The sequence below is a fragment of the Bacillus sp. A01H genome, assembly GCF_045277205.1.
Classification (GTDB): Bacteria; Bacillota; Bacilli; order Bacillales; family Bacillaceae_G; genus Bacillus_A; species Bacillus_A paranthracis.
Genome location: NZ_CP117702.1, coordinates 732,843 through 790,513 on the forward strand (window position 1 = coordinate 732,843; position 57,671 = coordinate 790,513).

The following is a 57,671-nucleotide window of genomic DNA, read 5'->3' on the forward strand; positions in this document are numbered from 1 at the left end:
CAAAAATGGTAGATAGTGTACCGCAAATTGGTGTGGACAAGCTGCATGATGAAAAAATAACAGGTAAAGGAATTAAGGTAGGTGTACTGGACACAGGTATTGATTACAACCACCCGGATTTGAAAGATGCATATAAAGGATATCGTGCAAAACAAGGTGAAGATCCAAGTAAAGTAGATCCGAACTCAATAAAAGGATGGGACTTTGTGAATAATGATGCTGATCCAATGGAGACAACGTATAAGGATTGGCAAAATTCTGGAGGATATCCTGAAATTTATGAGGGAAGTGCATATTATACATCCCATGGTACGCATGTAGCCGGGACAATTGCTGCAGACAAACAGAATAGTGTGGATTATGCAGTGAAGGGCGTTGCTCCAGATGTAGATTTATATTCATATCGCGTACTAGGTCCGTATGGAAGTGGACAAACAAGCGGTATTCTTGCTGCGATTGATAAAGCAGTGAAAGACGATATGGATGTTATCAATTTATCACTAGGAGCGTCTATTAATGATCCTTTATATCCTACTTCTGTTGCAGTGAACAATGCGATGTTAGCAGGTGTTGTTACAGTAGTAGCAGCTGGTAATAGTGGTCCGGAAGAAGGTACGATAGGATCACCTAGTGCAGCAGCACTTCCAATTACAGTTGGAGCCAGTGACGCTGCAATGAATATTCCAACGTTTTCCGCCGATGCAGGTGATGTACATGTAGATAAGATGATGCTACTTGGAAAAAGCTTTACTGATAAGATTGAAGATTTGAAAGGACAATCCTTATCGGTTGTATATGCAGGACTTGGGAAATTAGATGATTTTACAGGGAAAGATGTAAAAGGGAAGTTAGCTCTTATCCAACGTGGTGAGATTACATTTGATGAAAAAATTAAAAATGCTAAGGAAGCAGGCGCAAAGGCGGTAATTGTATACAACAATGTAGATGGGGAAATTACAAGTTATCTTGGGGAAAGTACTTCATCTATTCCATCGTTCCGCTTAACAAAAGTAGATGGTGAGAAATTGCAAGCAAAAGCTGTACAAGGAGATGTGTCGTTAGCATTTGGAGAACTTAGTAATATAAAAACAGAGGGAGATCATTTGGCTGATTTCAGCTCCCGTGGTCCTGCAACTAAAACAGATGATATTAAGCCAGATATTGTAGCACCAGGTGTGTCTATTTTCTCAACTGTTCCTGAATATATTAATGATCCAAAAGATGGAGAAAATTATCCGGTAGCGTATGGACGTATGTCAGGTACATCTATGGCAACTCCTCATACTGCAGGGGTAGCGGCACTTATTTTACAAGAACATCCAAACTATAGTCCATTTGAAGTAAAAGAAGCACTTATGAATACCGCAGTTGACCTAAAAGAAGAGCGTTCTGTATTTGAGGTGGGTTCTGGACGAATTGATGCATATCGTGCAGTTCATGCAGATACATCTATCGAGGTTATCGATAAAACATCAAACGTTGTAGATGATGAAGAAGTAGAAATTGAAGAAAAAACAGGTTCTATTGCGTTTGGGTATAAAAATCAAATTGAAAATGGGCCTATTAAAGATAGTCGAAAAGTCTTAATTAAGAACAGCAGTAAAACTGATGGAAAAGAGTTTAAATTAGAAGTAGAGTTTTCATCTACAAGTGTAGGTGTGCAAGATGCAGCGAAGAATGGTGTGAAGCTAAATGTACCAGATTCTATTAAAGTAGCTCCTAGTACATCAGAGGAAATTAGCCCTGAAATTATCATTCCAGAAAACGCTGAATTTGGTAGATATGAGGGCTATATTCATATTTCAAATAAAAACAATGAAAAAGAAGTGTATCAAGTACCATTTGCAGTTAAATTCACAGAAAAAGGGATTGCGTCTGTAGATTTACTGAGAGATGCAATGGCAACAGATGCATCTAAATTCCATCCGTTTATGGAGAGACCAAGTTCGCCTTTGACATTTAAACTAAATAGTCCTCTTGAAACTATTGATGCAGTTGTGAAGGACCGAAAGACAGGAAAGGCATTAGGAGTCGTTGGTACACTTAATGCAAGTAGTCTAACACCGAATATTGAATATATGATGTTTTCTGGTATGGGAGGGTATGTACTTCCATTCACAGGAGACCCAGCTCATCCAATTGGGGATAAACCTGTTATGTTGCCTGATGGAGATTACGAATTGAACTTCGTTGGATATGATAAAGAAGGAAAATCGTATACAAAAGGCGATAGCATTATCATTGATAATGTTATACCGGAAATGAAATTTAAGGATGTACAACCTGGTATACATGAAGTAAATGATTCTATGTTTAAAGAAGAAGACGGCCAACGTGCATTATGGGTGCATGGTAATATTTATGATTCTACAGTAGATGCATTAAAAGCAAAAGGCTTGCAGTATAGTCAAAAAGCGAACCAAATTGTATATTATCAAAACTCAGCCTTTCCATCAGGTTGGCTGAATACAATTCAAGCAAATGGTGATTTTAAATTTGGAGTACTTCCAGAGGAAATAAATGAGCCGTTAAATTTAAAATTATTTGGATATGATCTTGCAACTGCAGGGAATATGGCAACTGGATATAAAGATTACGTCTTTGTAAAGGAAGGGACAGAATACGCTGTTCCAAGTTATGACAAAGATAAAATCAAATTAGGAGAGAAAATTACGTTAACTTTGAATCTTAATAATGTAAAACAGCTTATGTCAGGTACATTTGAAATTCCTTATTACAAGCAGCTCTTTAAATTTACAGATGTGAAACCAAATCCAGCACTTACGGAATATGTAAAACAACATGGACTGAACCTTAAATTAGAAGATCCGAAGATAAGTGAAGAAGGAGCTTGGGAAAACAAGGTGAAAGTTGGGGCATCATTAGAAGGAAAAGAATTTAAAGGATTAGATGGAGATACACCATTTTTAGATGTTACATTCGAGATGACGAACGATGAATACTTTAATGATTTAACTGCATTTGGAGTAGAGAAGTTCTCTTATACAAAAGCTGGTGCATCAGAAGGCATTGAGATTCCTGCGTTTAAAGATAAATCTTTTGCTATTGTTTCGAAACATTCAACGATTACAGGATATATTGGCCCGGAAGCTTTCTTGAATGAAGAGGGGTATTTAGGTAAGAAAGACTATACAAAACTAGGAGCAAAAGTGTACGCAGTTGGCAAGGATGGAAAGAAATATACAGGAACGATTGGTGATAACGGGCAATTTGAAATTCATAGTGTCCCAGTAAGTGATAAAGAATATGATATTTTCGTAGAAATGCCAGGTCATTTAAATAGTAAATTAACAGCAAAAATAGGGAAGGTGCAAGATGGTGAATTAGTGGGACAAAACTTTAGAGCTGACATGGATGATAACCTTGCAGGTGATGTAAATGGAGATAAAATGGTAGACATTCAAGATGCTAGAATAGCAGCTTTATCGTATGGAAAAGGAAAAGTATCTGTAAAAGATGGAGATATAAATCAAGATGGTGTTGTAGATGAAACAGATATTCGTTTTATTGAGAAAAACTTCTTGAAAAAGAGTTCAGATGCTAAAGAAAATCAGAAACCGAAAGAAAATGTAGGTCCGGTGACATTAGATAAAATCTTACGCTCTATTGGCTTAGAACCAAAAAAATAAGTGGGCAAAACTCTAGAGTAAATAATGCAATCAGACAATGAATAGTAAATGAAATGAGATTGGCTAACAAATAACCGGTAATAATTTACGGTAACATTACCGGTTATTTTAAAAGTAATAGTCGTTTTGATACATGAAGTAACTAGTTTAAAGTTGGTTCACTTTCGCTGTGGGACAAGGTAGTTGCTTAAATTATTTTGTGGGATGGAAATAAGGTTTGTAGTTTGAACTTTAAAAATAGGGGGACTTGTGAAATGAGCATTAAGAAAAAACTTGGTATGGGTGTTGTAACTGCAGCACTTGGCTTATCTTTAATTGGCGGGGGAACATATGCGTATTTTAGTGATAAGGAAGTGTCACAAAACACTTTTGCAGCGGGGACTTTAGATTTGAGTGTGAATCCTGAAGTTGTTATTAATGTCGATAATATTAAACCAGGTGATGAAATGGAGCGTGGTTTTCAATTAGTAAACAAAGGAACTTTAGCAATAGGAGATGTGAAACTCCTGACAGATTACAGTGTAATCGATGCTAAAGGAGATAATGGAAATGCTGATTTTGGTGATCATATCCGTGTTGATTTCTTGTGGAATTTGGATAAAAATGAGGTTCCAATTTGGTCTACTACATTATCTGATTTAAAGGTATCTACGCAAAATGGAAGTATTCCTGATCTTGTACAAAAAGGTGTTGTAGACCGAGAAGGAAATGGACTTGCTTCTGGTGATGATGATACTTTCTATGTAATGTTCACATTTGTAGATAATAATGCAGAGCAAAATGTATTTCAAGGAGATTCATTAAAATTAAATTGGACTTTCAATTCAATGCAGACAAAAGGTGAAGAGAAATAAAAATAAATGTTATATACGAGAATCAATTGATAAATAAAACTTTTAATAATGTAAAGGTTGATTTAGTGAATCAACCTTTTTTTGTTTTTAGATTTTTTATAGTATTCATAGCAGTACTTCTAATATGTATGGTGAATTGAATAGAGGATATATGGAAGTGATGGAAACATATGCTTTTGGTTTTTACTCTTTTGTTGTTCTTTTTGCGAGAAATTTATGCTTGGACTATTTTTAAAAAAGTAGCTTGAAAGTTACGTTACGTCATCTTTTATACTATAGAAAATAGGATATAGGGGATGATATAGGTGACTTTGAGGTATATGTGGGGATGGAAAGAAATTTTATATTTATTAGTTTTCGTATTTCTTATTGTCCCAGTAACAGTTGAATCTCTTTTATATGAATATGCTTTAAAGATAATAGGGAACTCATTATATGCTGGAGTATTAATGGGATTTATAATGGCGGTGATATTTACTACTGTAGTTTATCTTTTTTGTATAAAAAGATATCAACTGTCTTGGAAAGATATTGGAATTCGAAAACTTTCATGGAAAGATTTTTTATGGACAGTTATAGCATTGATTACCTTAATTGTAGTTAGTATTGCTGTATTAATGATAATGGAGAAAATGGGTATTTCTTTTGAAAATAGTAAAACGGAGACGGTCCAAAATGATAAATCAATATATTCGTTCTGTATCGCGGTAATTGGAGCAGCAGTTATATCACCAATTTATGAAGAGATTTTATATCGAGGTGTTTTTTATACATTTTTTCGTGATAAATATGGTATATGGGGTGGAGTGCTTGTAAGTTCTATAATATTTACTGTTGTTCATATTCCCTCATATAACACATTACCAGTGAATTTTTTAAGTGGAGTAGTATTTGCTTGGTTATATGAGAAAACAAATTCTATTTTATCAGCTATGATTGCCCACGCATTATTCAATTTCATAGCAGTACTTTTAACATTTATGTCGAATTAAGAAGATATATAGGAGGGATACATATGGAAATAGCTGTAGAACGTGTTTTTACGAAAGAGATTTTAAAAAGAGCAGCGAGTTTGTTTCATGTAACAGTGGAAGACAAGCCGCTTGGAGATTTTGAGAATTATATTTTTAAGGCGAAGGGTGATAATGATGAAGACTATGTATTACGTTTAACGCATTCGTCGCATCGCTCTAAAAAAGAAGTCGAGGCTGAACTAGATTTTTTACGATATGTTGCGGAGAATGGGGCAAAGGTAGCAGGCCCCCTTTATTCAGCATCTCAAAATCTTGTAGAAGACATCAGAGCAGAGGATGAAACTTTCTTTTTCGCTTCTTTATTTACATATGCAAAAGGTGAGCAAGTAAAAGGAGCGGAATCGCCTTATTGGGGAGACGCTTACTTTGAAGCATGGGGAAAAGCGATTGGACAACTGCATCGTCTAACAATGAACTATCCTAAAACGGATCATCGTGATACGTGGGAAGAAGATGAGAGTGGGATTGTTAATGAATTAGAAGATGATCAAGTGAAAAAGATTGCTACTGTATTAATGGATGAGATAAAGGCTCTTCCAATTGAAAGAGAAACATTCGGCCTTATGCATGGTGATATTCATCCAGGTAATTTTCATTATGATGGAAAAGAGCTAACAATCTTTGATTTTGATGATGCGGCTTATAATTACTTTATACACGATTTAGCAATGGTTCTTTATTACTCTGTTCTATTTACAACGTGGACAGCGGAAGAGAAGACAGACTTTGCTCGTAAACAGTTACAAGTGTTACGGAAAGGCTATGAGTATGAGCACAGACTGGCGGATAGCTGGTATGAATCATTACCACTATTTTTACGTTTGCGTGACATAGGTCTATACGGCACGCTCCAAAAGAAATTTAAAGGGAAAGATATGCCAGATAATTTCCGAAAGTTATCAGAAGAGCTATACGAAAGAATTATAAAAAAAGAAGCAATTGTGAATATATAATACATTCTGTTCAAAACAAAGTATATAAAACAAATATATACTTTGTTTTTTTATACAAAAATATGTTTGTTTTATTAAAATAATATTGTCATAGATTCGGTATACACTTATAATTTTTATATATTCTGAATATTCTTAATAAAAAGGAGGGGGAATATTGGAAGCTTTCGTAAATTGGTTAAATAATATTGTTTGGAGTCCAGCACTTGTTTATTTATGTTTAGGAGCAGGTTTATATTTTTCTATTCGAACGAGGTTTTTACAAGTAAGGCACGTAGGAGAAATGGTGAAGCTGACATTTAAAGGAGAAAAATCAGAGGCTGGTGTTTCTTCATTCCAAGCGTTAGCACTTTCGTTATCAGGGCGCGTTGGGACAGGGAATATCGCTGGGGTAGCTACAGCGGTTGCCTTCGGTGGACCAGGGGCTGTATTTTGGATGTGGGCAGTAGCCTTTTTAGGAGCAGGATCAGCTTATGTAGAATCAACACTCGCGCAAATCTATAAGACAAAGCATCAAGGACAGTTTCGCGGTGGACCTGCTTATTACATTGAAAAAGGTTTAGGGGTTAAATGGTATGCATTAGTATTCGTTGCAGCGACAATCCTTGCAACTGGGCTTTTATTACCAGGCGTGCAAGCAAATAGTATTGCTGTAAGTTTAGAGACAGCTTTTGGAATTAATACTACTCTATCAGGGGCTTTATTAGTTGTTGTATTGGCTCTTATCATCTTCGGTGGAGTAAAACGAATTGTTAACGTAGCGCAAGTTGTCGTACCGTTTATGGCTGTTGGATATATTTTAGTAGCTTGTGTTATTGTCGCTATGAATATTGAAAAACTGCCAGAAGCATTTATGTTAATTATAAGAAGTGCGTTTGCATTAGAAGCAGCATTTGGTGGTATTATCGGTTTAGCAATTTCTTGGGGAGTAAAACGTGGTATTTATTCTAATGAAGCAGGGCAAGGAACTGGGCCACATGCAGCGGCAGCAGCTGAAGTATCACATCCAGCTAAGCAAGGCTTAGTGCAAGCGTTTTCCGTTTACATTGATACATTATTTGTTTGTTCAGCAACAGCATTTATGATGATTATTACAGGCATGTATAACGTATTTGATGCAAGCGGAAAAAACTTTATCGTAAATAAATTAAATGGTGCACAGCCAGGACCGGGATATACACAGGCAGCAGTAGAATCTGTTTTCCCTGGATTTGGAAACGGTTTCGTTGCAATCTCGTTACTATTCTTTGCATTTACAACAATTATGGCGTATTACTACATTGCAGAAACGAATATCGCGTACTTAAATCGTGATAAAGACCGTCCTTGGATGTCTATGGTACTAAAGTTTGTCTTTTTAGGAGCTGTATTCTACGGTTGTATCAAAACAGCAGCAACGGCTTGGGCTTTAGGTGATATCGGTGTAGGGATTATGGCATGGGTAAATATCATTGCGATTTTATTGTTACAAAAACCTGCATTAGTTGCATTAAAGGATTATGAAAAGCAGAAGAAAGAAGGAAAAGATCCAGTATTCGATCCAGGGACATTGGGAATTAAAAATGCTGATTTCTGGGAACATGAATACGGAAAAGATAAGAAAGAAGAAGTATCGTAATGGAATAGAGATGAAAAAGCAAAGGGGAAACCCCTTTGCTTTTTTTATGGGTGAAATGAGGATCAAAGTTATTTTTTTGCTTATTTTTGAATATAAAAAGAATGTACATGCTTTGTTAGGGGAAGGGGGGAGTATGTTGATAGAGTTTCGTAATGTAAATAAATATTATGGTAACTTTCAAGTTTTAAAAGATATTAATGTACAAGTGAAAAAAGGTGAAGTGGTAGTAGTTGTTGGGCCTTCAGGATCAGGAAAAAGCACGTTGCTTCGGTGTATAAACCAGTTAGAGTCAATTACAGAGGGAGAGTTAATTGTACAAAATACGGAGGTACACAATGCGAAAACAGATATGAATGAATTACGCCGAAATATCGGAATGGTCTTTCAACATTTTTATTTATATCCACATAAAACGGTTCTTCAAAATATTACACTAGCACCTATTAAAGTAAATAAAATTTCAAAAGAGGAAGCAGAGAAAACGGCGATGTTTTATTTAGAGAAAGTAGGAATTCCGGAGAAGGCCAGTGTATATCCACATCAATTATCTGGTGGACAACAGCAAAGGGTGGCAATTGCTAGAGGACTTGCGATGCAGCCGGAAATTATGCTATTCGATGAGCCTACGTCTGCTCTTGATCCAGAGATGATCGGGGAAGTACTTGATGTTATGAAAAAGCTAGCTAAAGAAGGGATGACGATGGTCGTTGTCACGCATGAAATGGGATTTGCACGGGAGGTAGCCGATCGGATTTTATTTATGGATGATGGCAAGATTATTGAGGATACAACACCGGCGCAATTTTTTGCGAGTCCTGAACAAGAAAGAGCGCGTCTATTTTTAAGCCGAGTGTTAAACCATTAAAGGAGGAGTTTTATGCTTAAAATGAAAAAGTTGTTTACGTTAATCGTATTTTCATGTCTATTCGTACTTGTCGTTGCTGGGTGCGGAAGTAAAAAAGATGAGGCAAAAGAAACGAATACGAAGCAAGGCGGGGCTGTTGAGCAAATTAAGAAGCGCGGGAAATTAGTAGTTGGGGTGAAGAATGATACGAACTTATTTGGATTGAAAAACCCTTCAACAGGGCAGGTAGAAGGATTTGATGTTGATGTTGCAAAGGCGCTTGCGAAAAAAATTCTTGGAGATGAAAAGAAATTAGAATTAAAAGAGGTAACGTCTAAAACGCGTATTCCACTCCTGAAAAATGGTGACATTGATGCAATTATCGCAACGATGACAATTACAGAAGAACGTAAAAAAGAGGTCGATTTTTCAGATGTATACTTTAAAGCAGGGCAATCGTTACTCGTAAAAAAAGGAAGCGATATTAAAAGTATTGATGATGTGAAAAAGGGCGTAAAAGTGTTAGCAGTAAAAGGTTCAACATCGACAAATAACATTCGCCAAAAATCACCGGAAGCGACTGTATTAGAATTTGAAAATTACAGTGAGGCATTTACAGCGTTAAAAGCAGGAAAAGGTGATGTGTTAACGACAGATAATGCAATTCTTTACGGTATGGCAAAACAAGATTCGAATTATGAAGTTGTCGGGAAAATTTTCACGGATGAGCCGTACGGAATTGCAGTGCAAAAAGGTGCAGATGATTTAACGAAAGAGATTAATAATTTAATTAAAGACATGAAAGCAAGCGGAGAGTATGACAAATTATATGAGAAATGGATTGGGCAGAAACCAGAGAAGTAAAGTGATAAATAGTAAAAGTGAGAGGATGAGAGTACTCATCCTCTTCTTGTAAAGAAAGAGGGGAGAATATGTGCCTGATTTTTCTATATTAACGAATAACATTGATATGTATTTAGAGGGTTTTAAATATACAGTGTTGTCTAGTGTAATCGCATTAATAGGCAGTTTTATTTTAGGGGTAGTATTGGCGGTAATGCGTATTGCACCGATTCGTATTTTAAATTGGTTGGGAGCTGCTATTGTAGAATTTGTAAGAAATATTCCGCTCGTATTAATTGCATTTATATTTTATTTCGCTTTACCTGTAGTAGGAATTACTTTAAATGGTTTTGTAGCAGGAACAGTTACGCTTACCGTATATACTGCAGCGTTTATTGCGGAAGTCATTCGAGCTGGTATTTTATCAGTCGCGAAAGGCCAAATGGAGGCAGCACGTTCCTCAGGATTGACGTATACGCAAGCAATGTACCATGTCGTTTTACCCCAGGCGATGAAAATCGTAATCCCTCCTTTAGGAAATCAATTTCTCAATTTAGTAAAAAACTCTTCTATACTCGGAATTATTGCTGGTGCTGATTTAATGTATCAAGGAGATTTAATTTCAACGAAGACGTTTGTTACGTTCGATGTGTATATATTTGTCGGGATGTTTTATTTAATATTAACAATTCCGCTCAGTATGCTAGTGCGTTATTTAGAAAAACGCTTAGCAAAGGAGGCGGTGTAAATGGATTTTAAGGGAGCAATAACAGGAGATCATATTCTCTTTTTATTAAAAGGATTACTCATCACATTAGAGGTAGCACTCGTAGCGATTGTACTTAGCTTTATTATCGGTAGTGTAATAGGGATTGTACGGTACACAAAAATACCCGTCTTCTCACAAATATTAGGAGTTATCGTTGAAGTAATTCGAAACTTACCACTACTTTTAATTATATTTTTCACATATTTTGCACTTCCAGAAGCAGGCTTGAAATTAGAAATTATAACAGCCGTAATTGTCGCTTTAACAATATTTGAAGCTGCAATGATATCTGAAATTGTTCGAAGTGGCCTATTATCTATTGAAAAAGGACAGATTGAGGCTGCAAGATCTTCAGGATTAACGTATGTGCAAGCACTTTGGCACATTATTTTACCACAAGCATTAAGAAGAATGGTCCCGCCACTTGTCAGTCAGTTTATTTCATTGCTGAAAGATACAGCGCTAGCAGTCGTTATATCACTCCCAGAGCTTATGCATAATGCTCAAATTATTAGCGGACAAAATGTAAATTATATGATTCCAACGTTTATAGTAGTAGCTTGTATGTACTTTATTGTAAACTATAGTTTATCAATTTTATCGAGAAGGTTAGAACTTCGTTAACCCTTACAATATATGTAAGGGTTTTTCCTTGTTTCTCCTTATTTTCCTCTAAATAGAATCTAAATCTTGCAATAATTCAATTTTTTATATTATTTTATCAGAAAAGTTTTAATTTTATATAGAAAATGTAATCGCTTTCGTGTATATTTTTATTATCAGAAAATTTTAACAAGATATAGGGGTATTGGTAGGGGGAGGATTTAGATGCAGCAACCAACGAATGAGAAATTACATCGTACGATGAAGAGTAGACATTTATTTATGATCGCACTAGGTGGTGTAATCGGAACTGGTTTTTTCTTAGGTTCAGGTTACACCATTAATCAGGCTGGACCAGGGGGAGCCATCCTTTCATATTTAGTAGGCGGATTTATTATGTATTTAACAATGCTTTGTCTTGGAGAATTAACGGTAGCGATGCCAGTTTCAGGTTCTTTCCAAAAGTATGCGACGAAGTTTATTGGACCAGGAACGGGCTTTATGATCGGCTGGCTATATTGGCTTGGCTGGGCAGTAACAGTAGGATTAGAATTAACGTCAATCGGTTTAATGATGAAAAGATGGTTTCCGAATGTTGATGTTTGGGTATGGTGTCTTGTATTCGGTGTTATTTTATATGCTTCAAACGCAATTTCGGCGAAAAGTTATGCTGAATTAGAATTTTGGTTCTCTAGTATTAAAGTAGTTACCATTCTTGCCTTTGTTGTTCTTGGTGGTAGTGCATTATTAGGATTTATATCATATGACGGAAAAGAAGCAGCACCTCTTTTCTCTAACTTTGTAAGCGAAGGCGGGTTATTCCCGAATGGACTAGCTGCCGTATTACTTACGATGATTACAGTTAACTTCTCGTTCCAAGGAACAGAGTTAATCGGGATTGCAGCGGGAGAAAGTGAAAATCCAGAAAAAACAATTCCACGTGCAATCCGTAATACAGTATGGCGCATTATGTTATTCTTCATTTTAACAATGACGATTTTAGTAGGATTAATTTCTTGGAAAGAAGCTGGCGTAATTGAAAGTCCGTTCGTAGTTGTGTTTGATAAAATTGGTATTCCATATGCAGCTGATATTATGAACTTTGTTATTATTACAGCGTTACTATCTGTAGCGAATTCAGGATTATATGCGGCAACTCGTATACTATGGTCACTTGCAAATGAAGGAATGGCACCAAAGTCTTTCCAGAAAGTAAATAAGCGTGGTATTCCAATTACAGCGCTAGTCGTAACAATTGCTGTAGCTGCTTTATCTTTATTAACAAGTTTCCTTGCAGAAGATACAGTATACATGTACTTATTATCTATAGCTGGTTTATCAGCTGTTTCAAGTTGGATCATTATTGCCCTGTCGCAACTGCGCTTTAGAAGTCAGTATATAAAAGGCGGAGGAAAGTTAGAGGACTTAAAATATAAAACACCGTTATATCCAATTGTTCCTATTTTAGCTTTAATTACAAATAGTATCGTTGTTATTAGTTTAGCGTTTATTCCAGAACAAAGAATGGCGTTATATTGTGGTATTCCATTTATCATTTTCTGCTACATATATTATTATATAAATAAGAAACGGCAGAAACCGATGAAGGTGGAGACAACAAATGAAACTAACCATCAAACAAGATGATATTGAGGCAGATTTATCGTATGGTCAATTAGCGATTGGAAAAGAAAACGGGTATTCACCGTTACAATTACTTATTTCTTCAATCGCAGGATGTAGTGCAATTGTCTTTCGAACAATTTTAGAAAAGAAACGTATTCCATACGATACGTTTACAATTGAAACGGAAATTGGTAGAAGTGAAGCATTATCAAAACCAGTTGAAAGTGTTCATTTGCATTATAAAATTAAAGCACAAAACATTACAGAAGAGAAGTTGGACAAGGCACTGCAACTTGCAGTGAAAAATTGCACGATTGTTCAATCGGTAAAAGATAGTATAAAAGTTACGGAAACGATTGAGCTAATAAAGTGAAACAGAAAAACGTGAGAATACGGCTCTCACGTTTTTCTGTTTTAGAGAGAGGAGAAAGTGTAATGGATTGTTTAGGATGTAAATTAGCAAACGAGGAGGAAAAAATATATAGAGTATACGAAGATGAGTATGTAACATGTTTTTTAGATCATGAACCTTTCTATCCAGGCCATACTTTAATTGTGCCAAAACAGCATGTTGTAGAAGTAGATGAATTAGATGATGTTGTAGCAAAATCCATTATGGATGCTTCTAAGCTTATTGCAAAAGCGATTAAGGCATTATATAAACCAGATGGAGTTACAGTTTGTCAAAATGGTGGAGTATTTAACGAGTTAACACATTACCATATGCATGTCGTACCAAGATATAAAGAGCGCTCGTTTGCTGAATTTTATACGGTACAATCGGGAGAAAAGCAGAATCATAATTTTGAAGAGACTAAGCGCTTATTAAAAGGGGCGATAGAGCAAATACTGCTTAATGAAAAAGTGTAAGAGGGATGTTTTAAAGAAGTTTTCAGGAAAATTCTAATAAACAAAAGCCCAATTTCTCAGTTAAAATAGAGAAATTGGGCTTTTGTTTATTCTATTATTAAATTTTATCTATAAAAAGATTTTGCAGTGTCACAAAGTATGGTGCTCATTCGTTATATAGAGTGAGAGGAGGAATTATATGAAAGTTACAAACAACGATTATGAAAAGATGGAAGAGCTATATGAGTTGTATGAACAAAAGATTTATTATGTAGCTTATTCTATTTTAAATAATATTCAGCAGGCAGAAGATGCAGTTCAAGAGACGTTTATTACTCTTTATAAGAACTTGGAAAAGCTCCATAGCTTGAGTACTGAAGAGCTTAAACGATACATTTTGAGGGTTGCGAAAAACAAGGCGATTGATAGCTACCGGAAAAATAGACGACATGAAACATTTTTAGAAGAATATGAAAGAGAATCAGCAGAAGCAGTAGATGAAAATATTGAAGAGTGGGAAAAACGTGTAATGTCCGAGGTTCAAATTGATGCATTGTTAAAAGAGTTAAATGAATCTAACAAACAGGTGTTTAAGTATAAAGTCTTCTATAACTTAACGTATCAAGAAATTTCAAGCGTCATGGGGATAACGGAGGCTAATGTCCGAAAGCAGTTTGAGCGTGCTCGAAAAAGAGTCCAAAATATGATAGGAGGTATACAACATGACGAATTCAAAGAACTCCAAAGAAATATATGAACTTGCTGAAAAAATTGCTTTAGATGATTTTGATAAACTCGAAGAACAACATGAATTTTCACATACATATACGCGCAAAAAGAAATTGTTTATGGAAGAAATGAAGCTGAAAGACGAGAAGCCACAGAAAAAGCGTAAAAAACATCGTATGTTAATCGCTGCTGCTTGCTTATTGATTGGTATGCCGACAACCGTTTTTGGTGCAGTGAAAGTCTATAATATGATTGTCCAAAAACAAAATTACGAAGTAAATGTTTCGGTATCAAACAAGGACTCAAAAAAGAGTGATAAGTGGTATAAGTTGAAAATAGGTAAATTGCCAGAAAATATGGAAGCAATTGATGATAGTGCTATGAAATATTCATTTAAAGATAACTACGCAATGGGGGGATTTTCATTCGTTCTTTGGAGAGTAGGAGGGAATTCAGATTTTCCAACTCTGTACTCGAAAAGTTATGAAGAAAAAGAGATAAATGGTAAGAAGGCAGTAATTGTTCATAGAGAAAATGGTAATAAAGATTTAATGTTTAATAGAGTAATTTTTCTCTATTTTGAGGAAGAAGGAATTATGTTACAAAGTTATATTGGAAATGATATAAACGAAGAACAAATGATAGATGTGCTAGGGAGCATTTCACTTGAGCCCACGTCAAAAGAAAAGTCATCATATATAAGCGATTATGATAAAAAGTATTTTAGCCAAGAAAGTAAAACAACTAAGGTAATTCCTTTGAAGAAGGATAGCAAACGACTATTTCATATAGGGCAAAAGGTTCCAGTAACGATATCTATGGATAACAGCCAAATTGAATATGTGATAGAAAAAGTTGAAGTCTTTGATTCAATCAAAGATTTTAAACAAGAGAACTTTAATGAACTTGGCCTAGAGATATTAAGCAAGAATCAAGCTTTGGATCAAGAGGGACAATTGATACCATATAGACGCGATGTATATAAACTTGGAAATGGTAAAGATTCAATTCATAAATTAGTAGAAACAAAATTAATTAATCCTAAGTTTGTTTACTTAAAAACAACAGTAAAAAATATTGGTAAAAAGTCGACAGAAGAAATCTATATGCATCCATCTATAAAACAGCTTAAATTTGAAGGTAATGCATGGAACTACGCTAAAGAAGATGGAATCGCAGAAAAAAATATTATGACAGGCGAAGTTGATTATTTAGAGCCTCATGGAGATGGAAAAAGCTTCTACAATATTGGTAGTATCCGACCAGGAGAAACGGTGAAGGTTAACTTAGGTTATTTTGTAGATGAGGATAAACTAGATTCAATCTTTTTGGATGCTTTCAATTACAGAGGAACTGGCGACACTGAAAATATGAATGCGAAACATCGTTGGTGGATTGATATTCGTCAATAGTAACAAAGAGACTAAAAAGCTGCTTACATCTAGCAGCTTTTTTCGTCTTCATACATATGTAAAATTTCTTTCGCACGTATACGTAAACCATCTATTAATTCTTTCGGTTCTAACACTTTTGCATCTTTTCCAAGTCTATAAAATAAAGGGATAATAAAGTTTATTTCACCTTTATCAATTGTTGAATGTATATATCCTGTCCCGTCCTCGTTTACTACAACGAATTCTTCAAGGTAAGGCACGCTTTTACATTGGCGCACACCTTCTTTTGTCAGTAAAACATGTAACTGCGTAGGAATGTGTACGACGTTAGAGCTAGAGTCAAACCATTCTGCTAAATTCATGAATGTACTTTCATTTTTTTCCGTTGATAATATAGAAAGAATACGATCAACGCGATACAGTAATACTTTTTTTCTACTGAAGTCATAGGATGGTAAGTACCATAGTCCGTCATGAGCATATACACCGATAGGATGAACATGTTTTGTTTTTATCCCCGATTTAGATTCATATTGAAATTGTAAATTTTTATTTTCAATAGCCGCAGTTAGTACTTCGTTTAAAAGAGGTGTATCAATTGTACGCTTCGGATTCCAAAAGGCGATGTAAGAACGTATTTTATCAACTTTCACTTTCGCATCATGTTGTAGGGAGCTATACAGTTTATGTGTAACGGAATTGATTTCTGTGTTAAAAGGCAAGTCTCGATAGTAACTTAAAGATTGAAAAGCAAAAAAGATGGAGACTGCTTCTTCTTCCGTAAATAAGATAGGTGGAATGACTCTATTCGTTAATACTTTATAGCCGCCGTTACGACCTTGTTCTGCGTAAATGGGCAACCCCATATCACTTAAATCTAAAATGTATCTATGGACAGTACGAACGGAGATATTAAATTCATCAGCTATTTCTTGCGCTGTAAATGTCTTTTTGGCAGAAGCAAATATAAGAATATCTAATAAGCGTTTAGCTTTTGACAAATGTATCACCTTTTTTCTTTTTAACATGACATAAATTGTCATGTTTTATTGTTAGTATATTGTTTACATCATATGTTATCAAGATGATTATCAAGATGAGATGCAAGGAGGAAAAGATATGTCACGTGAAATAGTTTTATTTATTGCGGCGAGCTTAGATGGATATATTGCGAAAGAAAATGATGATTTAGAGTGGTTAATGGAAACAGAAGGAGAGGGAGATAACGGTTATACAGAAATGTATGAAACAATTGATACGATAATCATGGGAAAAAGAACGTACGATTATGTAGTAGAGCATATGGAAACATTCCCGTATGTAGATAAAAAATGTTATGTTTTCTCTAACTCAGAAAAAGGTTCGAACGAACACGTGGAGTTTGTAAATGAAGATGTAGTGGAGTTTACAAAAAGGTTGAAAGAGCAAGAAGGATCTAAAATATGGATGGTCGGTGGAGGGAGTCTACTGAGAGAGTTCTTTAAGAATAATCTAATTGATGAATATGTTGTTACGATTACACCGCATATATTAGGTTCTGGAGTTCCGTTATTTCAAGACAAGAACCCAGAAATTCATTTAACTTTAACGGATACGAAACGTTTTGGGCAATTTGTAAACTTATATTATAAAGTAAAATGATAAAGAAACACGACTACTGATGGTAGTCGTGTTTTTGTATAGATGGCAATGAAATAATAAAGCAAGATCCGTGATCAACTTCGCTCGTTACAGTAATATTCCCACCGTGCAGCTCTACAATTTCTTTCACGATAGATAATCCTAAACCAGTTCCGCCTGTAGCTCGTGATCTCGCTTTATCAACTCGATAAAAGCGGTCGAAAATGTGAGGGAGGTCTTCAAGCGGAATACCTTCGCCTTCATCTTCAATTGCAATGGAAATACTTTTATGTTCTTCTGTAACAGAAATGTTTATATGAGAATGCTCTTTTGAATGTCTATAAGCGTTATTTAAAATATTCACCACAACTTGTTCGAATCGTTGTTCATCTAAGTTTACTAGCAGTGTAGGAGGACAAGAGAAAGAAACTGTAATGTACCTTTCTTTATACATGGCGTTTACTTTTTCACATATACGCGTAAGGAAGGTGTGTAAATGCACTTCCTTTACTTGAATAGAAAAGTTATGTTGTTCCATTTGTGCAAGGGAGAACAAATCTTGAACTAAGTTTGTGATGTAATCAGACTCATCTTTTATAATAGATAAATACCGCAAACGTTGCTCAGGAGATGTTGCTTCTTTTGAAGCAATGTCAGCATAACCTCTTACGTATGTTAATGGTGTTCGTAATTCATGAGCAACACTTGCCAGAAATTCACTTCGCTCTGTTTTCATATAATGTAAATCATTTGCGAGTGTTTGAATAGATGATGCTAGTTCACCAATTTCATCATTTCGAGTAGTCGTTAATGAAACTGATAAATCTCCTTTACTCATTTTTTCAGTGGCATGTTTCATGTGTAACAATGGTTTTGTTAACAAACGTGATAATAGAAAGATGGTGATGGCTGTTAATAGAAAAGTAATGCCTCCAGCAATAATAAATTGTCTTGTTAGTCCATTCACCATTTCTTCTATTGATGCCGTTCCAAGAAACATATATACGTAGCCTTCCGTTTTTCCTGCGACTATAATTGGACTAACTGTACATATATAATTAGATGTTTTCCAATGATTCTCTATAATTGCTCCGTCATGATCTGTCCGCGTTTGCATCTTTTCAATATGCCTTTTTATAGTAGTATTTATTTCATTGGATTTAGCTAGTACATCTTTATTTGCATTTGTAATAACAACAGTGGTTTCGGCTTCGGATTCCATTAGTGCAACATGAGAGATTGTTTGCTTATCAAAATACTTTTCAAGGACATCTCTGTGACTATTTCCGCGCTTTAATAAAGCTGTCATTTCTTCATTTACTCTATTGTTGACAAGACTATAATAAAGCGAGACAAATAGAACACTTTCGATTAAAAGTGTAACAATCAAAAAATAAAATCCGAGCTGAATAGAAATTCGCTTCATTGCTTTGCTCCTTAATCTAAAGTATCAACCCATCGATAGCCAACTCCGTACACAGTTTTTAAATGATCATCAATAGGGAAATTTACTTTTCGTAATTTATCACGCAAATTACGAATATGTGAATCGACAGTTCTATCTTCTGTATTTGTATTTAATCCCCAAATTCGTTCAATGAGCTGATCACGGTTCAATACATAGTTCACATGACGTAAAAATAATCCGAGTAAAGAGAATTCAATTGGTGTAAGAAGAAGTTCTTCGTTATAGACAGAAACGAAATGCTTTGCCTCATCCCATAAAATGCCGTGATATTGGATTTGCGTCCGTTGATTCGTTCGCCTTAAAACAGCTTCAATTCTCGCGAAAAGCTCTTCTTCATGGAAAGGTTTCGTTACGTAATCATCTGCTCCGATTTTTAATCCTTGGACGACATCTACCGTTTGATCACGAGCTGTTACCATAATGATAGGAACGTTACTAAATGAGCGGATTTTTTTACACGTTTCCCATCCGTCCATCTTTGGCATCATAATATCCAGTAAAATAAATTTAAAGTTTTGATTTTCTATATGTGAAATCGCTTCTTCTCCTGATCGTGCACATATGCAGTTATATCCAATTGGAGTAAGATAAAGCGTTAATAATTCAAGCATTCTCGGTTCATCGTCTACGAGCAGTATATCAATCATAGAGAGCCCTCCATATGTAATCTTTACTTAAATTGTAATGCAAAATCATGAAGAAATGGTGCAGATTGTAATGCGTCTGCATAATTTCTTCAGAATTGCTTGTTATTGTAAAGTTGAAATTCCATTTTAGGTAATCATATTGGCTCGAAAATGATTTATACGGAGGCGGTATAGTGAAAAAGATGACCCGAGTTTTTGGGATAACAATAATTACAGCAGTTGGTCTTGCGGCATGTGGACAAACAAATACAGATCATAAAAATCATGAATCTAAAGAAGAGAAGAAAACAGAGCAGAAGGAAATGAAAATGAATCAGGAGGTAACTGCGCCGAAAGAAATGAATCAGGGTGCATCAAATGATTTATTAACGACAAGTTTAAAAAATGTAACGAGATTAAACACAAATGATCCTCTTCAAATGGCAGTATTAACTTCGCAGACGATATGGCCAGCAACACATAAAGAGAATCAGCCAGGCGCTGTTATTTTAGTACCAGTAAAAGACTGGCAATTAGGTATTGCAAGTGCAGACCTTATTCATCATCCGAATAACGGACCGATTCTATTTATAGAAAAAGAAAAGGTACCCGAAATGACATTAAAAGAAATAAAACGATTAAATCCGCTCGGAACGAAAGATGGAACACAAATTATGGTGATGGGGGATGTCGATGCATCTATCCTTGAGCAATTAAAAGAGTATAAAGTAAAGCAAATAAAAGAAACGGATCCAGCTACATTTGCAAAAGATGTTGATAAAGAGTATGCGGATATAACAGGTAGTTATCCGAATAGTGTTATTATCGGCTCATCCGAAGAGGAAGGGCGTTTATATACAACACCAGCTGTAAACTGGATTTCTCATATGCCAGAACCACTACTTTATACAGAAAAGAATAAAGTGCCAGAAGCGACGATAGAGGCATTAAAGATGCGAAAAGATAAAGCAAATATATATGTACTAGGACCAGAAAAAATCATTTCAAAAGAAGTAGAAAAAGAGTTAAGCAAATACGGGAAAGTAACGCGTATTAGTGGAGAGACTCCAGTAGAGAATTCTATTGCATTTGCAAAGTTTAAAGATGAAAAAGCAAAATTTGGATGGGGGTTCACAAAACCAGGTCACGGTGTATCATTTGTTTCAAGCAAAACACCAGACTTAGCAGTTGCAGGAGCACCATTTTCACATATGGGTAAACATGCCCCCGTTATCTTATTAGAGGAAGGAAAAGCTTCACAACCAGTGTATGATTTCCTTGCTACTATTCAACCGAAGTTTAAAGATGACCCAACACTTGGCCCGTACAATCATGGATTCTTATTAGGGAATACTGAAAATATTTCATTTGAAACGCAAGGAATACTAGATGAGAGGTTAGAATTTGTTCAGGAAAGTGGTCAAGGGCACGGTGGACATTAATGAAATGAGAGAAGACGCTATGAAGGTAGCGTCTTTTTTAGGAAACTTTTACATAGCGCAAAATCCTCTACTCGTTATATAATAGCCTTCGTGCAGTCGGCTAGATTTTCTTATGGAGAAAATCGAATGATAAAGTGAAACTTTAATCAGTGGTTGTTCATCTCCCAATGATTATTAGCCTTCACCAATCGAGCTTTTATGGGCAGTTGATCCCCACCTCACTTCTTTGTTGTCGCTGAATTTTGAGGTAGGGTCTTACTGCCCGGCAAATAGCGGGGTAAAAGAGTAGAGGAGTGGTATTTTGTTTCAGACGATAAAAAATGATTGGTTCTCCAACGTGAAAGGGGATGTGCTATCAGGAATAGTTGTTGCTTTAGCGTTAATCCCTGAAGCAATTGCTTTCTCTGTTATTGCAGGCGTGGATCCGACCGTTGGGTTGTACGCAGCCTTTTGTATTGCCGTTACCATTTCATTTGTTGGTGGACGAACTGGAATGATTTCAGCTGCAACAGGTGCAATGGCATTGTTAATGGTAACGCTTGTTAAAGATCATGGTTTGCAATATTTATTTGCTACAACAATATTAACAGGTATTGTCCAAATTATTTTTGGCGTGTTCAAACTGAGCTCATTTATGAAGTTTGTTCCGAAATCTGTTATGAGTGGTTTTTTAAATTCACTTGGAATTTTAGTTTTTACAGCACAATTGCCACATTTTAAAAATGCAACTTGGCAAATGTACGCGCTTGTCGCATTAGGACTTGTAATTATATATGTATTTCCACGTATTACGACGGCTGTCCCATCGACACTTATTTCCATTATTATTGTGACAAGTATTGCAATTATGAGCGGATTACAGTTAAAAACAGTAGGGGATATGGGAAGTTTGCCGAAAGAATTACCGTTCTTTAGTATTCCAGACGTGCCTTTTACACTTGAGACATTAGGGATTATTTTACCGTACGCAGTTATGCTTGCAATTATCGGTTTACTAGAGTCTTTATTAACAGCTTCAGTTTTAGATGATATGACGCATACGGAAAGTAATAAACATAAAGAAGCACGTGGGCAAGGTATTGCAAACATTGTTGCTGGTTTCTTCGGAGGAATGGCAGGATGTGCAATGATTGGACAATCTGTTATTAATATTAAATCAGGTGGACGCGGTCGTTTATCGACGTTTGTAGCGGGCGGATTTTTAATCGTATTACTATTCGTTTTAGGGGACTATGTTGTTCATATTCCGATGGCAGCTTTAGTTGCAGTTATGATTATGGTTTCAATCGGAACATTTGATTGGAACTCTGTAACAACGATTCATAAAGTACCAAAAGGGAATGCATTTGTTATGATCGTAACAGTTGTGGTTGTCTTAATTACACATAATTTAGCATTAGGTGTAATTATCGGAACAGTAATTAGTGCGGTTTTATTTGCATTCAATATGGCAAAGATTCACGTGAAACATTTATATATTGAAAATAAGAAAATATACGAAATTCACGGTCAACTTTTCTTTGCGTCTACGGCAGACTTTATAAATGCTTTTTCATTTGATGAAGATGTAAAAGAAATTGAGATGAATTTTACTCATGCACATGTATGGGATGATTCAGCAGTGGCATCAATTGATAAAGTTATCATGAAGTATGAACAAAGTGGCGTGAAAGTAAGTATAACGGGATTAAATGAACGTAGTGCAAAACTTGTTAAAAATTTAGCTACTTATAATAAAAGAATTGCTAGTTAGAAGCCTCCTTTTTAGGAGGCTTTACTATATAATATGAGTAGGATAACGAAAAGGGGATTCAGCATATGTACAAACAAATTATATTAGCATGTGACGGTTCTGAACATGCACTTCGAGCAGCGGAACATGCAACATATATTGCGAAATGTAGTGAAGAAGCAAATGTTGAAGTTGTGTACGTAGTAGATAATAGAACAGCAAAATCAGATATTATACAAGGTCAAACGGATTTAGAAACAATATCGGCTAGTCGAAAAGATAAATTGAAAGAGATTGAAGGGTTATTAAAGAAAGAGAACATTTCTTATAAAATTACGATATTACATGGCGATCCAGGAGATACGATTGTTCAATATGTGAATACAGGAGATATAGATCTTGTTATTGCTGGGAGTAGAGGGCTAAATACACTGCAAGAAATGGTGCTTGGTAGTGTCAGTCATAAAATAGCAAAGCGTGTGAAATGTCCGGTGATGATTATTAAATAAATTGAGTGAAATATTTTGTAGTGTAAGCAAGACCTTGATATAATTCGAGGTCTTTTTTGACGTATAAAAGGGGCGAGTGTGGACATAATAGATACATAAGTTTTAGAAAATATTAACTTACAAATTTGTAAGTTTTTTGTCAGAAAAATCGATGTTATGAAAATTATTCCATTGGTAAAATAAAAATAACGAAGGGGAGATAGGGAGGATGAAAAAGATGAAAGCACTTCAAAATTTATCATATAGCCAAGGTGTCGGTCTTATTTGTTTAGGGGGATTTGCTGCATCTGTTACATTAGCTGTTGTAATAAAGATGATTCATCAAATCTTTTAATTTTAGAGTGGGGAAGGAATTGGTTGTTATTAATAGCACTAAAAAGGTTGTAAATAAAAAATAGCTCCTGGCATGTATATAGATGCTAGGAGCTATTTTTATGATTATTTTTCTACTTCTGGCTTCTCACTTGTTACAGTAACGTCTTTCCAATGTGAAGTTATTTGATTCACTTCAGCATTGACATCAAAATCTTTTACGCGCTTATTAACACCTGTTAAATCAAATGTGTAATGAATTGGAATCATCGGTGCTTCGTCATGAATTAATTTTTGCCATTTATCGTATACTTCTTTACGATATTTTTCATCAGTAGCTTTTTCTGATAATCCAGCATCTAATAACTTCGTATTTTCATCATTTACCCAGCGCTGATAGTTAAAACCAGCATTTTTACCCCATAGACCAGAAAGGTCAGGATCAGAACCAGTGTTCCAAGCACCAGAGAAAATATCAACTTTCGGATCATCTTTTTTAATCATTTCACGCATAGCATTAAATTCATGTAAGCGTCCATCAACAAGTTCTACTTTTAAGCCGATATCCTTCCAAGATTGAATATAGAATTTAGCCAGTGGTTCACTTGTTTCACTACCGTTACTAGCTAGGAAGTTAATTTTAAATTCATTACCTTTTGGATCTTCACGGAATCCATCACCATTTTTATCTTTATAGCCAGCTTCATCTAATAGTTTTTTCGCTTTATCTACATCTAAGTTATATGAACCAACATCATTATTATGGTACTTTGGCATAGATGGTGGAATTGGAGAGTTAGCTGGAACGCGAAGGCCGTGATATACTTTCTCTGCCAATTTTTCTCTATCAATTGCATGTGCCATCGCTTGACGTAAACGAACGTCTTTGAATTTATCTTTATCCATTACAGCTTCGTTCTTTGCTTTGTCCATATGTCCAAATTTAAATCCGATATAAGTGTAAGCAAGGTCAGTTTTACCAATTAGTTGTGTATTTTTTAATTTACTTACGTTCGGATATTGATCAGCAGTAATTGCTGCAATATCAATATCACCTTTTTTCAGAGATGCACTAACAATAGATGGATTTACAACTTTTAACGTTACATTTTTTAACTTTGGTTTACCAGCCCAATAATCATCGAAGCGCTCATACTCAACTGATTCACCAGGAACGATTTTCTTCACTTTAAATGGTCCGAATCCAATTGGATTTTGACGGATCTTATCAGATTCAGCTAGTTTTTCAATTGGTACATCGCCTAAATATTTTTTAGGTGTAGGATATGTCCAAATACCAGTTTTCAGTGAAGGGTTTACTTCTTTATAAGTAATAGAAATTGTTTTTGGATCGACTACTTTAATACCAGAAATTTTGTCAGCTTTTCCAGCGTGATATTCTTCCATACCTTCAATCATTTGCATTTGTGTATCGTAACGAATACCTGTATATTTGCTATTCCCAATAATTAAGTAAGAATATTCTAAATCCTCAGCTGTTAAAGGGTTACCATCGTGCCATTTTACATTATCTTTAATCTTAATTGTAATTGTTTTTTTATCTTCAGAAATTGTATAAGTTGCAGCACCATCATTTGTAATTTCCCAGTTTTTATCTGTAGCTAATAATTGTTCATCAAAGAAATCCATAATTTCTGAATCTGGAGCAACTTCATACAATACCCTACTTAAAACACCAGCGAAAGGTGAATTTGAAACGAGTCCATAAGTTAATGATCCGTCTTTAATTTCTTTACCATCATTTTTTACAGCAGCACTAAATTTATTTGTTTCTACTTTTTTCGTATTTGCTTTTTTGCTACCGCTATCAGCACCCCCACATGCAGATAGTAATAATGTTGAAGCAGCAAGTGTACTTAATACTTTGTACAATTTTGGTTTGTTCATAACTTCTCCACCCCTTAACCTTTTCTTTGTCTCGCATCAGCCGCACGCTTTAACGCTTGACCAATAAAATTTATACACAGCATCAACACTAAAATCATGATTGATGCGGGTAACCAAATCCACCATTTTTCTTGCAATACATCTGGGTTTGTTGCATAACTTACAAGTGTACCAAGACTTGGTGTACTTTCTGGTAGACCAAATCCTAAGTAAGTCAAACTAGATTCAATCCCGATGTTACCAGCAAGATTTAATGTAATATTTACGATAATAATAGAACTTAAATTAGGTAATATTTGCTGGAAGATAATCTTCCAATTTGGTGTTCCTAACGTTTTAGATGCAGATACGTAATCAAGTTCTTTCTCAGTTAATACTTTAGAGCGTATAAGTCTTGCTTTTCCGACCCATAAGAAAGCGGTCATTATGAGAATAAATGTAGTAATATTGAAAGTTGGAACGAGTGAGATAAATACGATAACAATCATTAAGAATGGTAAAATCATCATAAAGTCGATAAAACGCATGATGATGTTATCGACAACTCCTCCAAAATAGCCAGCAATTAGTCCCATTGTAAGACCGATAAGAGTTGATAAAAGAGTGATGGCTAAACCAACTGTAAAGGAATTACGTGTACCAATAATTAATTGTCCGAAAATATCACGGCCTCCATAATCAGTTCCTAGCCAATGTTCAGCAGAAGGAGGATCATAAATGGCGAACAGATCGACTCGAACGATATCTTCTTGTTTCATAATAAATGAAGTTGCGTAAACGGCTATTAATATTAAAGCTAAAAAGAATAGGGAAAACATTGCTAGTTTATCTTTACGAAATTCGCGCCACATAATGGAGAAACCAGAAGGGCTCTTTTCGTAATGAATGACTTCAGTTTGTTTTTCAGGATTTGCTAACATAACGTTTCTTCACCTCCATTAATCAATACGAATACGTGGATCAACGATGCTTAGAATAATATCGGAAAGAAGAGTCCCGAGTAGCGTTGCGAATCCAGTAAATAATACAAGAGCAGTTACGACACTGAAATCACGTTGAGTAATAGATTGGAAAAATAGTTGTCCAATTCCTGGGTAGCCGAAAATATTTTCTAGAATAATAGAGCCACCAACTAAACCTGTAATTTCATATCCTAAAAATGCTGCAATTGGTAAAAATGAATTTCGTAAAATATGTCTGGAATATACTTTAGATTCTGGTACACCTTTTGCTCTTACTGTGCGTACAAAATCTTTATGTTTCGTATCAATAATTTCACTTCGTAAATATTGTACAGTTCCTACAGTGCCAATTAATGCCCCAGATAAAGCTGGTAAAATCATATGATTTAATTTACTTAAATAGTAATCAAATGATCCGGCTGCCACTTGTGGATCAACGCTACCACTTGTAGGGAAGATCGGGTATAAAAAGCCGAATAAGAATAACATTACTAATCCGAAAATAAATAGGGGTGTACCAAATCCTAAAAAGTTATAGAGTGTAATGAGTCGATCAGCCCACGTATCATTCCAACGCCCACTTATAACGCCAAGTGGAATGGCGATTAAATAAGTAAGAATAAGAATTAGAAGAGCTAACAGCACTGTATTACCAAGGCGTTCCCCAATAATATCTGTTACTTGTATTTTATGTGCGTAAGAAATACCGAAATCTCCTTGTACGGCGTTTGAAATCCACCTTACATATTGTGTGGGAATAGGATCATTTAACCCAAGTTTCTCACGTTGTTCTTCAATTACTTTTGGATCGGCTTTTGGGTTTGCTAGTTCAGCGCCACTTAATGCATCACCTGGCATTGCTTTAGCAAGTGTAAAGACGAGTACGCTTAATACGAATAATTGCGGTATCATAACTAAAATCCGGCGTAATATAAATTTCCACATGTTTTATCACTCCCTTATGGTAATGCCACCCGGTGAGTTGGCGAGATTGGTTTTAAATCGTAAGCACGTCCATTTTCATTGAAATAATTTTCGTATGATTTTTCGTACTCAGTGCTTACTTCACGACGCAATTTACGCTGTTGTTCGCGGTTTTCCGGACGAATATCAGGAATAGCTGATATTAGGCGCTTCGTATAGATGTGCTGTGGGTTATTATAAATTTCAGCACTAGTTGCTTCTTCCACAATGCGTCCGCGATACATAACACCGATACGGTCACACATATGGCGAATTACACCTAAATCATGACTAATAAATAAGTATGTTAGTCCGAGTTCAGATTGTAAATCTTGTAAGAAGTTTAAAACTTGCGCTTGTACTGACACATCAAGTGCAGATACAGGTTCATCTGCGATAATAAGCTTCGGCTTTAGTGTAAGTGCGCGTGCAATACCAATCCGCTGTCTTTGTCCACCGGAAAATTCATGTGGGTATTTATAAATAGACTCTGGATTTAAGCCAACTTTATCAAGATAATCTTGAACAGCTCTACGCTCTTCATCAGGTGAGAGTTTCTCAAAATTCCGAAGTGGTTCAGCGATAATATCCATAACACGTTTCTTCGGGTTTAAGGATGAATAAGGATCTTGAAAAATCATCTGAATATCTTTTCGCTGTTCTCTTAGTTCTGAGCGACTTAATTTTGTTAAATCTCTATTATTAAAATGAATGCTACCGCCTGTTGCTTTTGTTAAGTGCATAATTGCTTTGCCAGTTGTTGATTTGCCGCTCCCAGATTCCCCAACGATTCCGTACGTTTCGCCAGGTTGTAGTTCGAAGCTTACGCCATCAACAGCACGAACGTAATCTAATGTACGACCGAAAACACCACCTTTAATTGGAAAGTGTACTTTTAAATCTTCTACTTTAAGCAGTGCCATGAGTTACGTCATCTCCTTTCTTATCTTGGAAGTTAAAATGTTTGTAGCAAGTACAACGCACCCAGTGGTCTGGTTTTACTTCATGTAAAATTGGATTTTCCTCGTGCTGATCAGGTCTAATCCATGGAATTCGAGCTTGGAAGCGGCAACCTGTGCGAGGCATCTTCGCTAACGAAGGAACCACCCCTTGAATTACATGCAATTTTTCTTTTTCAGCATACGCAGATGGAATGGAGTTTAATAGAGAACGAGTATATGGGTGAAGAGGGTTGTTAAAAATCTCTTCAACTTTTCCTGTTTCTACAACTTGTCCAGCGTACATAACGACGATACGATCGGCTGTTTCTGCGACAACACTTAAATCGTGAGTAATTAAAATAATGCCCATTTTCGTTTGTTCTTGAATAGATTTTAGTAAGTCTAAAATTTGTGCTTGGATGGTTACGTCAAGAGCCGTTGTTGGCTCATCTGCAATAATAAGTGCTGGGTTACAAGCAATTGCAATTGCGATAACAATTCTTTGTCTCATTCCGCCAGATAATTCGTGTGGGTATTGTTTATATGTAAGTTCTGGTTTTGGAATACCAACTTGATGAAGTAGTTCTAAGGTGCGTTCTTTCTTTCCAACTTTTGAAAGGCTTGTGTGGTAGTCTAAATTTTCTTCGATTTGTTTTCCAACTGTCATAAGAGGATCGAGTGCTGTAAGAGGTTCTTGGAAAATCATACCGATGTTTGATCCGCGTACTTTATTCATCTCTGCGGCTGACATCGTTAGTAAATCCTTATCTCTATAGTTAAGCTGCCCTTGTAATTTTGTATTTGCTTCATTATGCAGTCGCATAATGGAAAGGGCAAGTGCACTTTTTCCGCAACCTGATTCACCAACTATCGCGACAATTTCATTTTCATGGACAGTTAACGAAACATCATCAACTGCGGCATGATATTGATCTTGTATGCGAAAGGAAGTCTGTAAGTTTTCAATGCGAAGAAGTGGATTCTTCATGGCTATCCCTCCATCTTTCTGAAAAGACTAAATATTTTGTATGTTGTTGTTATTTTAATATAAATTGACAATGTTTGACAAGCATAAGTTGAGAAAATATTCAAAAATCTTTTTATATAGAGATTGGATGCATGTATATAAGTAGTTGAAGCGCTTTGAAAACGCTAACATGTATAAGAGAGGGAAATAAATCTTTTGTAAGAAAAAAGTATTATATGTAGAAAAAAGAGAGACGTTCTGGAAAGAACAGTCTCTCTTTTTTTGATAAGAATAATATTAGTGCTTAAGCTTGCTTTTGTTTTGGAGATCCTGTCTTTAAAGTAAGAGCAAGGAAGAACATTGCAAGTACACAAGATACAAGTAATAAGATGAATCCGCCATCCCATCCGAATGCATCGACGATAAAGCCCATAGCGGCACTAGCGAAAGCTGCTCCGCCTAAGTAACCGAAGAAGCCAGTTAATCCAGCTGCAGTTCCAGCCGCTTTCTTTGGTGCTAAGTCAAGAGCGTGTAGACCAATTAACATAACAGGTCCGTAAATTAAAAATCCAATTGCAACAAGTGCGATACTATCAACCATTGGGTTACCAGGAGGGTTTAGCCAGTACACAAGAACGGCGATAAATACACCAACCATAAATAAAATACCAGCAGGTGCACGGCGTCCTTTAAATAGTTTATCACTCATCCAGCCGCAAAGAAGTGTACCTGGAATACCAGCCCATTCATATAGAGCATAGGCTGTACGTGAACTACTATGAGTAAAGCTTTTTTCTTCTACTAAATAAGTAGGAGCCCAGTCTACAACACCGTAACGTACGAAATAAACAAAAACGTTCGCAATAGCGATGTACCATAAAAATTTATTGTTTAATACGTATTTAAATAAAATTTCTTTTACCGAAAGTTCGCGTTCGCGATCTTGTACTTTCTCATCTGGTGGATATTCTCCAGTATGTTCTTCAATAGAAGGTAATCCGCAAGATTGAGGTGTATCTCTCATCGTAATTAATACATAAATACCAACTAAAATTGAAAGAATACCTGGGAAGTAAAATATACTCTTCCAGTCATTTGCAAAGAAATATAGGCCTAATGTTACAAGAGAAGGCATAAGTGCGCCGCCGACATTATGAGCGACGTTCCAAATAGACATTTTTGTACCACGTTCACTAATAGAGAACCAGTGAACCATCGTACGCCCACAAGGAGGCCATCCCATACCTTGCACCCATCCGTTTAAAAATTGAAGTACAAACATAAGTATAATGCTCGTTGTAATGAAAGAAAATGAGCCGAAAATAATATTAATGATACCTGATAAAAATAGCCCAGCTGCTAAAAAGTAGCGAGGATTACAACGATCGGATACGATACCCATAAGAAATTTACTTAATCCGTAAGCGATAGAAACTGCTGAAAGGATAACCCCAAGTTCCCCTTTACTAAAGCCTTGTTCAATTAAGTATGGCATTGCTAGTGAAAAGTTTTTTCGAACAAAGTAATAACCTGCATAGCCGATGAAGATACCTAAAAATACTTGTAAACGTAGTTTACGGTATTCACTATCAACGCGGTCAGCTGGTAAGCGTTCCGCGTGGGGCGCAGGTTTAAAAAATTGTGTAAAAAACATAAAATGAAAATCCTCCCCAAATTAATTCGAAGTGTCGTAAGTCAGAGAGAATATAAAAAGGCCATGAAATATAAAAAAGTTTCCTTTTTTATGATTCATAGCCGTGTACTCCGATTCTCCGTGACTGTCAATATTAACTTCGTCGAAAATTATACAACTTTGTGACAAAAATGTAAACGTTTTTATAAATAAAAACGTTGACGGATTTTATTCGTCGGATTAATATTTAAATACATTAAATATTTTATTGTTTAAATAAGAGGTGGATAACATGCCAAATGATATGATGCATATCGATAAAATTCAAGCTCTTGCCTTTTCAATTGGAAAGAAAATGCAGACGGAGTTATTAGAACAAATGCAAGCAACAGGACTTACACCACCGCAGTTTTATATTTTAAAGATTTTAGATCATTATGGAGCTTCAAGGGCGACAAAATTAGCAAAAAAGATGTATGTAAAGCCTAGTGCAATTACAGTGATGATCGATCGCTTAATTGACCAAGAGCTTGTAGAGCGTTATCACGACAAAGAGGACCGTCGTGTTGTCGTCATTGAGTTAACCAAAAAGGGGAAAGCTAGAGTAGAAGAGGCAATGACCGCTCGTAATGAGCACATTGCAAAATATTTCTCACATTTAGAATTACAAGAAAGAGAAGATTTGTTACGCCTCTTTGAGAAGTTAGAAACAATTATTTGCGGGACACAAGAGAAAAAAGAGAATAACTAAGAGGAATTGAGGAGATTACATGGAGCAACAAGAAAATATAAATAGAAAGTTGTTGTTAATCGGTTTAATCATTGCGATGCTATTTGCTGCCTTAGATGGAACAATCGTTGGTACAGCAATGCCGCGTATCGTCGGTGAACTAGGCGGATTAAGCTTAATGACGTGGTTAACAACAGCTTATATGTTAACATCAACGACAGTTGTACCAATCGCAGGTAAATTAGCGGATTTACTTGGCCGTCGTAACGTATATATAACAGGGCTAGTTATCTTTATGGTTGGCTCAGCATTATGTGGTATGGCAAATGGTATGACAGAATTAATTATTTTCCGTGGTATTCAAGGTCTTGGTGGCGGTATTATGATGCCAATGGCTATGATTATTATCGGAGATATGTTCACGGGGAAAGAACGTGCGAAATGGCAAGGTATTTTTGGTGCGTTATACGGTCTTGCTTCTGTAATTGGACCGCAAGTGGGTGGTTGGATTGTAGATGCAGTGAACTGGAGATGGGTATTCTACATTAACTTGCCAGTTGGTATTTTAGCAACAATCTTTATTGCAATGGGATTAAAATCACATAAACAAACAGGACCAATTAAAATTGATATCGCTGGGATCTTTACGATGATTCTCGGTGTTGTCAGTTTATTACTTGCATTAACGTTTGGTGGAAAAGATTACGCATGGGATTCTTGGCAAATTATCGGGTTATTTGCATTAGCTTTAATTGGTATCGTTAGCTTTGTTATCGTTGAAACGAAAGCGGAAGAACCCATTTTACCGATGCATTTCTTTAAAAATCGTACATTTACATTACTAAATGCGATTGGATTCTTTATGAGTATTGGAATGTTCGGTGCGATTATGTTCGTACCATTCTTCATGCAAGGAATTGTAGGAGTAAGTGCTGCTGAATCAGGAACAATTATGACGCCAATGATGATTACAATGATTGTGATGAGTATTATTGGCGGGCAACTTGTATTAAAAGTTGGTGTAAAACCACAAATTATTACAGGAATGCTTATAATGGCTGGAGGGTTCTGGTTATTAACAACGATGGATATGCACACAACTAAATTGACTGCTACTTCTTATATGATGGTTATCGGTTTAGGAATGGGTCTTGTAATGCCGACATTAACATTAGCGTTACAAGAAAGCTTCCCGAAAAAAGATCTTGGTGTCGTAACATCATCAAGTCAGTTCTTCCGTCAAATCGGTGGAACATTTGGTATTACAATTTTAGGATCAATCATGAATAACACTTCAGGTACAACGTTAACAAAAAATTTAGTACCTGTATTAGATACATTCCCAAAAGAAGCGGGACAAATGGTAACGAAATTTAAAGATATGATTCATACAGATCCGCAAGGCTTATATTCAATGTTATTTAGTCCAGAGGCATTAAAACAAATGCCAGAAGCATTCGCTAATAGCATTGTACCAATTTTGAAAAACTCTTTAGTAGACTCACTTCATACTGTATTCTTAACAGGATTAGTATTTATCGTAGTAGGCGCTATCTTTACGATTTTCTTACAGAAGATTAAACTGTCAGATCGTAAAAAAGATGCTGAAGAGCCAGCTACAGAGGAAAAAGAACAAACTGTATCCTATTCGTAATGAAAAAGCATCGCCTTATGGCGGTGCTTTTTTGAGTATAACCTTAAAAGCTTTTTCGTGAGAAATGATTGACGTATTTCTAGAAATACGTTATATTATTTTCTGTAAACGGTTACATGAAATGGAGAGGAAAGAAAATGAGTACGATTAAAGACGTTGCAAAATTAGCGGGAGTATCTGTTGCGACCGTTTCCAGAGTGTTAAATAAAAATGGATATGTTCATGAAGATACTTTAAAGAAAGTAGAACGAGCGATTGAGATGCTAGACTATAAGCCTAGTACAGTAGCGCGTTCACTGTATAATAAAAAATCTCGTTTAATTGGCTTAGTTGTTCCAAATATCGTGAATCCATTCTTTCCAGAAGTTGCACGTGCCGTAGAAGATGTAGCGCATAAGCAAGGGTATACAGTTGTACTTTGTAACTCTGATGAAAGTTTAGAGAAAGAAAAGCAATATATTGATGTACTTAGGCAAAATAATGTAGATGGATTTATTGTAGCGACAAATCCACAAAATAGTGTGAATTACATGAACTTGTCAGTACCAGTCGTTGCAATTGACCGTATGTTTAATGAGCGTATACCTGCTGTGTATGCAGATAACTATGCGGGAAGTCAGGCAGCGACAAAGTTATTAATAGATAAAGGCTGTAAACATATTGCACATATTCGTGGACCGCGTGACGTAAGCACAGCAAATGAACGTTTTGAAGGCTTTGTAGACGTTATTACGCAAAATAATCTTTCTTATATGATTGCAGAGAGTACATTTGATCCAGCTAATAGTGAGCGTGTAGCGGTGGAACTATTAGAAGAATACCCGCATATTGATGGAATTGTTGCTGGGAATGATTTAATTGCAATAGGTATCGTAAAGGCTGCGCTTCAAAAGGGGATTTCTATTCCGGATGATTTACAAATTATCGGATTCGATGGAATTTCTTTAACAGAGATGATGTATCCATCTATTACAACTGTTGCACAGCCAATTTATGAAATGGGGAAAGTTGCAACAGAACTGTTGTTAGAGCAGATGGAAGGAAACGTATTAGAAGAGAAACATTATCGTTTACCGATTGAAATTATAGAACGAAATACAACGAAGTAAGGAGATGAAATAGATGCCAAATATTGCAGTAGTAGGTAGTATTTCAATGGACTTAGTGGCCGTTTCAAAAAAACGTCCGAAAGCAGGGGAAACAGTAATTGGTGAAGCATTTCATACAATTCCAGGAGGGAAAGGAGCTAACCAGGCGGTTGCTGCAGCTAGATTAGGCGCAAATGTAGCGATGGTTGGAGCGGTAGGAGACGATAATTATGGAACTGTAGTTAGAAAAAATTTAGAGAACGAACGCGTTTTTATCGACTATGTGGTACCGGTTACAGATGCGGCGACAGGAATTGCTCATATCGTTTTAGCAGAAGAGGATAACAGTATTGTTGTCGTGCAAGGAGCGAATGCTCTTGTCAATGAGTCGGTTGTAAATCGTTCAAAAGATCTTCTTATAAAAGCTGATATGGTTGTGCTTCAACTAGAGATTCCGCTTGAAACAGTAAAATATGTATTAGCTATTTGTGAGGAACACAAAATCCCGGTTATGTTAAACCCAGCGCCAGCACAAGTGTTATCAGAAGATATTTTAGAAAAGGCAACTTATATTACGCCAAATGAACATGAGTGTCGCATCGTATTAGATGATTTCACATCACCAATTGAAGAGTTACTGGCTAAATATCCAAACAAACTATTGATGACAGAAGGTTCTAACGGTGTACGTTTCCATAATGGTACGGAGATTGTACATGTTCCTAGCATTGCTGTTGATGTAGTAGATACGACTGGAGCTGGTGATACATTTAATGGTGCATTAGCAGTTGCGCTTTCTGAAGGAGAAATACTTCAAAAAGCAATTCGTTTTGCGAATATTGCTGGTGGTCTTTCTGTAACGAAACTTGGGGCGCAAGGCGGTATGCCAACGAGAGATAGAGTACGTGAAGTGCAGGTGATTGTCGGATGAAGAAGCACGGCGTATTAAATAGTGAGATTGCATCAATCCTTGCTTCACTTGGGCATACGGATACGATTGTAATTGCTGATTGCGGTTTACCAATTCCTGACGGAGTAAAAAGAATTGATTTAGCTGTTGAAATAGGAAAACCTAGCTTTTTAGATGTATTGCAAGTGGTAGCTGATGATATGGCAATTGAAAAAGTGACGTTAGCAGAAGAGGTTATTAACAATAATGCGGAAATAAATAAAGAGATTGAGCTGAAATTAGTAGAGCCAGCGTTTGAATATGTATCTCATGAACAATTTAAGGAGCATACAAAGAAAGCGAAGGCCATTATTCGTACAGGCGAGGCTACGCCTTATGCCAATGTAATTTTACATGCAGGCGTGATTTTTTAATAAAGGGAAGTGATGGGAATGCGTATTGAAATGAAAAATATTTCAAAGGCGTTCAATGGAAATCCTGTTTTGAAGAATGCACAATTTATGATTGAAACAGGAGAAGTCCATGCATTGATGGGGGAAAATGGAGCGGGTAAATCAACGCTCATGAAGATTTTAACAGGTGTATACAAAAGAGATGGTGGAACGATCACGATTGATGGACAAGAACGAACTTTTAAAAATGCGAAAGAAGCTGAAGAGTACGGTATTGCATTTATACATCAAGAATTGAACATATTACCGAATTTAACAGTAGCTGAAAATATGTTTCTCGGTAAAGAGTTAATGTATGGGAAGACAGGTATTTTACGTACGCGCCAAATGAACGCGATTGCGCAGCAGCAACTAGCAGAGTTAGGATTACATGTAAAAGGAGCTATGTTGGCAGGAGAGTTATCGGTTGGACAACAGCAAATTATCGAAATTGCGAAAGCACTAATGACAAATGCAAGCGTTATTATTATGGATGAGCCTACTGCGGCACTGACGGATCGTGAAATCGAAACGCTCTTTACAGTAATCAATAAGTTACGTAAAGAAGGTGTTTCATTCGTGTACATTTCGCATCGTATGGAAGAGATTTTCTCAATATGTGATGCTATTACGATTTTGCGTGATGGAGAATACGTGGGAAAGAGATTAATTCCAGAAACATCATTTGATGAAGTAGTGAGTATGATGGTGGGGCGCAGCATTGGTGAACGTTACCCAGAACGAAATAGTCAAATTGGCGATGTGATTTTTGAGATGCGTAATGGAACGAAAAAAGGGAAGTTTGAAAATGTATCGTTTCAGGTGAGAAAAGGTGAAATCCTTGGTGTTGCTGGTTTGATGGGAGCTGGCCGTACAGATATTATGAAAGCGATATTTGGATACGAACCTTTAGATTCTGGCCAAATTTTTATAAATGGACAAGAAGTAAAGATTGATAGTCCGATAGATGCGATTAGACAAAGAATCGCTTTCATTACAGAGGATAGAAAATCTGAAGGATTAGTGTTAGATTTCTCAATTCGGGAAAATTTGGCTTTAACGAATTTAGAAAGTCTTTCAAAGGGGAGTGTCGTAAGTAACGAACTAGAACAACAGTTTACGGCGGACATGATGAAGCTTCTTAATGTGAAAGCATCTAGTGGAGAGCAAGCGGTAAAATCTCTTTCTGGTGGAAATCAGCAAAAGGTTGTAATTGCAAAATGGCTAGGTATCCACCCGCAGTTACTCATTTTAGATGAGCCAACAAGGGGTGTTGATGTTGGAGCAAAAAAAGAAATTTACTCTATTATGAATAAGCTTACCGAAGAAGGAGATGCCGTTATTATGGTATCATCTGAGCTTCCAGAAGTTTTAGGGATGAGTGATCGCGTTCTTGTTATTCATGAAGGAAAAGTCGGCGGCATTTTAGAGAAAGATGAGGCATCACAAGAGTCTATTATGGCACTAGCTACAGGGGGAGAGTAAGGATGGCTAAGAAGGGGAATGTATTACAACAACTTGGGTCTTTAATTGGACTAGCGCTAATTATTGTAGTAATTACGGCTTTAAATCCAGCGTTTATTGAAATTCCAAATTTATTTAATATACTGCGTCAAGTATCGATTAATGCGCTTATTGCATTCGGAATGACCTTTGTAATTTTAACAGGGGGTATTGACTTATCGGTAGGTTCTATTTTAGCATTATCAAGTGCACTTGTTGCTGGAATGATGGCAAGTGGCATGGACCCGTTCCTTGCGATGGCAGTTGGATTATTAGCTGGTCTTGTAATGGGAATTGTAAACGGTATCATCATAGCGAAGGGAAAAGTAGCTCCATTTATTGCGACTTTAGCAACAATGACTATTTTTCGCGGGTTGACGCTTGTTTATATGGACGGACGTCCGATCACTGGTCTTGGTGATCATTTAATGTTCCAAATGTTTGGCCGCGGTTATTTTCTTGGTATTCCAGTACCAGCTGTTACAATGATGATCGCTTTCGCAGTGCTGTACTTCATTTTGAAGAAAACGACATTTGGTCGCCGTACATTTGCAATTGGTGGAAATGAAGAAGCAGCAGCATTATCAGGTATTAATGTTACGAGAATTAAAGTAATGATTTACGGTCTTTCCGGAATTTTGGCAGCGCTTGCAGGTATTGTCTTAACATCACGACTAGATTCTGCACAGCCGACTGCAGGTACTTCTTACGAATTAGATGCAATTGCAGCAGTTGTATTAGGTGGAACTAGTCTTTCTGGGGGAAGAGGATGGATTGTTGGTACATTCATCGGTGTACTTATTATCGGTGTACTAAATAACGGTTTAAATTTATTAGGTGTATCTTCTTTCTTCCAACAAGTTGTAAAAGGACTTGTAATCTTACTAGCTGTATTAATTGATCGCCGAAAAGAAGCGTAATGGAGGGACAGTTCATGAAGAAATGGTTACTTATACTCGTTGCATGTATTATGGTCATTACTGCTGGTTGTTCAATGGAACCACCAGAATGGGCAAAGGATTCTAGCGATAAAGGTCGAAATAAAACTATTAAAGTTGGATTCTCTGTTTCAACTTTAAATAATCCCTTCTTTGTAACTTTGAAAAAAGGTGCAGAAAAGAAAGCGAAAGATAGTGGCATCGAATTGATTGCTGTTGATGCACAAAATGATGCAGCAAAGCAAACAAATGATGTTGAAGATTTAATTCAAAAAGGTGTCGATGTAGTTGTTATTAATCCAACTGATTCAGATGCTGTTGCTTCAGCAGTAAGTGCAGCAAATGCAGCGAATGTTCCTGTTATTACAGTAGACCGCGTTGCAAATTCAGGTAAAGTTGTTTCTCACATTGCCTCTAATAACATTGAAGGTGGTCAAATGGCTAGTGATTACATTCGTGAATTAGTTGGCGAAGGAGCAAACGTTGCTGAATTAGAAGGAATCCCTGGATCTTCTGCTGCTCGTGAGCGTGGGAAAGGATTCCATAACGTAGCGGATAAATCTTTAAAAGTAGTTGCTAAACAAGCGGCTGATTTTGATAGAGCAAAAGGATTATCTGTTATGGAAAACATTTTGCAAGCGAATAGCGACATTAAAGCGGTGTTTGCCCATAACGACGAAATGGCATTAGGGGCACTTGAAGCATTGAAGTCTGCTGGAAAAACAGATGTAGTCGTTGTTGGATTTGATGCAACAGAAGATGCTGTGAAAGCGGTTAACGATGGGCGTATGGCTGCAACAGTCGCTCAAAAACCGGAATTAATCGGAGAGAAGGCGATGCAAACAGCAAAAGAGATCACGCAAGGTAAAAAAGTGGACAAATCTATTCCGATTGAATTAGAGCTTATTAAGAAAAATAAATAAATATAAAATGAAAATTAGGAAGGAAGAATAACAAATGAAATTCTTTATTGATACAGCAAACATTAACGAAATTAAAGAGGCAAATGCATTAGGCGTATTAGCTGGAGTAACGACAAATCCATCACTTGTAGCAAAAGAAGGCGTAGACTTCCACGAGCGCATTCGTGAAATTTGCAGCGTTGTAGAAGGACCTGTAAGTGCAGAAGTAATTAGCTTAGAAGCAGATAAAATGATCGAAGAAGGAAAAGAGTTAGCGAAAATTGCTCCAAACGTTGTTGTAAAAGTTCCAATGACAACAGAAGGTTTAAAAGCAGTAAAAGCGTTCTCTGACTTAGGAATTCGTACAAACGTTACATTAGTGTTCTCAGCAGTTCAAGCATTACTTGCAGCTCGTGCTGGTGCAACATACGTTTCACCATTCTTAGGTCGCTTAGACGATATCGGTCATAACGGTATGGACTTAATTCGCCAAATCGCAGAAATCTTTGCAATTCATGGCATCGAAACAGAAATTATCGCAGCATCTGTACGTCACAGTGTTCACGTAACTGACGCAGCATTAAACGGTGCACATATTGCAACAATCCCAGCAAACGTAATTGCTTCATTAGTGAAGCATCCATTAACAGATCAAGGAATTGAGAAATTCTTAGCTGATTGGGAAAAAACACAAGAGAAATAATAGAAAATCAAGAATCCTAGTTTAATTGACTAGGATTCTTTTTTTATTTAAAAGAATTTTCATGCAATTTTGCATATTGTCTTTTAAATTTGTTATATAAACTATTTAATATATACAAATCACTCTTTATTTTTCATATTTTGATATAGACAGATAGAGAGTCTGACCAGAAAACTGGAGGGCATGATTCTATAACAGAAAGCTTAATGTTTATAGAATTATGCCTTTTTATCCCGCATTAACGGTCAGTAAGACTCCCACCTCAAAATTCAGCTGGGGCAAAGAAGTTAGGTGGGGAATCAACTGCCCGTAAATGCCCGATTGGTTCAACTAATAATCAGTGGGGATGAACAAACTCCCCACTGATTAAAGTTTCACTTTATATAGGGAGGGCAGAAAGTAGAGCTTTTGATTTAAATGCACTTATTTATCCCACTTTATCTGAATTTTAAGTTTTATAAAAGGAGAGAAATGAAATGAGAAGAAAAGCGCCATTTAAAGTGTTATCGTCATTAGCAATTGCGGCAATTATCGGATGCACATCTGTAATGAGTGCCCCATTAGTATACGCAGAAACACCAGCAAAAGAGAAGGAAAATGTGTCTACAACACCAATTGATTACAATTTAATTCAAGAAGATCGTCTAGCGGAAGCGCTGAAAGAAAGAGGAGAAATTAGTCCAGCATCTTCTAAAGAAGAGACGAAAAAGGCTGTAGAGAAATATATTGAAAAGAAACAAGGGGACCAGGCAAATAAAGAAATTCTTCCAGCTGATACTGCTAAAGAGGCATCTGATTTCGTGAAAAAAATAAAAGAGAAAAAAATGGAAGAAAAGGAAAAGGTAAAGAAACCTGAAAAAAACGTTAGCCCTGAGCAAAAGCCTGAACCAAATAAAAAACAATTGAATGGGCAAGTTCCAACATCTAAAGCAAAGCAAGCGCCGTATAAGGGATCTGTTCGAACGGATAAGGTATTAGTGTTACTTGTTGAATTTAGTGATTATAAACATAATAATATTGATCAAACACCAGGGTATATGTATTCGAATGACTTTAGTAGAGAGCATTATCAAAAGATGTTATTTGGTAATGAACCATATACGTTATTTGATGGTTCGAAAGTAAAAACATTTAAACAATATTACGAAGAGCAGTCTGGCGGTAGTTATACGACAGATGGATATGTAACGGAGTGGCTAACAGTTCCAGGAAAAGCATCTGATTATGGAGCTGATGGTAGCAGTGGTCATGATAACAAAGGTCCAAAAGGCGCACGTGATTTAGTGAAAGAAGCTTTACATGCAGCTGCTGAGAAAGGATTAGATTTATCTCAGTTTGATCAGTTTGATAGATATGATACAAACGGGGATGGGAATCAAAATGAACCTGACGGTGTAATTGATCATTTAATGGTAATCCATGCTGGTGTTGGTCAAGAAGCTGGTGGAGGTAAATTAGGTGATGATGCCATTTGGTCACATCGTTCAAAATTAGCAATAGATCCAGTAGCAATTGAAGGGACAAAATCAAAGGTAGATTACTTTGGTGGCAAAGTAGCAGCACATGATTACACAATTGAACCAGAAGATGGAGCAGTAGGTGTATTTGCGCATGAATTTGGACATGATCTTGGCTTACCAGATGAATATGATACGAAATATACTGGAACTGGTTCACCTGTCGAAGCTTGGTCATTAATGAGTGGAGGTAGTTGGACAGGGAAAATTGCAGGAACAGAGCCAACTAGTTTTTCACCACAAAATAAAGATTTCTTACAAAAGAATATGGGGGGCAACTGGGCAAAAATTTTAGAAGTAGATTACGATAAAATTAAGAGTGGGGTAGGAGTTCCTACATATATTGATCAAAGTGTTACGAAATCAAATCGTCCAGGTGTTGTACGTGTTAACTTACCAGGCAAAAGTGTTGAAACAATTAAACCGGAGTTTGGAAAGCATGCATATTATAGTACAAGAGGCGATGATATGCATACAACATTAGAAACACCGTTCTTTGATTTAACAAAAGGAACAAATGCAAAGTTTGATTATAAAGCAAATTATGAGTTAGAAGCAGAGTGCGATTTTGTTGAAGTGCATGCAGTAACAGAAGATGGAACGAAAACATTAATTGATAGACTTGGAGAAAAAGTAGTCCAAGGAGATAAAGATACAACAGATGGGAAATGGATTGATAAGTCATACGATTTAAGTCAATTTAAAGGGAAAAAGGTAAAACTGCAATTCGATTATATTACAGATCCAGCAGTAACGTATAAAGGTTTCGCGATGGATAATGTAAATGTAACAGTTGATGGACAAGTAGTGTTTTCTGATGATGCAGAAGGAACATCAAAAATGCGGTTAAATGGATTCGTTGTTTCTGATGGAACAGAGAAAAAAGCTCATTATTACTACTTAGAGTGGAGAAACTATGCGGGATCAGATAATGGATTAAAAGCCGGAAAAGGTCCAGTGTATAATACAGGTCTTGTCGTTTGGTATGCAGATGATAGCTTTAAAGATAACTGGGTTGGGGTGCATCCAGGTGAAGGGTTCCTTGGTGTTGTAGATTCGCATCCAGAGGCACTTGTTGGCAATTTAAACGGAAAACCAACTTACGGTAATACAGGTATGCAAATTGCAGACGCAGCATTTTCATTTGATCAAACACCAGCATGGAGTGTAAATTCATTAACACGTGGACAGTTTAACTATTCTGGATTACAAGGCGTTACAACTTTTGATGATTCAAAAGTATATAGTAACAACCAAATTGCAGACGCAGGAAGAAAAGTTCCGAATCTTGGACTTAAATTCCAAGTTGTTGGACAGGCAGATGATAAATCAGCAGGCGCTGTTTGGATTAAACGTTAATAACAGAAAAGCACATTCTTCATATGAAGAATGTGCTTTTGAATTTGTACAGTAAGTTATTATTTTAGCTTATGTAATACAAGTGTCTGTTTATATGTAGTGTATCAAATTATGTAGGGAAAGGAAATATTTCCGAGGAAATTGTCGAAGTATCGTTGGTATTGATACACTTTTTTTGTAAAAGAAGAACTGTAGTATTGCCATTACAGTTTAATTTATTTACATTGTTACTTGGCTATACACAAAAGTAATATATTCGGCAATAAAAGAGCGCTACTTGGATAGTGCTCTTTTTTATGAATAGAAAGGAGTGAGTAAAATGAAAGAAGTAATTGAATGTCCACAGTGTGAAGGGAATATTACTGCGCAACATATTGTGGATCTCCCGCATCCTTTTTCATTCAGGTGTCCACATTGTAAAGTGAGGCTAAAAGAAATGAGGATCACACCGTGCTTAATATTAGCAGCAATTTGTATAATCCCACTGTTTATTATAATTGGAGAGAGTATTAAGGAATTATTAGTAAAGTATTTTTCTATTATAGACGATGTACCAACTGTACTTATTTTCTTCTTGTTTTGTTATCCATTGTATTATCTCTATGAAAAATATAATGCCATATTGTTTATTAAATACGGCTTCTTGAAAGTTAAAAGTTGAATAGAAGTTTATCATTAAAAAAAGACAATGATGGAATTATCCTATCATTGTCTTTTTTACTTTGTCTCTGCCTTTTACTTTGCTTCTTACATAAATCATTCCGGCAAATGTTAATAAGAATGCAGTTCCGATAACAAAGCTGACGCTAGGGGATGCCCCGATTGCTCCAACTGTAAAGGATCCAGCAACAACGCCTAATGAGAAGAAAGCATAAAACAATCCGAACGCTTTTCCGCGTTTATCATCTGTCGTATTTTCAACAAGTAATGCGTTTATCGATGGGAAAAGGATAGCGAATCCAATGCCATAAATCATCATAACGAGAAAGAGCATGCCTTTTGTTGCGAATAATCCAAGTAAAGATAATGCTAATGCCATTACTGCAATACCAATTAACATTAGTTTTGAACGATTAAATCGATCGTAAATACGATTTGTTGGCAGTAAGAAGAAGAGGATAGCGGTAATGCCGAATACACTTAACATCATGCCTGTTGTAGATGCTTTAAGGGCTAATGCTTCAACCTTTACTGGTAACATATAAGTGACAATTCCTTGTGAAAACATGAGTGTGAAAGCACCAATATATGCCTGTAATAACGGTTCTGATTTCAATAGTTCAAACATATCTTCTTTGTTCATCATTTGTGTTCTTGAAGTATCTTTTCTTGATACGTTATTTGGTAAGAAGAAGAGAGATACAATTGTACCAAGAACCATTAAAATAGAAATGGTAATGAACACCCACTCTATACCGGCAGTTGCTTTCATAATTCCGCTAAAAGCAGGTCCTACAATTGCCGCTGTTCCAACAGCAGCACCAGACAGAGCCATTGCCTTACCTTGTCTTGCTGCATTTGTTTGTTTGGATAAAAACGTAAAGGCAGCAGGAATTAAAAATCCATCACTAAAGCCATGCATAAAGCGCACAACTAATAGTTGCTCACCACTTTGAACAACAGTGTATAACAAGACTATGAAACTCGTAAGTCCCATGCTTATATAAAGTATTTTTTTTGCACCAAATTTATCGACAGCAGCGCCAGCAATAATATTACCGATCATATTAGCGAATGAGTACATGCCGACAACTAGCCCAATAATAAGAGGGGATCCTCCAAGACTTTGAGCGAACGTACTCATAATAGGTAATTGTGAAAATGTATCTAGAAACGCTACGATAACAATAAAGTAAATAAAATATTTCAAGCGATATTCACCTCTCCTATGCTATTATGGCATAATGCTAATTTCAACCGCAATGAAATTGAATTAACAGATGTGGAAAAAAGTACAAAGTGACAAAATATTGAACGTTATTTGTTAAAAATCAGTGGAAATGAGATTGTTTTTTTGAAATATATGGATAGAAGTATTATAATAGATTTGTAAACTTCACCAGGTTAAGTATATACATAGAGAGGGATGTATAAAATGAAAGCATTACTTTGGCATAATCAACGTGATGTAAGAGTAGAAGAAGTACCAGAACCAACTGTAAAACCAGGAGCAGTTAAGATTAAAGTGAAATGGTGTGGTATCTGCGGGACAGACCTGCATGAATATTTAGCAGGACCTATTTTTATTCCGACAGAAGAGCATCCATTAACACATGTAAAAGCACCGGTTATTTTAGGTCATGAGTTTAGCGGTGAGGTAGTTGAAATCGGTGAAGGCGTTACATCTCATAAAGTGGGAGACCGCGTCGTTGTAGAACCAATTTATTCTTGTGGTAAATGTGAAGCTTGTAAACATGGACATTACAATGTTTGTGAACAACTTGTTTTCCACGGTCTTGGCGGAGAAGGCGGCGGTTTCTCTGAATATACAGTAGTACCAGAAGATATGGTTCACCATATTCCAGATGAAATGACATATGAACAAGGTGCACTTGTAGAACCAGCAGCTGTAGCAGTTCATGCAGTACGTCAAAGTAAATTAAAAGAAGGGGAAGCTGTAGCAGTATTTGGTTGTGGTCCAATTGGACTTCTTGTTATCCAAGCAGCTAAAGCAGCAGGAGCAACTCCTGTTATTGCAGTCGAGCTTTCTAAAGAACGTCAAGAGTTAGCAAAATTAGCAGGTGCGGATTACGTATTAAATCCAGCTACTCAAGATGTATTAGCAGAAATTCGTAACTTAACAAATGGTTTAGGTGTAAATGTGAGCTTTGAAGTAACAGGTGTTGAAGTAGTACTTCGTCAAGCAATTGAAAGCACAAGCTTTGAAGGACAAACTGTAATTGTTAGTGTATGGGAAAAAGACGCAACAATTACTCCAAATAATCTTGTACTAAAAGAAAAAGAAGTGGTTGGTATTTTAGGATACCGTCATATCTTCCCAGCTGTTATTAAATTAATTAGCTCTGGTCAAATTCAAGCAGAGAAATTAATTACGAAAAAAATCACAGTAGATCAAGTTGTTGAAGAAGGATTTGAAGCACTTGTAAAAGATAAAACACAAGTGAAAATTCTTGTTTCACCTAAATAATATAGAATAGTAAAAAGTAGCTCTTTTCTAGAAATAGAAGAGGGCTACTTTTTTTCTGTACAGAAAGGTGATAGACTTTCCTGTAACTACAGGTATTTTGTTTGGAAGGGGAAGTCTCATGCTTTCATTTATGTTGACATTGAAACGAATGCTAAAAGCTTGTTTACGAGCGTGGAAAGATAAAGAATTTCAAGTATTATTCGTATTAACATTTTTAACATTAACATCTGGTACGATTTTTTATAGTACAGTTGAAGAATTACGTCCTCTTGATGCTTTGTATTTTAGCGTTGTGACGCTGACGACTGTCGGTGATGCGAATTTTAGCCCGCAAACTGATTTTGGGAAGATATTTACAATCTTATACATATTTATTGGGATTGGATTAGTATTTGGATTTATTCATAAGTTGGCAGTTAATGTACAACTGCCGAGTATATTATCGAATAGAAAAAAAGAGTAAAGCATGTGGGTGCTTTACTCTTTTTTTACATTAGTTTAGATAAGCCTTAATAATAGTTTATTAAAATGAAAGTGTATTCATTCATTATATTCACTGTGTATAAAGTTATAATGATATGAACATTTGCATATTTTGATTTAGTAATAGAAATTTCATGAAAGGTGGGATATTCTAGTCATAGGTTAACCGGATGACATCATAGGATCCTAACAAAAAGTTTACAATAATTCGATTATAAAATGGAGGATTTCAGATGAAAAAGAAAGTACTTGCTTTAGCAGCAGCTATTACAGTAGTAGCTCCTTTACAAAGCGTTGCATTTGCTTATGAAAACGATGGGGGAAGTAAAATAAAAATAGTTCACCGCTGGTCTGCTGAAGATAAACATAAAGAAGGCGTAAATTCTCATTTATGGATTGTAAACCGTGCGATTGATATTATGTCTCGCAATACAACACTTGTAAAACAAGATCGAGTTGCACAATTAAATGAATGGCGTACGGAGTTAGAGAACGGTATTTATGCTGCTGACTATGAAAATCCTTATTATGATAATAGCACATTTGCTTCACATTTCTATGATCCAGACAATGGAAAAACATATATTCCATTTGCAAAGCAGGCAAAAGAAACTGGCGCTAAATATTTTAAATTAGCTGGTGAATCATATAAAAATAAAGATATGAAACAAGCATTCTTCTATTTAGGATTATCTCTTCATTATTTAGGAGATGTAAACCAACCGATGCATGCAGCAAACTTTACAAATCTTTCGTATCCACAAGGATTCCATTCTAAATATGAAAACTTTGTAGATACGATAAAAGATAATTATAAAGTGACGGATGGAAATGGATATTGGAACTGGAAAGGTACAAATCCAGAAGAGTGGATTCATGGAGCGGCAGTAGTAGCGAAACAAGATTACTCTGGAATTGTAAATGATAATACGAAAGATTGGTTCGTAAAAGCAGCTGTGTCACAAGAATATGCAGATAAATGGCGCGCTGAAGTTACGCCAATGACAGGTAAGCGATTAATGGATGCACAACGTGTTACTGCTGGATACATTCAGCTTTGGTTTGATACGTACGGAGATCGTTAAGTATTTAAAAAAGGTCAAATCTCACAATAGAGTATTTGACCTTTTTATCAATTTAGCCAAGAAGACTCCTTCCTCAAGGAGCGTGAAGGGCGTAGCCCAGCGAGTAGGTGGGAGATGAATTGGCTTCGAACAAGAGATGGCAGGAAGTCATCTTAATTGTTCGACATATGTAAAGTGTTACCGGATAATTTGTCATAATCACTTAACTAACTATCGAATGTGCGTTTGGTATATAATGGAAATATATCGAAATGGAGGTGAAATGAAGGATGATCAATAAAGCGTATAAATTTCGTATCTATCCAAATAAAGCACAAGCGATCCTGATCAATAAAACGATTGGTTGTTCTCGTTTTGTATTCAATCACTTCCTATCTCTATGGGATAATGCATACAAAGAAACAGGAAAAGGTTTGACATATGGTACATGCTCTGCCAAACTTCCTGCCATGAAGAAAGAGTTTGTTTGGCTAAAAGAAGTGGATAGTATTGCTATTCAATCGTCTGTTCGCAACCTTGTGGATGCTTATACACGCTTTTTTAAAAAACAAAACAGTGCCCCGCGTTTCAAATCTAAAAAGAACAACGTACAATCTTATACCACAAAACAAACAAATGAAAACATTGCTGTTGTCGGAAACAAAATGAAATTGCCGAAACTAGGTCTTGTTCGATTTGCCAAAAGTCGTGAAGTAAAGGGACGTATTTTAAATGCTACGGTTAGACGGAACCCTTCTGGCAGATACTTTGTGTCATTGTTAGTTGAAACAGAAGTGCAAGAACTTCCGAAAACACATTCTTATATTGGAATGGATGTAGGATTAAAAGATTTCGCCATTTTGTCAGATGGAACAACCTATAAAAACCCTAAATTTTTTCGCTCATTGGAAGAGAAGTTGGCAAAAGCACAGCGCGTTCTTTCTAGAAGAATGAAAGGATCTTCTCGCTGGAATAAACAACGAGTAAGGGTAGCTAGAATTCATGAATACATAGCTAATGCTAGAAAAGATTACTTGGACAAAATCTCAACTGAAATCATCAAAAACCACGATGTTATCGGTATAGAAGATTTGCAAGTATCGAATATGTTAAAAAATCATAAGTTAGCAAAAGCGATTAGTGAAGTATCTTGGTCACAATTTAGAACGTTGCTAGAATACAAGGCAAAATGGTATGGAAAACAAGTCATTCTGGTATCCAAAACATTTGCTTCAAGCCAATTATGTTCTTGTTGTGGGTATCAAAATAAAGACGTTAAGAATCTAAATCTTCGTGAATGGGATTGTCCTGAGTGCAATTGTCATCACGACAGAGATATTAACGCAAGTATCAATCTTAAAAATGAAGCTTTAAGGCTTCTAACCGTAGGAACTACGGGGATAGCCTAATGAATTAGAAGCCATTAGGCTTCTGTACTTAGGAATCTCCCACTTCAAACAGTCCGTAAGGACGTTAAGTGGTGAGTAGTTCAATACTATACACATGGAGGTATGGAACGTGAAAGGTAAATTGCTAAAAGGTGTACTTAGCTTTGGGATTGGTTTAGGAGTTTTATACGGAGGATCCTCAGCTCAAGCAGATACGTCTACAGATCAAAACAATACTTTGAAAGTGATGACGCATAACGTGTACATGCTATCAACTAACTTATATCCGAATTGGGGACAAAGTGAGCGTGCTGATTTAATTGGGGCGGCAGATTATATTAAGAATCAAGACGTTGTTATATTAAATGAAGTGTTTGATAATAGTGCTTCAGATCGCCTTTTAGGAAATTTGAAGAAAGAATACCCAAATCAAACAGCTGTATTAGGTCGTAGCAACGGAAATGAATGGGATAAAACGTTAGGTAGCTATTCATCTGCAACTCCTGAAGATGGAGGCGTTGCAATCGTTAGCAAATGGCCGATCGTTGAAAAGGTTCAATATGTATTTGCAAATGGATGTGGACCAGATAATTTATCGAATAAAGGATTTGTATACACGAAAATTAAGAAAAATGATCGTTTCGTTCATGTAATTGGGACGCATTTGCAGGCTGAAGATAGTATGTGCGGAAAAACTTCACCTGCATCTGTACGTACAAACCAGTTAAAAGAAATTCAAGATTTTATTAAAAATAAAAATATACCAAATGACGAGTACGTCCTATTTGGTGGTGATATGAATGTGAATAAAATAAATGCTGAGAACAATAGTGACTCAGAATACGCATCAATGTTCAAAACATTGCACGCTTCTATTCCATCTTATACAGGACATACAGCAACTTGGGATGCGACGACAAACAGTATTGCAAAATATAATTTCCCTGATAGCCCTGCCGAGTATTTAGATTATATTATTGCAAGTAAAGACCATGCGAACCCGTCATTTGTAGAGAATAAAGTGTTACAACCGAAATCTCCACAGTGGACTGTTACATCATGGCTCAAAAAATATACGTATGATGATTATTCTGATCATTATCCAGTAGCAGCAACTATTTCTATGAAGTAGTCCTAAAAAAGTTTCTTCTTAAATAGGAAGAAACTTTTTTATTTTGTAGAGGAGATTCCAACTTTCTTTCCAATATGTATAAGACATATAGAGAAGAGGAGAGAAAAAATGTGGATCGAGGAATTTTTAAAGAAGTTCCATTACCGTGTGCATTTTTGGATGAAGTAGCTTTAGATAGAAATATTCAATTGATTATAGAATTAAGTGGCAATAAGAAGATTCGTATAGCGAGTAAATCGTTACGTTCTGTTCCGGTTATGCAAAAGATTTTAGCTGCAAATGAACGATTTCAAGGTATTATGTGTTTTTCACCTAGGGAAGCTTTATTTTTAATTGAACAAGGATTCAATGATTTATTGCTCGGATATCCTGCTTATGATGAAAGAGCGTTACATGAAATAAGTTTGCTAACAAAGCAAGGGCTCATTATAACTTGTATGGTGGATTGTGAAGATCATATTGTTTATTTAGAAAAAATTGCCGAGAAGTCTAAAGGATGTTTTCGTGTTTGCTTAGATATTGATATGAGTAGTCGTTTTTTTAAGTTCCATTTTGGGGTCAAAAGATCACCGGTAAAAGATGTGCAAGGTGCTTTGAAAATAGTAAAAAGGTTGAAAGAATCATCATTTTTAATACTAGATGGTGTAATGGGATATGAAGCCCAAATTGCTGGGGTAGGAGATCACATACCGAATCAACGAGCGAAAAGTAAAGTGATTTCATATTTAAAGAAGAAATCAGTGTTAGAAGTTAAAGAAAGAAGAGGACATATCGTAAAAGAAATACAAAATCTAGGTATTGAACTAAGGTTTGTAAATGGGGGAGGCACAGGAAGTATAAAAACAACTGAGCAAGATCATTCAGTTTCAGAGATTACAATAGGTTCGGCTTTTTATGCCCCGAAGCTGTTTGATTATTATAAAGAGGTGCAATTTCATCCAGCTGTCGGATTTGCTTTACCAGTTGTGCGTAAACCAGCACCAACAATTTACACTTGTTTAGGTGGTGGATATATTGCCTCAGGCGCAATTGGGAAAGATAAAGAACCTGAGATTTGGAGGCCGAATGGTGCAAAACTATTAGCTTTAGAAGGCGCTGGTGAAGTGCAAACACCGATTTTTTATAACGGTGAGGAACGAGTAGAGATAGGAGATTCTATCTTATTTCGTCATAGTAAAGCTGGCGAGTTATGCGAGCGGTTTCCGTTTTTATATCGTGTGAAAGAAGGAGAGATTATTGGGAAGTATTCAACATATCGGGGGGATGGCCAATGCTTTCTATAAAGGGACAAAAATGGAGAAATTGGACAGGGAATGTAGAAGGAACACCGCATTATACGATGTATCCAGAAAGTATACAAGATGTAGTAGAAGTTGTAGAGCTTGCACGAAAAGAAGGGAAGAAAATTCGCGTTGTCGGTTCAGGACACTCGTTTACACCTCTTGTGAAAACGGAAGAAATTTTAGTTTCTTTAGATGAATTGAAGGGAATTGTGAATATTGATACGGAAGAAATGGTTGCCGAAGTATGGGCAGGAACAAAGTTACATGAGCTAGGGAAGTTACTTGAGGAAAAAGGTTATGCGCAAGAAAATTTAGGGGATATTGATTCGCAATCTATCGCAGGAGCAATTAGTACGGGGACGCATGGAACGGGTATTACCTTTGGAAGTTTATCAACACAAGTTATAGAGATTACGGCAGTTTTATCTACAGGTGAGACTATAGTTTGTTCGGAAACGGAGAATGTAGAATATTGGAGGGCCTTTCAGTTGTCACTTGGGATGCTAGGTATCATTGTAAGGATAAAATTGAAAGTTATCAGGGCGTATTCACTTGTGTATGAAAGTGAAAAACAAGCATTATCTACTGTAATGAACAAATTAGAAGAATATAAGAAGAATCGCCACTTTGAATTCTTTGTTTTTCCTTATTCAGATGAAGTGCAAGTGAAAATTACAAACGAAACAACGGGTAAAAAAAGTGATTTGAAATGGCATAGACTAAAGGTAGAGTTACTTGAAAATAAGATGTTCTCTTTGTTATCTAAAGGATGTAAATGGTTTCCTTCTATAAGTAAAGGAGTAAGTCGATTATCGGCTAAAGCTGTACCGAATACAAAAATAATTGGTCCGAGTTATGAAGTATTTGCTACATCGCGTGCGGTTCCATTTTATGAAATGGAGTATAGTGTTCCTTCAAAGTATATGCAGGCCGTTGTAGAAGAAATTTCAAACCTTATTGAAAAGAAAAAGTATAAAGTGCACTTCCCAATTGAATGCCGTTATGTGAAAAGGGATGATATATGGCTCAGTCCAGCGTATGGAAGAGATTCTGCGTATATAGCTGTTCATATGTATAAAGGTATGAAGTATGCTGCTTATTTTGGTGAGGTGGAGAAAATTTTTCTAAAGTATGAAGGACGCCCGCATTGGGGAAAAATGCATACGTTAACGTACGAAAAATTACAAAATATATATCCAGAATTGCATTCGTTTCTAAAGGTGAGGAAATTATTAGATGAAGCAGAAATGTTTTCAAATCCTTACACAGAAAAGTTATTTACGATTATGAAAAAAAGCTGACAAAGTATTACTTGTCAGCTTTTTTTAGTACGATCGCATTTCTTGTTTGACTAATTCGCTCGTAAAATAGTAACTTATCACGACTAAATACATGTAATAAAACATGAATAATAAATAGACCGTTAATTACGAGTTGGAATAATAATATAACTATTAATACTAAAGGTTCTTTAAGATTTAAGATAGAGCTACTAGAAAGAATATAATTGATTCCACCTAAAACGAAATAGAATATACCATAACGGATGAATAGTTCCTTCAACGTAATACGATCTGATTGTCCTTTCACGTAAATACGAAGCAATGCTTTACCGATTGTCTTTCCATTCGTAAAGTATGGAATGATAATAAAGTAAATAAAGATCGAACACGTTATGAAAATGAGTTCGTATATGTTCGTGTAAGATTGAATATTAGAAACAAAGAAAGAATTTCCTTTGTTTTTAATGACAGGTACAACGATGGATAAGAAAATCCAATCAATTTGCATCGCGATAAAGCGACGAACGAATCCGACTGGTTTCGTTTCCAAATCAATATGACTATCTAATTCGCTTGCTTTCGGAAGGAAGTACGTAAAAATTGGTGCAATGATAAAGCCGATTACGCCGCCTAATGTATTTAAAAACAGATCATCTATATCAAATAAGCGGTACGCACAATTGTATATACCGTATAGTCCAGTCACTTGTGTTAGCTCGAAAAAGAGTGAAAGACAAAAAGAAATACAAATTGTTTGTAAGAAACTACGTCGGAAATAATACCGTAAGTAAATACCGAATGGAACGGTTAATAGAACGTTAAATGCTACTTGTAAAAACGCAGATTCTTTTAATAGGTAGAAATAAGTAGCTGGTTTCGTTAAAATTGCCGAAGTATGATTACTAATTTCTTGTATGAAATAAAATGGTGATAGTTGCATGTGTTGTGTATTAGCCGGTTGTAGGCTACAAGTATCATATGTTTGTGGCAACGGCAAAATCACAAGAAAATAGGCATTTAATAAGTAAAGCAATAATGAGTATAAAATAAATGAACGCCATTTATTTAAATAACCATACTTTCGATAATTAAATATTAAAAAAGGGATTAATAGAAACATTGCTAAAAAAGGAAATAAAATAAATGCTGTTTTTACAGGGAATAAATATGCAGTCAAAATGAAGCTCCTTTCAATGAAAATTCGTTTACCATTATAACGTTAAAAGAACCTTAAAACAAAATTAAAATATTTTGAAATAGAAAAAATTATAAATTTTAATAGAATTAAGTTATACTAAATTTAATATAAGGATATTATGATTATTATAAGTTGAAAGAGGGAACAAGATATGCGATATGAGCTTTTTTCTGTAAGTGGGAATCATATTACAACTTTTGAAAGTGCGTGGCGTTTTCAAGAGGGAGAACAGATTTTTGTTCATGATGATCAAATAAAACGAAATTTTATTATTATCCGCCTAACGCATGATGTATTTCAACAAAATAAACATGTTATTCGTTTGTATTGTCAAGAAAAGAAAGTATATGCATAAAAAAACGAGTCGTTCTAGTGTAATAGAATGACTCGCTTTTTGATTTGTACGTTTCACCTTATAAGAAAATAAGAGTAAGTACACCTACGATAATGCAATAGAAAGAGAAATATTTTAAATTTCCTTTTGCCATAATGTTCATAAACCATTTTAATGAAATATACGTCATGATAAATGTTGCGATAAATGCAACGATATATGGTACGAATAGTGTATCTAGATTTGGATCTTTTGCAATGTCTGTAATACTTAGTAATAAACCACCTAAGCTAACAGGGATATATAGTAAGAATGAGAAACGAAGAGCCGTTTCTTGCTTCATACCAAGTAACATCGCTGCTACGATTGTTGCACCTGATCGGCTTATTCCAGGAATTAGTGCGCAAGCTTGTGCTAGGCCGACAATAATTGCGTCTTTCATAGAAAGGTCGCCATCATTTTTACGTCCACGCAAGTTTCTAATAATCCAAAGACCGACAGCGGTAATAAGAAGGGAAATCCCAACCATTTTCACACCTTTTAAGTATTGATCGATGTAATCTTTAAATAAAACACCAATAACACCTGCTGGAATGGTCGCAATAACAAGGTAAATAATAAAGAAGAAATCTGATTTTGCATCTTCTGCTCTTGTAAATATATAAGATAGACCATTCTTCGTTAGACGAATTAAATCATTTCTATAAATAAGTAATACAGCTAATAATGAAGCTGAATTAACAAGTAGTTCAAAGCTAAACCCTTCGATTTTTAGTCCTAGCAAATGCTGTGCTAAAACGAGGTGACCACTTGAAGAAATCGGAATCGGTTCTGTTAGTCCTTGGAACAGACCAAGAATTAAATATTTTAAAATGTAGTAAAATTGTTCCATAATAACCTCCTTGTTTAATAGTCGAAAGAAACAACTTGTCCATTATAACAAAGATACGGATGAATATTGAGAAGAAATAAATATTCGAAATATAATAAAAATCCCTTATAGCAGTATAAGGGATTTTTATTATTAATGAGAAACTGCTGTTTCTTCAAGACTTTTCGTTAATTGAACATCGACTTTCTCAGCATCATGAATGTGATTCATAATAGTAGTATTTAACTTTTGGAACATTTGTTGTGTAGTAGCGAATTCTCGTAATATATCATCATTACAAGACTTTTGGTTTTCAATAGCTTTAATAACATTAGTAGCACCGTTTTGTAACGTTTGAATCATAATTAAAATATTTTCGATTCTAGCGTTTGTATCGGCACTCATTTCTACACCTTCATCGACTAAATGCAAATTATCTTTTGTATTATCGTATGCTTTTTCAATTTCTTCTTGAATTTTTTTCGTTAAGTTGCCAATGTTTTTTGTACTTTCAGCTGTACTTTCAGCTAATTTTCTTACTTCATTGGCAACGACAGCGAATCCTTTACCGTGTTCACCAGCACGTGCAGCTTCAATGCTTGCATTTAAAGCAAGTAAATTTGTTTGTGCTGCAATGTTTTGAATGACTTCTACAATTTGCTCGATTTCTTTTGAGCGTTCACTTAAATGATTCATACTATTAGACGTACGTTGAGATTGTTCGCCTAATTTGTTAATTACAATAAGTAAACGGTGAACAGATTCTTTTCCTTCATTAGAGCAGTCAATGATTTCTTCAATAGATTGAATTAAGCTTTGTTCTTTTTGTAACATTTCATTATTTAATTCATTGGAATGTGTCGTGCGTGTTGAAACATTTTCGAAACATGAGCTTAATTGTTGAACTAAATTTTGAAGTGTATTGTGCTGGTTATTTACAAGTTGATGCTCTTGAACAACGCTTTGTACACGATCGTGGATAGAAGAAATAGTCTCTTGTTGTTCGATATCCTTTTGTTTTAATTCTGCTTCTAGTTCTTGTATACGACTTTCTAATTGATCAATTTTATGTTGGAGTGATTTCTTTTGAGTAAACATATATTTATTTCAACCGCCTTTAGAAGTTATGTTTTCTCTATATTTGGATTTTAGCATCTTTTATAATTTTTAAATATAGGAATTGTTAAATATTTAAGAATCTATTACATTTTATGCATAATTCCCTTTTTTTCGTCATGAAAAATAAACTGTATTTAATGATATTGTAAACAAACTGTAAAATAAATCATGTATAACTGTATAAGAAGGGAGTCGGATTATGAACTATTTTAAGCGAATCAGTAGTCTAGTATTAGCAGGAATTATAAGTCTTTCTAGTACAGTCGCTGTTAAAGCAGAGTCAAACGACGAGAAACTTAACAACATGCAACAGCAATTGCAGCAAAACGATGCAGAAATGCAAAAGAAAGAGCAAGAGAAGCAAGCTGTTAGTAAAGAAATTCAAGGTATCGAAAACGAACTACATAATTTAAATAATACAATTGCAAAAAATAAAGAGGATCAAGCTGCTATTCAACGTAAAATCGATGAAACACATAAGCAGATTGAACAAAAAAAGAACGAAATTGTCGTTTTAGAGGATAAAGTCCTTGCTCGTAAGGATATTATGAGAAAACGTATGGTTTCTGTTCAAAACAGTTCAAATACAAGTTTAGTAGTAGAAGTTGTAGTAGAGTCAAAGAACTTTGCAGACTTCTTACAACGTATGAACGCAGTTTCTACTATTCTAGAAGCTGATAAAGAAATTTTACGTCTACAAGAACAAGATCTTCGTCAAATTGAAGAAGATAAGAAAACAATTGACGAGAAAGAAGCATCTTTAGTAGTAGACAAACAAAAATTAGCAAAAGCACAAGCTGAACTGCAAGATAACTTGAAAAAGCGTCAAGCTAACTTACAAACAGTTCAAGCTAAATATAATCAGGTTGCAAGCCAACTTAATTTAGCAGCAGAAGAAAAAGCTAAAATTGAGTCAAATATGAAGGCAGTACAAGAAACAATTGCTCGTGAACAAGAAGCAGCAAGAATTGCAGCAGAAGAACGTGCAAAAGCAGAAGCAGCTGCAAAGGCTGAGCAAGAAGCTTTAGCGAAAGCACAAGCAGAAATTGCTGAAAAGCAAAAGCAAGAGAAAGCTAGTAAACCAGCTGAACCAGTTGCTAATAATAATTCGAAGGTAGAACCTCCACAACCTGAACCATCTCCTAAGCCAACTGCTGGTGGGAAAGAAATTTATGTAGAAGCTACAGCTTATACAGCTGATCCAGCGGAAAATGGTTATGCACCAGGTCAACAAGTATTCTCTGCATGGGGACCAGGTGGTAAAGGTTATAATCTAACTGCAAACCCAGGAATGAAATTAATTGCTGTAGATCCAAATGTTATTCCATTAGGTAAAACTGTAAATGTTGAAGGTTATGGAGTAGCAATTGCAGCCGATACTGGTGGAGCTATTAAGGGGCATAGAATTGATGTTTTAATGCCAGATAAAGGTTCATCAAGTAGTTGGGGCAGAAGAACAGTTAAAGTTACAATTTTAAACTAACACGTAATCCAACTTTACAATATGTAAAGTTGGATTTTTTTGTAAAAATAATGTTAAGTTGAGTTTACATTTTGTTAAGGATAGCATACAATGGTGGTGAGAGGTGGTAAATTTGACCATTTTAAATAGAGTGAAGGAATTAAGAGCTCGATTTAATTTTTCGCAAAGTGTATTAGCAGAAAAGGTTGGAGTGACGAGACAAACAATCGCGGCAATTGAAAAAGGGGATTATGTTCCTTCATTGTTATTAGCGCTTACGATTTGCGATGTGTTCGAGCTCAAGATGGAAGATGTGTTTGTT

General features: G+C 35.7%; 52 protein-coding genes and 1 pseudogene (2 of these 53 cut by a window edge). 40 read left to right on the forward strand and 13 right to left on the reverse strand.

What is annotated here, in order from left to right:
• The 14 genes from PSR14_RS03915 to PSR14_RS03980 form a co-directional block, all read left to right on the forward strand.
• Window positions 1–3,650: the 3' portion of a S8 family serine peptidase gene (locus PSR14_RS03915; protein WP_000820244.1), read on the forward strand. It extends 592 nt beyond the left edge of the window; the window shows 3,650 of its 4,242 coding nt (coding positions 593–4,242); its start codon lies beyond the left edge, outside the window; the stop codon is at window positions 3,648–3,650.
• A gap of 254 nt (window positions 3,651–3,904) precedes the next feature.
• Window positions 3,905–4,504, forward strand: coding sequence for a TasA family protein (locus tag PSR14_RS03920; protein ID WP_000023363.1), 600 nt, complete (start codon window positions 3,905–3,907; stop codon window positions 4,502–4,504).
• A gap of 305 nt (window positions 4,505–4,809) precedes the next feature.
• The gene (locus tag PSR14_RS03925; protein ID WP_406644153.1) at window positions 4,810–5,496 is read left to right on the forward strand and encodes a lysostaphin resistance A-like protein; all 687 of its coding nucleotides are present in this window, start codon (window positions 4,810–4,812) and stop codon (window positions 5,494–5,496) included.
• Between the two features lie 23 nt (window positions 5,497–5,519).
• On the forward strand, window positions 5,520–6,491 hold the full coding sequence (locus tag PSR14_RS03930; RefSeq protein ID WP_098487510.1) for a phosphotransferase enzyme family protein: 972 nt from the start codon (window positions 5,520–5,522) through the stop codon (window positions 6,489–6,491).
• Between the two features lie 157 nt (window positions 6,492–6,648).
• On the forward strand, window positions 6,649–8,109 hold the full coding sequence (locus PSR14_RS03935; protein WP_073541553.1) for a sodium:alanine symporter family protein: 1,461 nt from the start codon (window positions 6,649–6,651) through the stop codon (window positions 8,107–8,109).
• A gap of 136 nt (window positions 8,110–8,245) precedes the next feature.
• Window positions 8,246–8,974 (forward strand): amino acid ABC transporter ATP-binding protein, encoded by a 729-nt coding sequence (locus PSR14_RS03940; protein WP_073541560.1) that lies wholly within the window; start codon window positions 8,246–8,248, stop codon window positions 8,972–8,974.
• Window positions 8,975–8,986: 12 nt separating this feature from the next.
• Window positions 8,987–9,817, forward strand: coding sequence for a glutamine ABC transporter substrate-binding protein GlnH (glnH, locus tag PSR14_RS03945; protein WP_000916479.1), 831 nt, complete (start codon window positions 8,987–8,989; stop codon window positions 9,815–9,817).
• A gap of 70 nt (window positions 9,818–9,887) precedes the next feature.
• Window positions 9,888–10,544 carry an amino acid ABC transporter permease gene (locus PSR14_RS03950; protein WP_001112657.1) on the forward strand — a complete coding sequence of 219 codons (657 nt, stop codon included), beginning with the start codon at window positions 9,888–9,890 and terminating at the stop codon, window positions 10,542–10,544.
• Complete coding sequence (locus tag PSR14_RS03955; RefSeq protein WP_000345989.1) at window positions 10,545–11,189, forward strand: amino acid ABC transporter permease; 645 nt, start codon at window positions 10,545–10,547, stop codon at window positions 11,187–11,189.
• A 204-nt stretch (window positions 11,190–11,393) separates the two neighbouring features.
• Complete coding sequence (locus PSR14_RS03960) at window positions 11,394–12,815, forward strand: amino acid permease (protein ID WP_001187115.1); 1,422 nt, start codon at window positions 11,394–11,396, stop codon at window positions 12,813–12,815.
• Window positions 12,790–13,167 (forward strand): OsmC family protein, encoded by a 378-nt coding sequence (locus tag PSR14_RS03965; RefSeq protein WP_046198908.1) that lies wholly within the window; start codon window positions 12,790–12,792, stop codon window positions 13,165–13,167. The genes PSR14_RS03960 and PSR14_RS03965 overlap by 26 nt, the downstream gene beginning before the upstream one ends.
• 62 nt (window positions 13,168–13,229) lie before the next feature.
• Window positions 13,230–13,664 carry an HIT family protein gene (locus PSR14_RS03970; protein WP_095842532.1) on the forward strand — a complete coding sequence of 145 codons (435 nt, stop codon included), beginning with the start codon at window positions 13,230–13,232 and terminating at the stop codon, window positions 13,662–13,664.
• 178 nt (window positions 13,665–13,842) lie between these two features.
• Entirely contained in the window at window positions 13,843–14,400 is a 558-nt protein-coding gene (locus PSR14_RS03975) for an RNA polymerase sigma factor (RefSeq protein WP_000869279.1), read from the forward strand.
• The gene (locus tag PSR14_RS03980) at window positions 14,366–15,784 is read left to right on the forward strand and encodes an ECF-type sigma factor negative effector (protein ID WP_000185094.1); all 1,419 of its coding nucleotides are present in this window, start codon (window positions 14,366–14,368) and stop codon (window positions 15,782–15,784) included. The genes PSR14_RS03975 and PSR14_RS03980 overlap by 35 nt, the downstream gene beginning before the upstream one ends.
• Window positions 15,785–15,813: 29 nt before the next feature.
• Here PSR14_RS03980 and PSR14_RS03985 read toward each other — a convergent pair whose 3' ends face one another.
• Complete coding sequence (locus tag PSR14_RS03985) at window positions 15,814–16,809, reverse strand: YafY family protein (RefSeq protein ID WP_001996681.1); 996 nt, start codon at window positions 16,807–16,809, stop codon at window positions 15,814–15,816.
• Window positions 16,810–16,885: 76 nt separating this feature from the next.
• On the opposite strand from PSR14_RS03985, the gene PSR14_RS03990 reads away from it, so the two are divergent.
• Window positions 16,886–17,407, forward strand: coding sequence for a dihydrofolate reductase family protein (locus PSR14_RS03990; protein ID WP_000085793.1), 522 nt, complete (start codon window positions 16,886–16,888; stop codon window positions 17,405–17,407).
• 13 nt (window positions 17,408–17,420) lie between these two features.
• On the opposite strand, the gene PSR14_RS03995 is transcribed toward PSR14_RS03990, so the two are convergent.
• Both PSR14_RS03995 and PSR14_RS04000 read right to left on the reverse strand, forming a co-directional pair.
• Entirely contained in the window at window positions 17,421–18,812 is a 1,392-nt protein-coding gene (locus PSR14_RS03995; protein WP_098487511.1) for a HAMP domain-containing sensor histidine kinase, read from the reverse strand.
• 11 nt (window positions 18,813–18,823) lie between these two features.
• On the reverse strand, window positions 18,824–19,501 hold the full coding sequence (locus PSR14_RS04000; RefSeq protein WP_000565459.1) for a response regulator transcription factor: 678 nt from the start codon (window positions 19,499–19,501) through the stop codon (window positions 18,824–18,826).
• Window positions 19,502–19,674: 173 nt separating this feature from the next.
• On the opposite strand from PSR14_RS04000, the gene PSR14_RS04005 reads away from it, so the two are divergent.
• The 4 genes from PSR14_RS04005 (at window position 19,675) to PSR14_RS04020 (ending at window position 23,497) form a co-directional block, all read left to right on the forward strand.
• A complete protein-coding gene (locus PSR14_RS04005; protein ID WP_098487512.1) occupies window positions 19,675–20,922 on the forward strand; it encodes a cell wall-binding repeat-containing protein in 1,248 nt (415 codons plus the stop codon).
• 301 nt (window positions 20,923–21,223) lie between these two features.
• Entirely contained in the window at window positions 21,224–22,675 is a 1,452-nt protein-coding gene (locus PSR14_RS04010; RefSeq protein ID WP_098487513.1) for a SulP family inorganic anion transporter, read from the forward strand.
• Window positions 22,676–22,740: 65 nt separating this feature from the next.
• Window positions 22,741–23,163, forward strand: coding sequence for a universal stress protein (locus PSR14_RS04015; RefSeq protein WP_048558052.1), 423 nt, complete (start codon window positions 22,741–22,743; stop codon window positions 23,161–23,163).
• Between the two features lie 208 nt (window positions 23,164–23,371).
• The gene (locus PSR14_RS04020) at window positions 23,372–23,497 is read left to right on the forward strand and encodes a DUF4027 family protein (protein WP_000738299.1); all 126 of its coding nucleotides are present in this window, start codon (window positions 23,372–23,374) and stop codon (window positions 23,495–23,497) included.
• A 104-nt stretch (window positions 23,498–23,601) separates the two neighbouring features.
• Here the strand turns inward: PSR14_RS04020 and opp4A are convergent, their stop codons facing one another.
• The 6 genes from opp4A to glpT form a co-directional block, all read right to left on the reverse strand.
• On the reverse strand, window positions 23,602–25,383 hold the full coding sequence (gene opp4A / locus PSR14_RS04025) for an oligopeptide ABC transporter substrate-binding protein (protein ID WP_098487514.1): 1,782 nt from the start codon (window positions 25,381–25,383) through the stop codon (window positions 23,602–23,604).
• Window positions 25,384–25,397: 14 nt separating this feature from the next.
• Entirely contained in the window at window positions 25,398–26,303 is a 906-nt protein-coding gene (locus PSR14_RS04030) for an ABC transporter permease (RefSeq protein WP_000880731.1), read from the reverse strand.
• An 18-nt stretch (window positions 26,304–26,321) separates the two neighbouring features.
• A complete protein-coding gene (gene opp4B, locus PSR14_RS04035; protein WP_000265446.1) occupies window positions 26,322–27,290 on the reverse strand; it encodes an oligopeptide ABC transporter permease in 969 nt (322 codons plus the stop codon).
• A gap of 14 nt (window positions 27,291–27,304) precedes the next feature.
• Window positions 27,305–28,231 carry an ABC transporter ATP-binding protein gene (locus tag PSR14_RS04040; protein ID WP_001196380.1) on the reverse strand — a complete coding sequence of 309 codons (927 nt, stop codon included), beginning with the start codon at window positions 28,229–28,231 and terminating at the stop codon, window positions 27,305–27,307.
• A complete protein-coding gene (locus tag PSR14_RS04045) occupies window positions 28,218–29,237 on the reverse strand; it encodes an ABC transporter ATP-binding protein (RefSeq protein WP_074544143.1) in 1,020 nt (339 codons plus the stop codon). The genes PSR14_RS04040 and PSR14_RS04045 overlap by 14 nt, the downstream gene beginning before the upstream one ends.
• Window positions 29,238–29,520: 283 nt before the next feature.
• Entirely contained in the window at window positions 29,521–30,870 is a 1,350-nt protein-coding gene (gene glpT / locus PSR14_RS04050) for a glycerol-3-phosphate transporter (RefSeq protein ID WP_000466370.1), read from the reverse strand.
• Window positions 30,871–31,141: 271 nt separating this feature from the next.
• Between glpT and PSR14_RS04055 the strand changes: the two genes are divergently transcribed.
• The 11 genes from PSR14_RS04055 (at window position 31,142) to PSR14_RS04105 (ending at window position 43,245) form a co-directional block, all read left to right on the forward strand.
• Window positions 31,142–31,600, forward strand: coding sequence for a MarR family winged helix-turn-helix transcriptional regulator (locus tag PSR14_RS04055; RefSeq protein ID WP_001132356.1), 459 nt, complete (start codon window positions 31,142–31,144; stop codon window positions 31,598–31,600).
• A gap of 19 nt (window positions 31,601–31,619) precedes the next feature.
• Complete coding sequence (locus tag PSR14_RS04060) at window positions 31,620–33,233, forward strand: MDR family MFS transporter (protein WP_000437635.1); 1,614 nt, start codon at window positions 31,620–31,622, stop codon at window positions 33,231–33,233.
• Between the two features lie 137 nt (window positions 33,234–33,370).
• On the forward strand, window positions 33,371–34,342 hold the full coding sequence (gene rbsR, locus PSR14_RS04065) for a ribose operon transcriptional repressor RbsR (protein WP_000104037.1): 972 nt from the start codon (window positions 33,371–33,373) through the stop codon (window positions 34,340–34,342).
• A gap of 13 nt (window positions 34,343–34,355) precedes the next feature.
• On the forward strand, window positions 34,356–35,252 hold the full coding sequence (rbsK, locus tag PSR14_RS04070; protein ID WP_046198898.1) for a ribokinase: 897 nt from the start codon (window positions 34,356–34,358) through the stop codon (window positions 35,250–35,252).
• Window positions 35,249–35,644 (forward strand): D-ribose pyranase, encoded by a 396-nt coding sequence (rbsD, locus tag PSR14_RS04075; RefSeq protein ID WP_000716155.1) that lies wholly within the window; start codon window positions 35,249–35,251, stop codon window positions 35,642–35,644. The genes rbsK and rbsD overlap by 4 nt, the downstream gene beginning before the upstream one ends.
• An 18-nt stretch (window positions 35,645–35,662) precedes the next feature.
• The gene (gene rbsA, locus PSR14_RS04080) at window positions 35,663–37,147 is read left to right on the forward strand and encodes a ribose ABC transporter ATP-binding protein RbsA (protein ID WP_001217681.1); all 1,485 of its coding nucleotides are present in this window, start codon (window positions 35,663–35,665) and stop codon (window positions 37,145–37,147) included.
• A 2-nt stretch (window positions 37,148–37,149) separates the two neighbouring features.
• Window positions 37,150–38,085, forward strand: a complete 936-nt coding sequence (locus tag PSR14_RS04085) for an ABC transporter permease subunit (RefSeq protein ID WP_001074633.1) — start codon at window positions 37,150–37,152, stop codon at window positions 38,083–38,085.
• A gap of 14 nt (window positions 38,086–38,099) precedes the next feature.
• Entirely contained in the window at window positions 38,100–39,026 is a 927-nt protein-coding gene (rbsB, locus tag PSR14_RS04090) for a ribose ABC transporter substrate-binding protein RbsB (protein WP_000758976.1), read from the forward strand.
• 34 nt (window positions 39,027–39,060) lie between these two features.
• The gene (gene fsa / locus PSR14_RS04095; protein WP_000667664.1) at window positions 39,061–39,708 is read left to right on the forward strand and encodes a fructose-6-phosphate aldolase; all 648 of its coding nucleotides are present in this window, start codon (window positions 39,061–39,063) and stop codon (window positions 39,706–39,708) included.
• A 476-nt stretch (window positions 39,709–40,184) separates the two neighbouring features.
• Entirely contained in the window at window positions 40,185–42,584 is a 2,400-nt protein-coding gene (gene inhA2, locus PSR14_RS04100; RefSeq protein WP_098487515.1) for a M6 family metalloprotease immune inhibitor InhA2, read from the forward strand.
• A gap of 319 nt (window positions 42,585–42,903) precedes the next feature.
• A complete protein-coding gene (locus tag PSR14_RS04105; RefSeq protein WP_098487516.1) occupies window positions 42,904–43,245 on the forward strand; it encodes a hypothetical protein in 342 nt (113 codons plus the stop codon).
• Window positions 43,246–43,281: 36 nt separating this feature from the next.
• On the opposite strand, the gene PSR14_RS04110 is transcribed toward PSR14_RS04105, so the two are convergent.
• The gene (locus PSR14_RS04110) at window positions 43,282–44,454 is read right to left on the reverse strand and encodes an MFS transporter (RefSeq protein WP_098487517.1); all 1,173 of its coding nucleotides are present in this window, start codon (window positions 44,452–44,454) and stop codon (window positions 43,282–43,284) included.
• Between the two features lie 225 nt (window positions 44,455–44,679).
• On the opposite strand from PSR14_RS04110, the gene bdhA reads away from it, so the two are divergent.
• The 7 genes from bdhA to PSR14_RS04145 all read left to right on the forward strand — a co-directional run bounded on the left by bdhA (window position 44,680) and on the right by PSR14_RS04145 (window position 52,383).
• Entirely contained in the window at window positions 44,680–45,732 is a 1,053-nt protein-coding gene (gene bdhA, locus PSR14_RS04115) for a (R,R)-butanediol dehydrogenase (RefSeq protein WP_000645822.1), read from the forward strand.
• A gap of 118 nt (window positions 45,733–45,850) precedes the next feature.
• Window positions 45,851–46,195, forward strand: coding sequence for a potassium channel family protein (locus tag PSR14_RS04120; RefSeq protein ID WP_000948232.1), 345 nt, complete (start codon window positions 45,851–45,853; stop codon window positions 46,193–46,195).
• Window positions 46,196–46,448: 253 nt separating this feature from the next.
• Complete coding sequence (gene cerA / locus PSR14_RS04125) at window positions 46,449–47,300, forward strand: phospholipase CerA (protein ID WP_406644155.1); 852 nt, start codon at window positions 46,449–46,451, stop codon at window positions 47,298–47,300.
• 269 nt (window positions 47,301–47,569) lie between these two features.
• Window positions 47,570–48,688, forward strand: a complete 1,119-nt coding sequence (gene tnpB / locus PSR14_RS04130) for an IS200/IS605 family element RNA-guided endonuclease TnpB (RefSeq protein ID WP_000608414.1) — start codon at window positions 47,570–47,572, stop codon at window positions 48,686–48,688.
• A 94-nt stretch (window positions 48,689–48,782) separates the two neighbouring features.
• Entirely contained in the window at window positions 48,783–49,799 is a 1,017-nt protein-coding gene (sph, locus tag PSR14_RS04135; RefSeq protein WP_001996694.1) for a sphingomyelinase C, read from the forward strand.
• Between the two features lie 110 nt (window positions 49,800–49,909).
• Complete coding sequence (locus tag PSR14_RS04140; protein ID WP_098487518.1) at window positions 49,910–51,082, forward strand: amino acid deaminase/aldolase; 1,173 nt, start codon at window positions 49,910–49,912, stop codon at window positions 51,080–51,082.
• The gene (locus tag PSR14_RS04145) at window positions 51,070–52,383 is read left to right on the forward strand and encodes a D-arabinono-1,4-lactone oxidase (RefSeq protein WP_061185398.1); all 1,314 of its coding nucleotides are present in this window, start codon (window positions 51,070–51,072) and stop codon (window positions 52,381–52,383) included. Before PSR14_RS04140 ends, PSR14_RS04145 begins: the two co-directional genes overlap by 13 nt.
• A gap of 7 nt (window positions 52,384–52,390) precedes the next feature.
• Here the strand turns inward: PSR14_RS04145 and PSR14_RS04150 are convergent, their stop codons facing one another.
• Window positions 52,391–53,542 (reverse strand): VanZ family protein, encoded by a 1,152-nt coding sequence (locus PSR14_RS04150; protein ID WP_048557550.1) that lies wholly within the window; start codon window positions 53,540–53,542, stop codon window positions 52,391–52,393.
• 172 nt (window positions 53,543–53,714) lie between these two features.
• Between PSR14_RS04150 and PSR14_RS04155 the strand changes: the two genes are divergently transcribed.
• Window positions 53,715–53,918 (forward strand): hypothetical protein, encoded by a 204-nt coding sequence (locus PSR14_RS04155; RefSeq protein ID WP_001268337.1) that lies wholly within the window; start codon window positions 53,715–53,717, stop codon window positions 53,916–53,918.
• A gap of 58 nt (window positions 53,919–53,976) precedes the next feature.
• Here the strand turns inward: PSR14_RS04155 and PSR14_RS04160 are convergent, their stop codons facing one another.
• On the reverse strand, window positions 53,977–54,789 hold the full coding sequence (locus tag PSR14_RS04160) for an undecaprenyl-diphosphate phosphatase (RefSeq protein ID WP_000434782.1): 813 nt from the start codon (window positions 54,787–54,789) through the stop codon (window positions 53,977–53,979).
• 132 nt (window positions 54,790–54,921) lie between these two features.
• A pseudogene (locus PSR14_RS04165) lies at window positions 54,922–55,455 on the reverse strand (methyl-accepting chemotaxis protein); the annotation flags it as partial.
• A 631-nt stretch (window positions 55,456–56,086) separates the two neighbouring features.
• Here PSR14_RS04165 and PSR14_RS04170 point away from each other — a divergent pair.
• Both PSR14_RS04170 and PSR14_RS04175 read left to right on the forward strand, forming a co-directional pair.
• A complete protein-coding gene (locus PSR14_RS04170) occupies window positions 56,087–57,370 on the forward strand; it encodes a 3D domain-containing protein (protein WP_061185399.1) in 1,284 nt (427 codons plus the stop codon).
• Between the two features lie 112 nt (window positions 57,371–57,482).
• On the forward strand, window positions 57,483–57,671 hold the 5' portion of the coding sequence (locus tag PSR14_RS04175) for a helix-turn-helix transcriptional regulator (protein ID WP_000154009.1). Its footprint extends 30 nt past the window's final position; only the first 189 of its 219 coding nucleotides appear in the window; its start codon is at window positions 57,483–57,485; its stop codon lies beyond the right edge, outside the window.

Coding starts and splice junctions, on each gene's coding strand:
- PSR14_RS04105 (WP_098487516.1), top strand. CDS start 42,904: ATGAAAGAAGTAATTGAATGTCCACAGTGTGAAGGGAATATTACTGCG.
- sph (WP_001996694.1), top strand. CDS start 48,783: ATGGAGGTATGGAACGTGAAAGGTAAATTGCTAAAAGGTGTACTTAGC.
- PSR14_RS03960 (WP_001187115.1), top strand. CDS start 11,394: ATGCAGCAACCAACGAATGAGAAATTACATCGTACGATGAAGAGTAGA.
- PSR14_RS03955 (WP_000345989.1), top strand. CDS start 10,545: ATGGATTTTAAGGGAGCAATAACAGGAGATCATATTCTCTTTTTATTA.
- PSR14_RS03985 (WP_001996681.1), bottom strand. CDS start 16,809: ATGACAATTTATGTCATGTTAAAAAGAAAAAAGGTGATACATTTGTCA.
- glnH (WP_000916479.1), top strand. CDS start 8,987: ATGCTTAAAATGAAAAAGTTGTTTACGTTAATCGTATTTTCATGTCTA.
- PSR14_RS04060 (WP_000437635.1), top strand. CDS start 31,620: ATGGAGCAACAAGAAAATATAAATAGAAAGTTGTTGTTAATCGGTTTA.
- PSR14_RS04015 (WP_048558052.1), top strand. CDS start 22,741: ATGTACAAACAAATTATATTAGCATGTGACGGTTCTGAACATGCACTT.
- PSR14_RS04040 (WP_001196380.1), bottom strand. CDS start 28,231: ATGGCACTGCTTAAAGTAGAAGATTTAAAAGTACACTTTCCAATTAAA.
- PSR14_RS03920 (WP_000023363.1), top strand. CDS start 3,905: ATGAGCATTAAGAAAAAACTTGGTATGGGTGTTGTAACTGCAGCACTT.
- PSR14_RS04160 (WP_000434782.1), bottom strand. CDS start 54,789: ATGGAACAATTTTACTACATTTTAAAATATTTAATTCTTGGTCTGTTC.
- rbsD (WP_000716155.1), top strand. CDS start 35,249: ATGAAGAAGCACGGCGTATTAAATAGTGAGATTGCATCAATCCTTGCT.
- cerA (WP_406644155.1), top strand. CDS start 46,449: ATGAAAAAGAAAGTACTTGCTTTAGCAGCAGCTATTACAGTAGTAGCT.
- PSR14_RS04030 (WP_000880731.1), bottom strand. CDS start 26,303: ATGTTAGCAAATCCTGAAAAACAAACTGAAGTCATTCATTACGAAAAG.
- rbsK (WP_046198898.1), top strand. CDS start 34,356: ATGCCAAATATTGCAGTAGTAGGTAGTATTTCAATGGACTTAGTGGCC.
- tnpB (WP_000608414.1), top strand. CDS start 47,570: ATGATCAATAAAGCGTATAAATTTCGTATCTATCCAAATAAAGCACAA.
- PSR14_RS04170 (WP_061185399.1), top strand. CDS start 56,087: ATGAACTATTTTAAGCGAATCAGTAGTCTAGTATTAGCAGGAATTATA.
- PSR14_RS03980 (WP_000185094.1), top strand. CDS start 14,366: ATGACGAATTCAAAGAACTCCAAAGAAATATATGAACTTGCTGAAAAA.
- PSR14_RS04020 (WP_000738299.1), top strand. CDS start 23,372: ATGAAAAAGATGAAAGCACTTCAAAATTTATCATATAGCCAAGGTGTC.
- inhA2 (WP_098487515.1), top strand. CDS start 40,185: ATGAGAAGAAAAGCGCCATTTAAAGTGTTATCGTCATTAGCAATTGCG.
- PSR14_RS04085 (WP_001074633.1), top strand. CDS start 37,150: ATGGCTAAGAAGGGGAATGTATTACAACAACTTGGGTCTTTAATTGGA.
- rbsA (WP_001217681.1), top strand. CDS start 35,663: ATGCGTATTGAAATGAAAAATATTTCAAAGGCGTTCAATGGAAATCCT.
- fsa (WP_000667664.1), top strand. CDS start 39,061: ATGAAATTCTTTATTGATACAGCAAACATTAACGAAATTAAAGAGGCA.
- PSR14_RS03930 (WP_098487510.1), top strand. CDS start 5,520: ATGGAAATAGCTGTAGAACGTGTTTTTACGAAAGAGATTTTAAAAAGA.
- rbsR (WP_000104037.1), top strand. CDS start 33,371: ATGAGTACGATTAAAGACGTTGCAAAATTAGCGGGAGTATCTGTTGCG.
- PSR14_RS04055 (WP_001132356.1), top strand. CDS start 31,142: ATGCCAAATGATATGATGCATATCGATAAAATTCAAGCTCTTGCCTTT.
- opp4A (WP_098487514.1), bottom strand. CDS start 25,383: ATGAACAAACCAAAATTGTACAAAGTATTAAGTACACTTGCTGCTTCA.
- PSR14_RS03995 (WP_098487511.1), bottom strand. CDS start 18,812: ATGAAGCGAATTTCTATTCAGCTCGGATTTTATTTTTTGATTGTTACA.
- rbsB (WP_000758976.1), top strand. CDS start 38,100: ATGAAGAAATGGTTACTTATACTCGTTGCATGTATTATGGTCATTACT.
- PSR14_RS03965 (WP_046198908.1), top strand. CDS start 12,790: ATGAAACTAACCATCAAACAAGATGATATTGAGGCAGATTTATCGTAT.
- PSR14_RS04145 (WP_061185398.1), top strand. CDS start 51,070: ATGCTTTCTATAAAGGGACAAAAATGGAGAAATTGGACAGGGAATGTA.
- PSR14_RS03970 (WP_095842532.1), top strand. CDS start 13,230: ATGGATTGTTTAGGATGTAAATTAGCAAACGAGGAGGAAAAAATATAT.
- opp4B (WP_000265446.1), bottom strand. CDS start 27,290: ATGTGGAAATTTATATTACGCCGGATTTTAGTTATGATACCGCAATTA.
- PSR14_RS03990 (WP_000085793.1), top strand. CDS start 16,886: ATGTCACGTGAAATAGTTTTATTTATTGCGGCGAGCTTAGATGGATAT.
- PSR14_RS03975 (WP_000869279.1), top strand. CDS start 13,843: ATGAAAGTTACAAACAACGATTATGAAAAGATGGAAGAGCTATATGAG.
- PSR14_RS04045 (WP_074544143.1), bottom strand. CDS start 29,237: ATGAAGAATCCACTTCTTCGCATTGAAAACTTACAGACTTCCTTTCGC.
- bdhA (WP_000645822.1), top strand. CDS start 44,680: ATGAAAGCATTACTTTGGCATAATCAACGTGATGTAAGAGTAGAAGAA.
- PSR14_RS04000 (WP_000565459.1), bottom strand. CDS start 19,501: ATGATTGATATACTGCTCGTAGACGATGAACCGAGAATGCTTGAATTA.
- PSR14_RS04155 (WP_001268337.1), top strand. CDS start 53,715: ATGCGATATGAGCTTTTTTCTGTAAGTGGGAATCATATTACAACTTTT.
- PSR14_RS04120 (WP_000948232.1), top strand. CDS start 45,851: ATGCTTTCATTTATGTTGACATTGAAACGAATGCTAAAAGCTTGTTTA.
- glpT (WP_000466370.1), bottom strand. CDS start 30,870: ATGTTTTTTACACAATTTTTTAAACCTGCGCCCCACGCGGAACGCTTA.